This is a genomic window from Pseudomonas sp. GZD-209 (assembly GCF_049310485.1).
Taxonomy (GTDB): domain Bacteria; phylum Pseudomonadota; class Gammaproteobacteria; order Pseudomonadales; family Pseudomonadaceae; genus Aquipseudomonas; species Aquipseudomonas sichuanensis.
Window position 1 is genome coordinate 1 of record NZ_JBMOWQ010000019.1, and the last position, 43,697, is coordinate 43,697.

Annotated in this window: 42 protein-coding genes and 4 tRNA genes; 15 read left to right on the plus strand and 31 right to left on the minus strand. The window is 63.4% G+C overall.

Annotated elements, in window-relative coordinates; all coding sequences use genetic code 11:
* The first annotated feature begins 155 nt into the window (after nt 1–155).
* Nucleotides 156–890: a phosphoadenylyl-sulfate reductase gene (locus ACO6VM_RS02775; RefSeq protein ID WP_110994204.1), complete on the plus strand. Its 735-nt coding sequence runs from the start codon at nt 156–158 to the stop codon at nt 888–890.
* A gap of 138 nt (nt 891–1,028) precedes the next feature.
* Here ACO6VM_RS02775 and cysB read toward each other — a convergent pair whose 3' ends face one another.
* From cysB to ACO6VM_RS02790, 3 genes are all read right to left on the minus strand, one after another.
* Nucleotides 1,029–2,003 (minus strand): HTH-type transcriptional regulator CysB, encoded by a 975-nt coding sequence (gene cysB / locus ACO6VM_RS02780; RefSeq protein ID WP_011533140.1) that lies wholly within the window; start codon nt 2,001–2,003, stop codon nt 1,029–1,031.
* A 114-nt stretch (nt 2,004–2,117) separates the two neighbouring features.
* Complete coding sequence (locus ACO6VM_RS02785; RefSeq protein ID WP_401056996.1) at nt 2,118–2,627, minus strand: universal stress protein; 510 nt, start codon at nt 2,625–2,627, stop codon at nt 2,118–2,120.
* A 94-nt stretch (nt 2,628–2,721) separates the two neighbouring features.
* On the minus strand, nt 2,722–3,669 hold the full coding sequence (locus tag ACO6VM_RS02790) for a putative 2-dehydropantoate 2-reductase (RefSeq protein ID WP_401056995.1): 948 nt from the start codon (nt 3,667–3,669) through the stop codon (nt 2,722–2,724).
* A gap of 110 nt (nt 3,670–3,779) precedes the next feature.
* On the opposite strand from ACO6VM_RS02790, the gene ACO6VM_RS02795 reads away from it, so the two are divergent.
* A complete protein-coding gene (locus ACO6VM_RS02795) occupies nt 3,780–4,211 on the plus strand; it encodes a PilZ domain-containing protein (protein WP_125858132.1) in 432 nt (143 codons plus the stop codon).
* A 160-nt stretch (nt 4,212–4,371) separates the two neighbouring features.
* Nucleotides 4,372–5,448 (plus strand): 3-deoxy-7-phosphoheptulonate synthase, encoded by a 1,077-nt coding sequence (locus ACO6VM_RS02800; protein ID WP_125463482.1) that lies wholly within the window; start codon nt 4,372–4,374, stop codon nt 5,446–5,448.
* A gap of 61 nt (nt 5,449–5,509) precedes the next feature.
* On the opposite strand, the gene ACO6VM_RS02805 is transcribed toward ACO6VM_RS02800, so the two are convergent.
* Nucleotides 5,510–5,791, minus strand: coding sequence for a GNAT family N-acetyltransferase (locus ACO6VM_RS02805; protein ID WP_110994199.1), 282 nt, complete (start codon nt 5,789–5,791; stop codon nt 5,510–5,512).
* 501 nt (nt 5,792–6,292) lie between these two features.
* Here ACO6VM_RS02805 and oprI point away from each other — a divergent pair.
* A complete protein-coding gene (gene oprI, locus ACO6VM_RS02810) occupies nt 6,293–6,544 on the plus strand; it encodes an outer membrane lipoprotei OprI (protein WP_003259780.1) in 252 nt (83 codons plus the stop codon).
* Between the two features lie 127 nt (nt 6,545–6,671).
* Here the strand turns inward: oprI and ACO6VM_RS02815 are convergent, their stop codons facing one another.
* The 3 genes from ACO6VM_RS02815 to ACO6VM_RS02825 all read right to left on the minus strand — a co-directional run bounded on the left by ACO6VM_RS02815 (nt 6,672) and on the right by ACO6VM_RS02825 (nt 8,698).
* Nucleotides 6,672–7,646, minus strand: coding sequence for a L,D-transpeptidase family protein (locus ACO6VM_RS02815; protein WP_390967522.1), 975 nt, complete (start codon nt 7,644–7,646; stop codon nt 6,672–6,674).
* A gap of 106 nt (nt 7,647–7,752) precedes the next feature.
* Entirely contained in the window at nt 7,753–8,034 is a 282-nt protein-coding gene (locus tag ACO6VM_RS02820) for a hypothetical protein (RefSeq protein WP_347150182.1), read from the minus strand.
* A gap of 58 nt (nt 8,035–8,092) precedes the next feature.
* Nucleotides 8,093–8,698, minus strand: coding sequence for an arylesterase (locus ACO6VM_RS02825; protein ID WP_401056994.1), 606 nt, complete (start codon nt 8,696–8,698; stop codon nt 8,093–8,095).
* A 10-nt stretch (nt 8,699–8,708) separates the two neighbouring features.
* Between ACO6VM_RS02825 and ACO6VM_RS02830 the strand changes: the two genes are divergently transcribed.
* Entirely contained in the window at nt 8,709–9,392 is a 684-nt protein-coding gene (locus ACO6VM_RS02830) for an ABC transporter ATP-binding protein (RefSeq protein ID WP_347150180.1), read from the plus strand.
* Nucleotides 9,392–11,899, plus strand: coding sequence for an ABC transporter permease (locus ACO6VM_RS02835; protein WP_401056993.1), 2,508 nt, complete (start codon nt 9,392–9,394; stop codon nt 11,897–11,899). Before ACO6VM_RS02830 ends, ACO6VM_RS02835 begins: the two co-directional genes overlap by 1 nt.
* 53 nt (nt 11,900–11,952) lie before the next feature.
* Here ACO6VM_RS02835 and greB read toward each other — a convergent pair whose 3' ends face one another.
* The 4 genes from greB to ACO6VM_RS02855 all read right to left on the minus strand — a co-directional run bounded on the left by greB (nt 11,953) and on the right by ACO6VM_RS02855 (nt 15,012).
* Nucleotides 11,953–12,426, minus strand: a complete 474-nt coding sequence (gene greB, locus ACO6VM_RS02840) for a transcription elongation factor GreB (RefSeq protein ID WP_125463476.1) — start codon at nt 12,424–12,426, stop codon at nt 11,953–11,955.
* A 90-nt stretch (nt 12,427–12,516) separates the two neighbouring features.
* On the minus strand, nt 12,517–12,825 hold the full coding sequence (locus ACO6VM_RS02845; protein WP_110994342.1) for a hypothetical protein: 309 nt from the start codon (nt 12,823–12,825) through the stop codon (nt 12,517–12,519).
* Between the two features lie 233 nt (nt 12,826–13,058).
* On the minus strand, nt 13,059–13,493 hold the full coding sequence (locus ACO6VM_RS02850) for a DoxX family protein (RefSeq protein ID WP_401056992.1): 435 nt from the start codon (nt 13,491–13,493) through the stop codon (nt 13,059–13,061).
* Between the two features lie 112 nt (nt 13,494–13,605).
* Nucleotides 13,606–15,012 (minus strand): transglycosylase SLT domain-containing protein, encoded by a 1,407-nt coding sequence (locus tag ACO6VM_RS02855; protein ID WP_401056991.1) that lies wholly within the window; start codon nt 15,010–15,012, stop codon nt 13,606–13,608.
* Between the two features lie 158 nt (nt 15,013–15,170).
* Here ACO6VM_RS02855 and ACO6VM_RS02860 point away from each other — a divergent pair, with 158 nt between their 5' ends.
* The 3 genes from ACO6VM_RS02860 to ACO6VM_RS02870 all read left to right on the plus strand — a co-directional run bounded on the left by ACO6VM_RS02860 (nt 15,171) and on the right by ACO6VM_RS02870 (nt 17,992).
* Nucleotides 15,171–15,977 carry a TatD family hydrolase gene (locus ACO6VM_RS02860; RefSeq protein WP_401056989.1) on the plus strand — a complete coding sequence of 269 codons (807 nt, stop codon included), beginning with the start codon at nt 15,171–15,173 and terminating at the stop codon, nt 15,975–15,977.
* Nucleotides 15,978–16,063: 86 nt separating this feature from the next.
* A complete protein-coding gene (locus tag ACO6VM_RS02865; RefSeq protein ID WP_401056987.1) occupies nt 16,064–17,542 on the plus strand; it encodes a methyl-accepting chemotaxis protein in 1,479 nt (492 codons plus the stop codon).
* A gap of 81 nt (nt 17,543–17,623) precedes the next feature.
* A complete protein-coding gene (locus tag ACO6VM_RS02870; RefSeq protein ID WP_125858124.1) occupies nt 17,624–17,992 on the plus strand; it encodes an Mpo1-like protein in 369 nt (122 codons plus the stop codon).
* A gap of 27 nt (nt 17,993–18,019) precedes the next feature.
* Here the strand turns inward: ACO6VM_RS02870 and ACO6VM_RS02875 are convergent, their stop codons facing one another.
* From ACO6VM_RS02875 to ACO6VM_RS02885, 3 genes are all read right to left on the minus strand, one after another.
* On the minus strand, nt 18,020–18,817 hold the full coding sequence (locus ACO6VM_RS02875; RefSeq protein WP_401056986.1) for an acyl-CoA thioesterase: 798 nt from the start codon (nt 18,815–18,817) through the stop codon (nt 18,020–18,022).
* Between the two features lie 81 nt (nt 18,818–18,898).
* Entirely contained in the window at nt 18,899–19,666 is a 768-nt protein-coding gene (locus ACO6VM_RS02880; protein ID WP_401056985.1) for a CHAD domain-containing protein, read from the minus strand.
* 14 nt (nt 19,667–19,680) lie between these two features.
* Entirely contained in the window at nt 19,681–19,959 is a 279-nt protein-coding gene (locus tag ACO6VM_RS02885) for a hypothetical protein (protein ID WP_110994350.1), read from the minus strand.
* A gap of 153 nt (nt 19,960–20,112) precedes the next feature.
* Between ACO6VM_RS02885 and ACO6VM_RS02890 the strand changes: the two genes are divergently transcribed.
* On the plus strand, nt 20,113–21,153 hold the full coding sequence (locus ACO6VM_RS02890; RefSeq protein ID WP_401056984.1) for a patatin-like phospholipase family protein: 1,041 nt from the start codon (nt 20,113–20,115) through the stop codon (nt 21,151–21,153).
* 63 nt (nt 21,154–21,216) lie between these two features.
* Here the strand turns inward: ACO6VM_RS02890 and ACO6VM_RS02895 are convergent, their stop codons facing one another.
* The 11 genes from ACO6VM_RS02895 to ACO6VM_RS02945 all read right to left on the minus strand — a co-directional run bounded on the left by ACO6VM_RS02895 (nt 21,217) and on the right by ACO6VM_RS02945 (nt 30,889).
* Nucleotides 21,217–23,076, minus strand: a complete 1,860-nt coding sequence (locus ACO6VM_RS02895; RefSeq protein ID WP_390967513.1) for a SurA N-terminal domain-containing protein — start codon at nt 23,074–23,076, stop codon at nt 21,217–21,219.
* A 186-nt stretch (nt 23,077–23,262) separates the two neighbouring features.
* Nucleotides 23,263–23,535, minus strand: a complete 273-nt coding sequence (gene hupB / locus ACO6VM_RS02900) for a nucleoid-associated protein HU-beta (protein WP_054892387.1) — start codon at nt 23,533–23,535, stop codon at nt 23,263–23,265.
* Between the two features lie 153 nt (nt 23,536–23,688).
* The gene (gene lon / locus ACO6VM_RS02905; protein ID WP_401056981.1) at nt 23,689–26,085 is read right to left on the minus strand and encodes an endopeptidase La; all 2,397 of its coding nucleotides are present in this window, start codon (nt 26,083–26,085) and stop codon (nt 23,689–23,691) included.
* Between the two features lie 153 nt (nt 26,086–26,238).
* Nucleotides 26,239–27,522 carry an ATP-dependent Clp protease ATP-binding subunit ClpX gene (clpX, locus tag ACO6VM_RS02910; RefSeq protein WP_125463465.1) on the minus strand — a complete coding sequence of 428 codons (1,284 nt, stop codon included), beginning with the start codon at nt 27,520–27,522 and terminating at the stop codon, nt 26,239–26,241.
* Between the two features lie 108 nt (nt 27,523–27,630).
* Nucleotides 27,631–28,272 carry an ATP-dependent Clp endopeptidase proteolytic subunit ClpP gene (clpP, locus tag ACO6VM_RS02915; RefSeq protein WP_011533114.1) on the minus strand — a complete coding sequence of 214 codons (642 nt, stop codon included), beginning with the start codon at nt 28,270–28,272 and terminating at the stop codon, nt 27,631–27,633.
* A 91-nt stretch (nt 28,273–28,363) separates the two neighbouring features.
* Entirely contained in the window at nt 28,364–29,677 is a 1,314-nt protein-coding gene (gene tig, locus ACO6VM_RS02920) for a trigger factor (RefSeq protein WP_401056980.1), read from the minus strand.
* A gap of 251 nt (nt 29,678–29,928) precedes the next feature.
* The gene (locus ACO6VM_RS02925; RefSeq protein ID WP_401056979.1) at nt 29,929–30,225 is read right to left on the minus strand and encodes a DUF6388 family protein; all 297 of its coding nucleotides are present in this window, start codon (nt 30,223–30,225) and stop codon (nt 29,929–29,931) included.
* Nucleotides 30,226–30,448: 223 nt separating this feature from the next.
* Nucleotides 30,449–30,524 (minus strand) — tRNA-His (locus tag ACO6VM_RS02930).
* Nucleotides 30,525–30,560: 36 nt separating this feature from the next.
* A tRNA-Leu gene (locus ACO6VM_RS02935) sits at nt 30,561–30,645 on the minus strand.
* Between the two features lie 57 nt (nt 30,646–30,702).
* Nucleotides 30,703–30,778: transfer RNA gene (locus ACO6VM_RS02940), tRNA-His, on the minus strand.
* 34 nt (nt 30,779–30,812) lie between these two features.
* A tRNA-Arg gene (locus ACO6VM_RS02945) sits at nt 30,813–30,889 on the minus strand.
* A 256-nt stretch (nt 30,890–31,145) separates the two neighbouring features.
* Between ACO6VM_RS02945 and folD the strand changes: the two genes are divergently transcribed.
* A complete protein-coding gene (gene folD / locus ACO6VM_RS02950) occupies nt 31,146–32,000 on the plus strand; it encodes a bifunctional methylenetetrahydrofolate dehydrogenase/methenyltetrahydrofolate cyclohydrolase FolD (RefSeq protein ID WP_422402744.1) in 855 nt (284 codons plus the stop codon).
* Between the two features lie 203 nt (nt 32,001–32,203).
* Here folD and ACO6VM_RS02955 read toward each other — a convergent pair whose 3' ends face one another.
* From ACO6VM_RS02955 to ACO6VM_RS02980, 6 genes are read right to left on the minus strand one after another with little or no spacing between them, the layout of a single operon-like run.
* Nucleotides 32,204–33,943 carry an extracellular solute-binding protein gene (locus ACO6VM_RS02955; protein ID WP_110994359.1) on the minus strand — a complete coding sequence of 580 codons (1,740 nt, stop codon included), beginning with the start codon at nt 33,941–33,943 and terminating at the stop codon, nt 32,204–32,206.
* 38 nt (nt 33,944–33,981) lie between these two features.
* On the minus strand, nt 33,982–34,254 hold the full coding sequence (locus ACO6VM_RS02960) for a DUF2160 domain-containing protein (RefSeq protein ID WP_401057146.1): 273 nt from the start codon (nt 34,252–34,254) through the stop codon (nt 33,982–33,984).
* A gap of 12 nt (nt 34,255–34,266) precedes the next feature.
* Nucleotides 34,267–35,067, minus strand: coding sequence for a carbohydrate ABC transporter permease (locus ACO6VM_RS02965; RefSeq protein ID WP_125463462.1), 801 nt, complete (start codon nt 35,065–35,067; stop codon nt 34,267–34,269).
* A 3-nt stretch (nt 35,068–35,070) separates the two neighbouring features.
* Entirely contained in the window at nt 35,071–35,934 is an 864-nt protein-coding gene (locus ACO6VM_RS02970) for a carbohydrate ABC transporter permease (RefSeq protein ID WP_401056977.1), read from the minus strand.
* Entirely contained in the window at nt 35,931–37,028 is a 1,098-nt protein-coding gene (locus ACO6VM_RS02975) for an ABC transporter ATP-binding protein (RefSeq protein WP_401056976.1), read from the minus strand. The genes ACO6VM_RS02970 and ACO6VM_RS02975 overlap by 4 nt, the downstream gene beginning before the upstream one ends.
* A complete protein-coding gene (locus tag ACO6VM_RS02980) occupies nt 37,028–38,122 on the minus strand; it encodes an ABC transporter ATP-binding protein (RefSeq protein WP_401056975.1) in 1,095 nt (364 codons plus the stop codon). Before ACO6VM_RS02980 ends, ACO6VM_RS02975 begins: the two co-directional genes overlap by 1 nt.
* A 224-nt stretch (nt 38,123–38,346) precedes the next feature.
* Here ACO6VM_RS02980 and ACO6VM_RS02985 point away from each other — a divergent pair, with 224 nt between their 5' ends.
* The 4 genes from ACO6VM_RS02985 (at nt 38,347) to ACO6VM_RS03000 (ending at nt 43,628) form a co-directional block, all read left to right on the plus strand.
* Complete coding sequence (locus ACO6VM_RS02985) at nt 38,347–40,116, plus strand: sigma-54-dependent Fis family transcriptional regulator (protein WP_422402745.1); 1,770 nt, start codon at nt 38,347–38,349, stop codon at nt 40,114–40,116.
* Nucleotides 40,117–40,489: 373 nt separating this feature from the next.
* Nucleotides 40,490–41,407: a citrulline utilization hydrolase CtlX gene (ctlX, locus tag ACO6VM_RS02990; RefSeq protein ID WP_422402746.1), complete on the plus strand. Its 918-nt coding sequence runs from the start codon at nt 40,490–40,492 to the stop codon at nt 41,405–41,407.
* An 18-nt stretch (nt 41,408–41,425) separates the two neighbouring features.
* Complete coding sequence (locus ACO6VM_RS02995) at nt 41,426–42,472, plus strand: ornithine cyclodeaminase (RefSeq protein ID WP_323830567.1); 1,047 nt, start codon at nt 41,426–41,428, stop codon at nt 42,470–42,472.
* A 373-nt stretch (nt 42,473–42,845) separates the two neighbouring features.
* Nucleotides 42,846–43,628 (plus strand): ABC transporter substrate-binding protein, encoded by a 783-nt coding sequence (locus tag ACO6VM_RS03000; RefSeq protein WP_422402747.1) that lies wholly within the window; start codon nt 42,846–42,848, stop codon nt 43,626–43,628.
* Nucleotides 43,629–43,697 lie beyond the last annotated feature (69 nt).

The following is a 43,697-nucleotide window of genomic DNA, read 5'->3' on the forward strand; positions in this document are numbered from 1 at the left end:
GGGAAGCTGGGGGGGGGAGCCCCCTTCCAGGGGGGACAGTTTTTTCCCCCCCCCCCCCCCCCGCGATTGCGGCGCGACAGGTCTACCCCGCCATTTTTTGTTACCATCAGTTCACTACGAGCGCACAGCGCCACTCACCCGATGGAAACCGCCTGATGAGCCAACCCTTCGACGTCGCCGCCCTGGCCGCGACCTATGCCAGCAAGTCCCCGCAGGAGATCCTCAAGCTCGCCTTCGAACACTTCGGCGACGATCTGTGGATCTCGTTCAGCGGCGCCGAAGACGTGGTGCTGGTGGACATGGCCTGGAAACTGAACAAGCAGGTCAAGGTGTTCAGCCTCGACACCGGGCGCCTGCACCCGGAAACCTACCGTTTCATCGACCAGGTGCGCGAGCACTACAACCTGCCGATCGAAATCCTCAGCCCTGACCGCGACAAGCTCGACCCCTTCGTCAAGCAAAAGGGCCTGTTCAGCTTCTACAAGGACGGCCACGGTGAATGCTGCGGCATCCGCAAGATCGAGCCGCTGCGCCGCAAGCTGGCCACGGTCAGTGCCTGGGCCACCGGCCAGCGCCGCGACCAGAGCCCGGGCACCCGCAGCCAGGTGGCAGCCCTGGAGATCGACGGCGCCTTCTCTACCCCGGAACGCACGCTGTACAAGTTCAACCCGCTGGCGCAGATGAGCAGCGAGGAAGTCTGGGGCTATATCCGCATGCTCGAGCTGCCGTACAACAGCCTGCATGAGCGCGGCTTCATCAGCATCGGTTGCGAGCCGTGCACCCGACCGGTACTGCCCAACCAGCACGAGCGCGAAGGGCGCTGGTGGTGGGAGGAGTCGACGCAGAAAGAATGCGGGCTGCACGCAGGCAACCTGATCAGCAAGGCATAAACGACTGGGGCCGCTTCGCGGCCCTTTCGCTGGCAAGCCAGCTCCCACCCCGAACGCGCCAGCTTCAAGCCATGCGCCATCCTGTGGGAGCCGGCTTGCCGGCGAAAGGGCCGTGAAACGGCCCCAGACAGTTTTGAATCAGTGGACCGGCAGCTCAACGCCCTCGAACAGCTCTTCGAGTTCCTGCTTGTTGTGGCACTGGATGGCCTTGGCCATGACTTCGCGGGTCAGGTGCGGGGCGAACTTCTCGATGAAGTCGCACATGAAGCCGCGCAGGAAAGTGCCGCGGCGGAAGCCGATCTTGGTAATGCTGGCTTCGAACAGTTCGCTGGCATCCAGGCACACCAGGTCGCTGTCGAGCTTGGGGTCGACCGCCATCTTGGCCACGATACCTACGCCCAGACCCAGGCGCACATAGGTCTTGATCACGTCGGCGTCGGCGGCGGTGAACACCACTTTGGGCGTGAGGCCGCGGTGATTGAAGGCTTCGTCGAGCTTGGAGCGGCCGGTGAAGCCGAATACATAGGTAACGATCGGATACTCGGCCACCGCTTCCAGGGTGAGCTTCGGCAACTTGGTCAGCGGATGCCCCTGAGGCACCACCACACAGCGGTTCCACTTGTAGCACGGCATCATGATCAGGTCGCCGAACAGCTCAAGCGCCTCGGTGGCGATGGCGAAATCGACGGTACCGTCGGCGGCCATCTCGGCGATCTGCATCGGCGAGCCCTGGTGCATGTGCAGGGCAACTTCAGGGTACTGCTTGATGAAATTGCTGATCACCGGCGGCAGCGCGTAACGCGCTTGCGTGTGGGTAGTGGCGATCGACAGGGTGCCCTTCTTCTCGTTGGAGAACTCCTGGGCAATCTGCTTGATGCTCTCGACCTTGCGCAGGATTTCGCCGGCGGTATTGATGATGCGCTCACCGGCTGGCGTGACGCGGGTCAGGTGCTTGCCGCTGCGGGCGAAGACTTCGACACCCAGCTCGTCCTCGAGCAGGCGGATCTGCTTGCTGATACCGGGCTGGGAGGTGTACAGGCTTTGCGCCGTCGCGGAAACGTTGAGGTCATGGTGCGCCACTTCCCAGATATAGCGCAGTTGTTGAAGCTTCATAGATATCCCTCAAAGACGGTAGGCCACCGGCGCACTGGCAGCGACGAGTTATAACTATATTAGTGGCTTGGGAAATAAATCTAGAACTATTTTGTTACCTTCGCCCGAAACTACCTACTCTCTACCTCCCATTTTCCTACGCCCAAGGTGCTGTGCCAGCGGCACCATGTACACGGGCACCGACGACAACTGCAGCAGGCGTACTGCCGTACGACCAATGGGCACCCCAGCGCCCGCCCCGGCGCTGTGACTGCCGAAAATCAGCAGGTCGACACTCAGGCGATGCGCCTGCTCGAGGATGACCTGCGCCGGGTCGCCCTGGCGTACCCGCACCGCCTTTATCAGGGCCAGATCGGCTTCCTCGCCCAATTCGTCACGAAAATTCTCCAGTACCCGCTGTTCGATAGTGGCCATCACCGTGTTGACCCCTTCGCTGTGCAGCGCGTCCAGGGTTTGCTCATCGAGGTAGCTCTGTAGCAGGGATTCGGCAAACTGGCCCATGGGCTCGACCGCGTGGATCACGTAAAGCTCTGCGTTGAAGGTGCGCGCCAGGGCCAGGGCGTGCTGCATGACGAAAGGTGCGTACACACCGAGGTCGGTGGCGTACAGCATGGTGCGGATCATTCGGCCTCCTCGACTGCCGCTACGGCAGAGCAAGGTTGAGCTTAGCAGCGCCACCGGGCGCCGCTTTGCCGTCCGGCGCGGGCTGCAGGGGTGCTCAAGGTTGCCGGTTACGTCGGTCGATGAAGGCCAGTGCCTGATGCAATGCCTCGATCCGCGGCAATCGGCAACCGGCCGCATGCGCCCTTGCCAGCGGCTCGGCATAGATAGCCTGCAACTCCAGCGGCCGCTGTGCGGCGTGGTCGTGATACATGCTCGGCCAGTAGTCCGGCATCTGCTCGGTGACCCGGAACAGATGCTCGGCGTAGCCGTCCGGCAACACCTGCCCGCACGCACGGGCACCTTCGACCACTTCGGCCATCAAGGCCTGGATCAACACCCGACTGTCAGGGTCGCTCATCAGCGGCGTGGTGCTGGCCTTGAGCAGCACCGAAAGACCGTTGTACGGCACGTTCCACACCAGTTTCTGCCAACGTGCCTGGTTGAGGTCGAGCATGGCCTGTGAGTCGATGCCGGCTGCGCGGAATAGCTCGGCGCCCTCTTCCACCACCGCCAGCCCGGCATCCTCCGCCGGCCCGCTGTGGTAGCCGAGGTTGACCGCACCCAGCGCCTGATGGCGGACTACCCCAGGGCGTTCACGATTCACGCAGATGAAGCACAGGCCACCGAGCAAGTGCATATCCGCGCGCAGTGCCGGGCGCAGTTGCTCTTCCACCCCCAGGCCGTTCTGCAGCAATACCACCTTGGCGCCGGGCGCCGCCGCCTGCACGATCGACGGCGCCAGCTCAGCATTGCTGGTGGCTTTGGCGCCCACCAGCAGCCAATCGCACGGCGGCATGTCGGCAGCACTGGCGTAGGCCTGGACCTGTTGATGCAACTGGCCGTGCAGCGCGCTATCGAGTGTCAGCCCGTGCTCACGCACCGTGGCGTACTCGCTGCGCAGCAAGAAATGCACATCGAAGCCGGCACGGGCCAGCATCAGGCCATAAAAGCCACCAATGGCCCCGCTGCCAATGATGCCGATGCGAGTATTGCGAACCTGCATGCCTTTCTCCTTCGTGTGTGTTCGTCGGTTTTTAGCACGTAAATCAGCTGGTTTTCGATCCCTCACTATACTGGGGCAAAGAAGGTCAAATAATCGACACGGAGTCGAGCATGTGCGGATACCTGCCTCATCCGGATGACATCCCGGTCGAACTCACCCTTCGCCCCACATCCAGCCTGTTTCGTCGCCACCTTTATACCCAGGGCCTCGGCGGCATCGCCTGCAACCAACCACGCGCTTACCGTCGCGGCACTGCCGTCGAAGTGCTGATCCCCTCACTGGGACTGGATGCACATTACCCCGGCTATGTCGCCTGGTGCCAACGGCTTGATCAGGGCTATCGAGTGGGCGTGGCCTTCACCGACAGCCAGGCGCTGTTCGGTGCACGCATGGGCGAGCAGGCCTGCCAGATCCAGCACTATTGCCTGGAGCACGCCCAGGCCGACCTTGACAGCAGCGCGGCGCAACAGTTGGCCGCGCAGTGGATCAGCCTGCATGCCGAGGCCTTTTCCGAGGCCAGCCTGGGCGCCACATCCCCCTGAATCACCGTTCCACCCGCAAAAACCCAGTATCGACGGGCCCCAGCCCATTGTCCCGCCCCCGCTAACGCGTTAAGGTTCGGCCTCCCCGCTGCGAACAATCTGCTGCTGGGCCGCACGGGGATTGCTGGCGGCCGGCACCCGTGACCTGACGAGTAACACGATGGCTGATTTACCGATCGATGACTTGAACGTTGCCTCCAACGAGACCTTGATCACCCCTGATCAGCTCAAGAAGGAAATCCCTCTCAGCGCCAAAGCCCTGCAGACCGTGACTGCCGGCCGCGAAGTGGTGCGCAATATCCTCGACGGCAAGGACCACCGCCTGTTCGTAGTGGTCGGCCCATGCTCCATCCATGACATCAAGGCTGCCCACGAATACGCCGAACGCCTGAAGGTACTGGCCGAGGAAGTCTCGGACACCCTGTACCTGGTGATGCGCGTGTACTTCGAGAAGCCGCGCACCACCGTAGGCTGGAAAGGCCTGATCAACGACCCCTACCTGGACGACTCGTTCAAGATCCAGGACGGCCTGCACATTGGCCGCAAGCTGCTGCTCGATCTCGCCGAAATGGGCCTGCCCACCGCCACCGAAGCACTGGACCCGATCTCCCCGCAGTACCTGCAGGACCTGATCAGCTGGTCGGCTATCGGCGCACGCACCACCGAATCGCAGACTCACCGCGAAATGGCTTCTGGCCTGTCTTCGGCAGTCGGCTTCAAGAACGGCACCGACGGCGGCCTGACCGTGGCGATCAACGCCTTGCAGTCGGTGTCCAAGCCGCACCGCTTCCTGGGGATCAACCAGGAGGGTGGCGTGTCGATCGTCACCACCAAAGGCAACGCCTATGGCCACGTGGTACTGCGCGGAGGCAACGGCAAGCCCAACTACGATTCGGTCAGCGTCGCCCTGTGCGAGCAGGACCTGGCCAAGGCGAAGATCAAGGCCAACATCATGGTCGACTGCAGCCACGCCAACTCCAACAAGGACCCGGCCCTGCAGCCGCTGGTCATGGAAAACGTGGCCAACCAGATCCTCGAAGGCAACCAGTCGATCATCGGCCTGATGGTCGAGAGCCACCTGAACTGGGGCTGCCAGGCTATTCCGAAGAACCTGGACGAGCTGCAGTATGGTGTTTCCGTGACCGACGCCTGCATTGACTGGGCGGCCACCGAAAAAACCCTGCGCAGCATGCACGCCAAGCTCAAGGATGTGCTGCCGCAGCGCCAGCGCGGCTAACACCTTGCGCACATGAAAACGCCGGGCAATGCCCGGCGTTTTCATGTGTACGGTAAAGTGTTCAGGCCTTGCTCGAGTGACGCTGCTGACGCTCCATGTAGCGCTCTACGTACGAACAGGACGGGATGACGGTGTAACCCATCTGCTCGGCGTACTCCAGTGCCTTTTCGGTCAAGGCGGCGGCGATGCCGCGCCCGCGCAGGGCGTTGGGCACGAAGGTACGGTAGATGTCCAGCGTCTGCTTGCCCAGGTCCATGTACGTGAGGTACGCCCGATGACCGTCCACATTGGTCTCGAATTGATGACCCGCCTGGTCATGGTGGATGGTCAGCGTCTCGCTCATCACTACTCCTCGCAGGTCTTGTCGGCAGACCCATACCTTACCGATGTGTTTGTATCCGGCGGGGAACCTCTGCGCCACCTCTGGCCCGTTGGACAGTTGCACGACCTTGATCGTTCTGACCCTGGGCACCTACAAATAGTAGGCGGCACAAGCGGGGTTGCTCAAGCGGCCGGACTGAAAATCCAACAGCGCGGTTTTGCCACACTGGCCTGGTAGCATGATACGCGCCGAATGCTCTTTGGGCTAAGACGCTCACCGACAGTTGAAGTCACCCTTAGTTCAACAAAAAAGTTCCCGCCCTACAATCGCTTGCGTGCGTCTCACACAATTTTCACAGATGGCCTGCAGAACCCGTCACTGCTGCCCGCCCGCCACATTTTTTTTGCAGTTCTTGCGCTCAGTCAGTTTACTTACTACAAGTAATGGGTACTATGTACGCCGGCCAGTTTCTCTTTTCCGAGAGATGGCTATTTAAATAGAAAGTCCTTGAAGGGGAACACGATGAACAACGTTCTGAAATTCTCTGCTCTGGCCCTGGCCGCAGTTCTGGCTACCGGTTGCAGCAGCGTCTCCAAAGAAACCGAAGCTCGCCTGACCGCTACCGAAGACGCAGCAGCTCGCGCCCAAGCTCGTGCAGACGAAGCCTACCGCAAAGCTGACGACGCTCTGGCAGCTGCTCAGAAGGCTCAGCAAACCGCTGACGAAGCCAACGAGCGCGCTCTGCGTATGCTGGACAAAGCCAGCCGCAAGTAATAATCCTCACGGATTGTTAAGAAGCCGACCCACTTGTGGGTCGGCTTTTTTATTGCCCAGTGAAAGGCAATGCGCACAAACGAAAAGGCCTGCACTAAGGCAGGCCTCTACACCAGTCGCAAATGGCTTACTGCAGTTCGGCTGGAATGCTCGAGACCACCGGTGCGGCACCACCATTGACCGGGACGGCGATTTCAACCGGCATGCCATCTTCGGCGGCAACCACATCACGCACCATGTCCCAGTTCATGCGCAAGTTGTTGGCCAGGTCTTCACGCTTGAGCAGCGCATTGATGACTGCGGTGTGCTTGTCGACCACCGACGGGTTGCCTTGGTCATCCAGCGGCGTGTGCGCCTCGAGGTAGACTTTGCCACCACTGACGCCGAACTTGTAAGGCTCGTTGATGATGCGAACCGAGGTGTTTACCGGGACCATCTTCGACAGCGTCAACACGTTGTTATTGAGCATGCGGAAGCAACCGTGGCTGGTGCGCATGCCAATACCGAACTTCTTGTTCGAACCGTGGATCAGGTAGCCCGGCACGCCCAAGGTGAACTTGAACGGCCCCAGCGGGTTGTCCGGGCCGGCCGGCACAACTGCGGGCAGGATGTCGCCATCGGCAGCGTGCTCCTTGCGAATGGAGGCAGGTGGCGTCCAGGTCGGATTAGGAGTCTTGGCGGTAATGCGGGTGTTGGCAATCGGCGAGCCCCAACCCTCGCGGCCAATGCCCAGCGGGAACGTGTGCACCACGTTCTGCCCTTTCGGGTAGTAGTAGAGGCGGTACTCGGCGAGGTTGATGACGATGCCTTCACGCGGCCCTGGCGGCAGCACGTAGCGCGTAGGCAGGATGATCTCGGTACCGGCGCCAGGCAACCAGGGGTCGACGCCCGGGTTGGCGGCGATCATTTCGAGGTAGCCCAGGTCGTTGGCGGTACCGATGTCGGCGAAGGTGTCTTCGTACTTGGCCTTGATCACCCGAACCTGGCCGACGACGTCTTCACCAGGAGGGGGCAACGGCAGTTCCAGCGCAACGGCGGGGCCGGCTACCAGCAGGGCGGCCAGGGACAGGCTACGGGTGACGGCGGGAAAGCGCGGCAACATCCGGTAAATCCTTCGAAAGGTCAGTCAAGGGAGTCGATTGTACACCTGTGCACCGGCGAGCGGGAGGCGTAGGCCGCGGGCAAGCGTTTCAGATGATGAAAGGTGCTCAGAGTTGCGGCCAGACTGGGCGCATGCCGTGGCGCTGGGCATCAAGGATGGCCTTGCACAGCGCGCACAGGCGCTCGTCGCGGTAAATGGCGCGTTCTACCACCGACCAGCGCGGTTGCGCCGGCAGCAGGCCGCCGCACAGGGTACGGTCAGCCGGCACCCCCAGTTCCAGCTGGCGGGCCGCCAGGTGCACGCGGATCTCCTGGCAGGCGAACAGGTCAAGCTGCTCGTCAGGCTCGATCAGTTGATAGGCGTACAGGGACCAGGCGGGGCGGGGCATCGGGGGCACTCGAATCGGGGGGCGCAACATTAGCCGAAAGCGGCCCCCGATAAAAGCGTCACAGCAAGGGTTTTATTGCCGGCCAGGCATTTTCCAGCAAACGCTGCTGGGCCCCCTGTGCGGGATGAATACCATCGGCCTGCATCATCTCCGGTACCCCACCGATGCCCTCGAGGAAGAACGGTACCAGCGCCACGTTTTTCTCGCCGGCCAGTTGCTCGTAGACATGGGCAAAGGCCGTCGTGTAGCGCACGCCATAATTGGGCGGCAGGCGCATGCCCAGCAATACGACCTTTGCCCCCGCCTCACGGGCATCGTCGATCATCGAGGCAAGATTTTGTTGCAATTGCTGGGGAGGCTGCCCGCGCAGGCCGTCATTCCCCCCCAGCTCCAGCACCACCAGGGCCGGCTTGTGCGCTGCAAGCAGCGCCGGCAGCCGCGCCTGGCCACCAGCGCTGGTGTCGCCGCTGATCGAGGCATTGACCACCTGATCGTCAAAACCCTCGCGCTGCAGGCGTTGCTGCAGGAGTGCGACCCACCCCTGGCGGGTATCCAGGCCAAAACCGGCGCTGATACTATCGCCGACGACCAGCACCGTTCCCGCCACCGCGCCCTGGGCCAGGCAACACAGGGCCAGACCGGCACTCAACCACCACATTCGCATCGGATTCTCCATGGGCCCCAGCATTCTCGTTGCGCAGAACCTTAGCAAAGTGGTCCCCAGCGCGGAAGGCGACCTGACCATCCTCCACGCACTCTCCCTCGACCTTGCCCAAGGCGACAGCCTGGCCATCGTCGGCGCCTCCGGCTCCGGCAAATCCACCCTGCTCGGCCTGCTCGCCGGGCTTGATCGCCCCAGCGCCGGCAAGGTCATCCTGGCCGGCCACGACCTCGGCCCGCTCGATGAAGACCAGCGCGCCCGGGTACGCGCCGAACACGTCGGCTTTGTCTTCCAGTCATTCCAGTTGCTCGACAGCCTCAATGCCCTGGAAAACGTGATGCTGCCACTGGAGCTCGATGGCCGCCGCGATGCCCGCGAGCACGCCCGCAGCCTGCTCGAGCGAGTCGGCCTGGGCAAGCGCCTGAGCCACACCCCACGCCAGCTTTCCGGCGGCGAACAGCAACGGGTGGCGATCGCCCGCGCGTTCGCCGCGCAACCTGCGGTGCTGTTTGCCGATGAACCCACCGGCAACCTCGACAGCCACACTGGCGAGCGCATCAGCGACCTGCTGTTCGAACTGAACCAGGAGCGCGGCACCACGCTGGTACTGGTCACCCACGACGAGCGGCTGGCCAGCCGCTGCCACCGCCTGATCCGCCTGGATGCCGGCCGCCTGGTCGCGCCCCTGGAGCCCTGATGACCCGCCTGCCCTTCCTGCGCCTGTGCGCGCTCTCGCTGCGCCAGCTGCTACGCGATGCCCGCGCCAGCGAAGTGCGCGTGCTGTTCTTCGCCCTGCTGGTGGCAGTGGCGGCGAGCACCGCCATCGGCTACTTCGGCAGCCGCCTCAATGGCGCGATGCAGTTGCGCGCCAGTGAATTCCTCGGCGCCGACCTGGTGCTGCAAGGCAGCGCGCCGGCCACGGCGCAGCAGATAGCCGATGGCACCGTGCTGGGCCTGCGCCACGCCCAGGTGGTGGAGTTCACCAGCGTGGTCGGCGGCGACAATGGCATTCAGCTGTCGAGCATCAAGGCCGCCGACGCCGCCTACCCCCTGCGCGGCCAGTTGCGCAGCGCCGCCGCGCCCTATGCCGCAGAAACGCCCGGTGGTGGCCCGGCACCCGGCGAGGCCTGGGTCGAGCCACGCCTGCTGGCGGCGCTCGGGCTTTCGGTGGGCGACAGCATCGATGTGGGCATGAAGACCCTGCGCATGAGCCGCGTACTGACCTACGAGCCAGACCGCGCCAACAACTTCTACAGCCTCACCCCGCGGGTGCTGATGAACCTTGCCGACCTCGAAGCCACCGGGGTGATCCAGCCTGGCAGCCGGGTCAGCTACCGGGAGCTGTGGCGAGGCGACATCGAAGCCCTGGCCCAGTACCGCAAAACCGCCGAAGCCAGCCTGGCAGCCAATCAGCGCCTGCTCGACACCCGTGATGGCAACCGTCAGATCGGCGGGGCGCTGGGCAAGGCCGAGCGCTACCTGAACATGGCCAGCCTGGTGGCTGTGCTGCTGGCCGGTGTCGCCGTGGCCCTGTCGGCCAGCCGTTACGCCGCCCGGCGCCTGGACGCCAGCGCATTGCTGCGCTGCCTCGGCCTGTCGCGGCACCAGGCACTGGGGCTGTACTGCCTGCAGCTGGCCATGCTCGGCACGGTCGCAGCCCTCGGCGGCGCCCTGCTCGGCTGGCTCGCCCAGCTGGGCCTGTTCCGCCTGCTCGAAGGCCTGTTGCCCAGCCAACTGCCTCCCGGCGGCCTCGCGCCCGCGCTTGCCGGGATCGGCACCGGGTTGGTGGCGCTGGCCGGCTTCGCCCTGCCGCCACTGGCCGCCCTCGGCCGCGTGCCGCCCTTGCGGGTGCTGCGCCGCGACCTGCTGCCCACGCCCACCAGCAGTTGGCTGGTGTATGGCGCAGCCCTGCTCGCCCTGGGCCTGATCATGTGGCGCCTGAGCCTCGATCTGCTGCTCACCTTCGCCCTGCTGGGGGGCGGTTTGATCGCCGCGCTGCTGCTCGGCGGCCTGCTGTTGCTCGGCTTGCGCAGCCTGCGCCAGCTCCTGGCCGGCGCACCGTTGGCCTGGCGTCTGGGGCTGGGCCAGCTGTTACGTCATCCACTGGCAGCTGCCGGCCAGGCCCTGGCCTTCGGCCTGATCCTGCTGGCCATGGGCCTGGTGGCGCTGCTGCGCGCGGAGCTGCTCGACAACTGGCAGGCGCAACTGCCCAAGGATGCCCCCAACCATTTCGCCCTGAACATCCTGCCTGATGAACGCCAGCCGTTCACTGAGCGCCTGGCGCAGATCAACGCGACCTCCGCGCCGCTGTATCCGGTAATCCCCGGCCGCCTCACCCACATCAACGAGCAGCCGGTACGCCAGTTGGTGAGCAAGGAGTCCACCGGCGAGCGGGCGATCCAGCGCGACCTCAGCCTGACCTGGGCTGCCGAGCTGCCGCAGGGCAACGCGCTGAGCGCCGGCAACTGGTGGCAACAGGCACCGCAGGACGCTGCCATACCTGGCGTTTCGGTCGAGGCGGAGCTGGCCCAGAGCCTCAACCTGCAACTGGGCGACCTGCTGACCTTCGACATCGGTGGCCAGCAGCGCCAGGCCAGGGTCAGTAGCCTGCGCACGGTGCACTGGGACAGTTTTCAGCCCAACTTCTACATGATCTTCCAGCCCGGAACACTGCAGGGCTTGCCCGCCACTTACCTGACCAGCTTCTACCTTGCACCAGGCCATGATCAGGAAATCGTCGCGCTGTCACGGGCATTCCCGGCAGCGACCATCCTCCAGGTCGACGCCCTGCTCGGCCAGCTGCGCAGCATCCTCGCCCAGGTGACGCTGGCGGTGGAATATGTGCTGTTGTTTGTGCTGGCAGCGGGGCTGGCGGTGCTGTTCGCAGGCCTGCAGGCAACCCTAGACGAACGCATCCGCCAGGGCGCCCTGCTACGCGCCCTGGGGGCGGCAAGACCGCTGCTGGTCAAGGCCCGGCGTATCGAATTTGGATTGCTGGGTGCCGTCAGCGGCCTGCTCGCCGCAGTGGGTTGCGAGCTGATCACCTGGGCGCTGTACCGCTATGCCTTCGACCTGCACTGGGCGCCGCACCTGTGGCTGCTGGGGTTGCCACTGGCAGGCGCGGTGCTGGTGGGGGGCGCCGGGGTGATCGGCACGCGGCGTGCGCTTAACGCCAGCCCGCTGGCGGTACTGCGGGAAGGCTGAATGCTCTGAGGGGCCTGGGGCCTGCCACGCAGCCCCGGCTTCTGATGAGCCGGCTACGGCCTGTAGCTGATGCGGTTGATGTACCAGGTCGCCTCGCCGGTAGGCGTCTGCACCAGCACCTCGTCGCCCTCCTGCTTCTTGAGCAGGGCGCGGGCCATGGGCGAGTCGATGGAGATGTAGTCATTACGCCCATGGATCTCGTCATAGCCGACGACACGGAACGTCAACTGCTCGCTGTCGTCGTTCTCGATCTCCACCCAGGCACCGAAGAACACCTTGCCTTCCTGCTCGGGTGAATAGGCCACGACCTTGACGTCTTCCAGGCGCTTGCGCAGATAGCGCACACGCCGATCGATCTCGCGCAGCAGCTTCTTGTTGTACTGGTAGTCGGCGTTCTCGCTGCGGTCGCCCAGCGACGCCGCCCAGGCGACCTTCTGGGTAATCTCCGGGCGATAGACCCGCCACAGATGATCAAGCTCCTGCTTCAGGGCGGCATGACCTTCGGTGGTGATGATGTTGGTACTCAAGCGGCTGTCTCCTCAGTGCATCTGCAGCGGGCGCCAGGCGCCCACCGAGTGACCGAGCTTAGCGAAAAACCTGCGGGTTTTGCACGCCGATCAGGCGCGCGTGATCAGCCCCTGGCGGGCGATGCGCGTGAGCTGACCGATAACCTCGGCGGCATCCTCGGCGGCCGGCGCCTGGATCACGGCAAGGTCGAAACGGTCGTTGGCGTACTCGCCAAGCTGGGTGCAGGTTTCGAAGAACTGGATGAGAAAAGCCCGGGCCTGGCCCTTGCGACGGGAAAAACCGTCAAGGTTGCGCAGGAGCGTAGGCTGATGCTGGCCACCGAGCAGAATGCGCGGGGTGCGGGAGGCCTGGTCTTTGGCCAGGGGGGTCAAACAGACACTGGTACGTGGACAACTCATGGAGTTTTTCTCCGCCTCGCTGATCCCGCTGGGCAGCGGTGGGAGGCGTCACCGAACCAGCGCTTTAGCGGTATTTCGGATGACCCGGGAGGGTTGCCCTGCGCCCCGCAAGTAGCTGTTTAAATCGGCGCAGTCGGTATGCTAGAGGGATGAGCTCCAAGTTTCAAGCCGCAAGGTGCAAGTTGATGAATGCGATCAACTTGCAACCTGCGGCTGGGAGCTTGCAGCTTGAGTCAGCGTGCGATCAGACGGTCCAGCGAGAAGCGACCGGCACCTTCGATCAGCACCGCCACACTGCCTGCCAGCAGCGCCAGGGCGAACTCATAGCCGTTGTTGGACATGAACAGGCCGTTGTTGATGTGCACCGAGAAGATCGCCACCACCAGGGTCACACTCAGCGCCAGTGCCGCCGGGCGGGCCAGCAGGCCGACCACCAGGGCCAGGCCGCCGAAGAACTCGGCGCTGCCCGACAGCAAGGCCATCAGGTAGCCAGGCGCCAGGCCGATGCTCTCCATCCACTGGCCGGTGCCTTCGAGGCCGTAGCCACCAAACAGGCCGAACAGTTTCTGTGCGCCATGGGCCATGAAGATGGCGCCGACCAGGATGCGCACGACGCTCAGGCCAAAACCGGCACGGGTAACGAACAGGGCTTTGAGGGTGTTGTTCATGTTGTTGCTTCCTTGTTTAAGCGGGTAGGTGTTGGATGAGCGCCATCTTAATCGATTGATTGAATAAGAAAATCGCAATAATCGCGTAATAATCATCGATTAATTAGATTTATCAGCGCCTGGCCAACCGCTCCAGGGAAGCGCGTTCACGGTTGAACGCCAGGTAGTACTTGTTGACACTGTTGACGAAGTTCACCGGCCCCATCCCCACTTGCTCCATGGCGATGCGTTCGGTCTGGAAGAACCACTGATTGCCGTTGAGCCCGCGCCGCCGCGCTTCGGCGCGCATGGCCTGAACCCGCTCCGGGCCGAGGTTGTAGGCCGCCAGGATGAACGCCATGCGCTCGCGCTCGTTGAGTTGCGGGCTGGCGAAGAACTTGCGGCGGATCAACGCCAGATAGCGGGCGCTGGCCTGGACATTGCCATCCACCGTGGCGGTGTTGCTCACCCCCACCCGCTGCGCCGCCGACGGGGTGATCTGCATCAACCCATGGGCCCCGCCCGTGCCACGCGCCTTGGGGTCGAGGGTGGACTCCTTGAATGCCAGGGCCGCCAGGTTCAGCCAGTCGAACTGCTGGTCACCGGCATGCTTCTGCAGGACCGGGCGCAATGATTCCAGGCGTTGCCGGTCCTGGCGCGCCAGCGGATTGTGGACCCGGTACTGGCGCCGGTAGATGCGTTCGAAGGCGGCATCCTGGTTGTCCGGGGCGCGGTAAGTGGCGAGGAAGCGGTCCACTGCCGCCCGCAGCATCGGCGCATCAGGTCGCACATACCAGCGCAGCGCTTGCGGCTTGGCCAGCTGCAGCTTGCTGTCCAGGCGCAGGCGCGGCATCACCCGCGCCCAGCGTTGGGCGATGGGCCGCTCCACCACGGTCAGCGGATAAATACCGGCCTGGACCATCTCCAGCACATCCTCCACCGCCAGGGTCGGGTCAACCCACTCCACCTTGATCGGGGCTTGCTTGCGCAGCGCCAGGCGCTGGTTGATCGCCTCGATCGCGGCCCCGGCAGCGCTGGCACTGGTCAGCGCGATGGTACGCCCGGACAACTGCTCGGCCCGGCTGTAGCTGCGCTCGCCCTTGCGCCCGACCAGCAGCAGCGGCACCTGGTCAAGCACCGGGGCACTGGCCTCGACGCCACGCACCCCGGCAGGATCGAGCAGCTCACCTGGCGCGGCCAGGTCGCCTTCACCCCGCTGCAAGGCACCGAGCAATTGCTCCTTGGCCCGCGGGATGATTTTCAAGGTGATTTCCTGATTGTCGGCGACCCGGGCATTGAGCGCGTGCTCAAGGGCGCGCAGCCGGTAGTACTCGACGCCCACCGGTTCGCCCTTGACCTCGCCGGAGCTGTTGCGGCTCTGGTTGACCAGCACCCGCAGCACCTGGCTGGAGCGGATCTGCGCCAGGTCGCGGGCCTGGCTGGCGGGTACATGCTGCTGGGGCCCCGGCTCGCGCGCAGTGGCCGGCCCGGCGGCCAGCAGCCCGAACATCATCAAGGTCGTCAGCAGGGTTCGCAGCATGGAGGAAGAGGTCCGAGAGCGGTTGGCGGGCACCATGTGCAATGATCGATCCGTGATGACTGACGGCAAAAGACCATGGCAAACGTTTGAAGTTCTTGGTTTTTTCGCGATTTACCGGTTTTTGCTATGCTGGCCGCCCCGCGGCACGAGGTAGCACCATGCAATTGATCGATATCGGCGTCAACCTGACCAACAGCAGTTTCCATGACCAGCAGGCAGCTGTGGTCGAGCGCGCCGTGCAGGCCGGCGTGGCGCAGATGGTGCTGACCGGCACCAGCCTGGGCGTCAGTGAAGAAGCCCTTGAACTGTGCCAGCGCCTGGATGAGCAAGGCCAGCGCCTGTTCAGCACCGCCGGTGTACACCCCCATGATGCCAAGAGCTGGACCAGCGACAGTGAGCGCCAGTTGCGCCACTTGCTCGAGCAACCCCGGGTGCGCGCCGTCGGCGAATGCGGGCTGGACTTCAACCGCGACTTCTCCCCTCGCCCGCAGCAGGAAAAAGCCCTGGAAGCCCAACTGGCCCTGGCCGTCGAGCTGCGCCTGCCGGTGTTCCTCCACGAACGTGACGCCAGCGAGCGCCTGCTGGCAATCCTCAAGGGCTACCGCGACCAACTGAGCGCCGCCGTGGTGCATTGCTTTACCGGCGAGCGCGAGGCGCTGTTCGCCTACCTCGACCTCGACCTGCACATCGGCATCACGGGCTGGATCTGCGACGAGCGCCGCGGTACTCATCTGCATCCGCTGGTCGGCAACATCCCGACAGGCCGCCTGATGCTGGAGAGCGACGCGCCCTACCTGCTCCCGCGCAGCCTGCGGCCAAAACCGAAAAATGGCCGCAACGAGCCGGCGTACCTGCCCGAAGTCCTGCGCGAGGTGGCTGTGCATCGCGGCGAAAGCGTCGAATCCACCGCAGCCCACACCACCGCCTGCGCGCAGGCGTTCTTCGGGCTGCCTGTGGTTTCTTGACGCATATCAAGGAGGGTCCTGGCCCTGGCGGGCACAATGATGGCACCTTGCCAACAATGTTTCCGCCAACTCAGAGAAGACCTACCATGGGTGCCTGGCTTAGCAATATTTCCCTGAAGTACAAGTTCTGGGCCGTCAACGCAGTGGCCTTCGTCACCACCCTGCTGCTGGTGCTGTACGCCGTGTCCCTGGAGCAGCAGGCGCGCGCTTCGGGCGCGCAGGCCATGGCCCAGCGCCAGGCCGAACTGCTGGCCGCCTGGCCCCCCGGAACAACCCTGCCGGCCCAACCCGGGCTGATTGCCTGGGGCAGCGGACAGACTCCCGAATTTGCCGGCGAACCCCTCGAAGCCTTGCGTGATGCCCAGGGCTGGGTCGAGCTGCCCGGCGCCTGGATCGCAGGTGACAACCCTGTGCTGGGGGCCCAGGTGTTCCGCCAGGGCGATCGGCACCTGGCCGTGCTGGCCCAGGCGCCTAGCCTGCGCCAGGTGTTCTTCGACCGTTTCGGCAACTATGCGGTGTGCGTGCTGGTGCTGATGCTGGCCATGCTCTGCGCTTCGCAGTTGTTGATCCGCTTCCTGCTCAGCCAGCTCAATACGTTGAAGGACGTGATGCTGCACGTGGAAAAAACCGGCGACCTCTCGGCGCGGGTACCGCTGGCCTGTGGCGACGAAGTCGGGCAGATGGCCGGCGCGTTCAACGCCATGCAGACCACCTACCACCGCGTGGTCAGCACTGTCGCGCGCACCGCTGCGCAGCTCGACTCGGGTGCTGCGCGCCTGGCCGGGAGCATGGACGAAGTGCGCCACGGCATGATCGGCCAGCAGAGCGAGACCGACCAGGCCGCCACTGCGATCAACGAGATGACCGCCACCGTGCACCACATCGCCGAGCATGCCGGTGCCACCCGTGACTTGTCGCAGAGTGCCGACGGCCTCGCCGGCAGCGGCCAGGCCGTGGTCAGCCGGGTCCAGGACTCGATTGCAGGGCTGTCCAGCGGTGTGCAGCAGACCGCCGAGATGATCCGCCAATTGGCCGATGACAGCCAGAAGATCAACGGGGTGGTCGGGGTGATCCACAGCATCGCCGAACAGACCAACCTGCTCGCCCTCAATGCCGCCATCGAGGCCGCCCGCGCCGGCGACCTGGGCCGCGGCTTCGCGGTGGTCGCCGACGAAGTGCGCAACCTGGCCAAGCGCGTGCAAACCTCCACCGACGAAATCACCACCATGGTCGCTGACCTGCAGGCCGGCACCCGTGATGCCGTGGACTTCATGCAGGAGAGTTCGTACAAGGCCGACGACTGTGTCAAGCAGGCCCAGGAAGCTGGCGAGGCCCTCGCCGAGATCACCCGTGCCGTGGCGCAGATGCGCGAGAACAATACCCAGATCGCGGTGGCTGCCGAGCAACAGAGCCAAGTGGCCGAAGAGATGAACCGCGCAGTGGTGAGCATCCGTGACGTCACCGAGCAAACCGTGCAGCAAACCGTGGGCTCAGCCACCACCAGCAGCGAGCTGGCGACCCTGGCTGGGGAATTGAGCAAAGCCATCGGCCAGCTCAAGCTCTAGCTATTGCCGGCATAGCCAGCCTCGATTGGCCCCCTCCCGGGGGCCGCACTAGACTTTGGGCATCTCCATGAGGAACTGCCCATGAGCAAGCGACTGCCCAACCTGCCCGCCTGGCAATGGCGCGGCTACCACCATAATCACCGCCACCCCGCCAACCTGGTGCTGCACCTGATTGCCGTGCCGCTGTTCATCCTGGGTGCGCTTTTGGTGCTGTCGGGGCTGTTCGCCCTGGACCTGTCGCAGATCGCCGTCGGCATCATCGCCCTGATCGCCGGCCTTGGCCTGCAACGCCAGGGGCATCGACTGGAGGCCGAACAACCGGAACCCTTCGCCAACCGCAAGGACGCCGTGCAACGCCTGCTCACCGAGCAATTCATCACCTTCCCGCGGTTCGTGCTGAGCGGCGCCTGGTGGCGCGCCTGGCGCGAGCGGCACAAGCATCGGCATTGACCGCACGCTTCACGCGCCCCAGCAGCCTCAAGCGAACACGGTCACCGTCTGCCGACTCAATGCCAACAGCTCGCCGTCAGCCGTCCACAGGCGGGCTGCGGCATGCCCATAACCATCCCGCGCATACTCGGTCTCCACGCAATAGCCGCACCAGTCCTGCGTCGAAAGCCGTGGCGTGGGTTGGACGAATTCGATGGTCCAGGTCAAGGTGCTACCTGCGGCTGGCTGCTTCAGGAACGGCATCAGGCTGGGCGGCCAGGCATCGACCAGGGCCAGCAGATGCGCCACTTCCAGGGGAGCATCGGGCACGTCACGCAGACGCACCCAGCCGCCCATGTGGCGTGAATCGTTGCCGCTGAACGGCAGCCCACCGATAGCCCAACGCAGCGCCACGTGACGCATGAACTCCGGGGTCACCCCTTTGATGTACGGCAACTCTGGCGCTGCCTGCTGCAACGGCTTGATCGCCGTCGGGGGTTGCGCATCGACCGCGACCACCGAAGGCCTGCCAGCGCCGAAACTGCCCTGCACCAGCGTCACCACCTGGCCGCCCTGCACGGCACGACCGAGCAGGGTACAGACCGCCTTGCCCTCGCGCAGCACCTCCACTTCCAGGCTGATCGGTACATCCGGCGCCGCCGGGCCGACAAAGGTGATGGCCAGCGAGCGCACCAGGCGGTCGTCAGCCAGTTTCTGCCGCATCGCCTCGTGCACCATCGCGGCCATAAGGCCGCCAAACACCGCCCGCCCCTGCGCCCAGCTGGGCGGCACACTGACCGCTTCAGGGTGCAGGCGTGCTGCCGCCAACAATTCGGTGAAGTTCATGTGCCCTGGCTCCTGCGCAAAAGTCCCGATCTTAACCAGCACCCGCAGGTGCGGCAGCCCGCATATCGGTCATTTGCCGGGCTATCGACGCGCCACGGCCTTGCGCAACACCTCGAGGGTGATATCGGAGGTGCGTTCGGCGGCATGCAGTTCGTGCTCCCAGGCCACCTTGCAGCCTGCCAGGTCGCTGTGCTCGCGTACTTGCAGCAACCATTGAAAACGGTCATGCCAGTCGCCCAGGTCGCCCTGGGCTTTCTTCAACAGCCTTTGCAGCTGCTTGCCGGCGTGATCGAGCTGCGGGTAAGCCTCGTCACCGTAGCGCACGCGCTTGATCAACAAGCGCAAGCGATGCCGATCGTGGGCCGGATCTTTCAGCGCCTGCGCCAAGGTACGCCACTGCTTGACCAGGCGCCTGTCGACACGCCGCTCCAGCCGCGGCACCAACCCTTCACGGTCGGCCGCACGCAGGAACAGCGGGAACACGTCGAGAATCGCCAGTACGCGCGCAAGCTGGGGGCTGCGCGCCACGCTGGCGAACGTACGCGACCTGCCCTCCAGACGGCGCTGCCCGGCCTGCAGGTGCCCGCGCTGGATGAGCTGCGCCGCCAGCACCTCGCGGTCACGCAGCGGCGTGGTCAAGGTACCCAGCGCCTGCGCCGCGTCCTCCAGTTGCTCCACCCCCGGCAAGCCACGCAGCGGGCGCATGAGGCTGCGCAGACGCCGCAGGGCGATACGCAGGTCATGCAGCGCCTCGCTGTCGGTATCGGCCGCCAGCCGCTCACGACAGACCAGCAACCTTACCTGCAGCGTCAGTACCTGAAAAACCACATGGTCGAGCATGGCGGACATGGCGCGCTCCTCGGTCAACGCCCGGCGCGGGACTCACGAATATAGAAGCGCGCCTTCTCGGCTTTGTGGGTACAGCCTTCGAACGCTTCGAACTGCTGCTGGGTCTTGGCCCCGGTCAGCAGTGACAGTGCCTTGGAATAACTGACAGTACCGGCGAAGCCTTCGGCCTTGGCCAGGTCCAGTTCCTTCCACGCAGCATCGAGCTGGGTCCCGCAACTGTCGCGATAGGCCGTCTTGCCCGCGCAACCGGCCAAGGCCAGGACAATAAGAGGAAGGGTGATCCAGGCTTTCATCGGTGTTACCTCAAAGGTGAAAAAGTGGTCGTTCGACGGCACAGCGAGCAGAAAGTTGCCTGCTCAGCGTAGCCCAGTGCGGACTACATTGAAGCACAGGCAACAATGGGCGCATTGTAGGGCCGTGGTTGCACAATACGCAGGGGGAAGACCATGAGCAAACGCGTGGCATTGGTGCTCGGCTCGGGCGGTGCCCGGGGGTACGCGCACATCGGCGTGATCGAAGAAATCGAGCGACGCGGCTATGAAATCGCCTGCATTGCAGGGTGCTCCATGGGCGCGGTGATCGGGGGCATCTACGCGGCCGGCAAGCTCGACGAATATCGCAGCTGGATCGAAAGCCTGGACTACCTGGACGTGCTGCGACTGGTGGATGTCAGCTTTCGCCTGGGGGCAATCCGTGGCGACAAGGTGTTCGGGCAGATCCGCAAGATCGTTGGCGAAGTCAACATCGAGCAGCTGCGCATCCCCTACACGGCGGTGGCCACCGACCTTACCAACCAGCAAGAGATCTGGTTCCAGGAAGGCTGCCTGCATCAGGCGATGCGCGCCTCGGCGGCGATCCCCAGCCTGTTCACCCCGGTCATGCAAGGCAATCGCATGCTGGTCGATGGCGGCATCCTCAACCCGCTGCCGATCGTGCCGGTGGTGTCCAGTCACTGCGACCTGATCATTGCCGTCAACCTCAACGCAACCAACCAGAAGCAGTACCAGTTGCCGGTGATCGAACGCCCGGCAGCTTTCAAGATGCGCTTCGACTCGCTGATCAGCTCACTCGGCTCGCACCTGCCGTTTCGCCGCAAACCCGCTGAGGAGCTGATGCGCATCGAACAGGAAATCACCGCTGACGGCCTGACCCCGTCCAACCCCTGGCTGGGCGAAAGCGCCGGGCCACAGGGCCAGCAGCCTGCCGCGGCGCCCGAGACCGAAGGCGCGCCAAAGTCCGCGACTGGCTCGTTCATCATCGATAACGTCGGCCCTGCTTCGCTGCTGGACCTGATCAACCAGAGCTTCGAGGTGATGCAGACCTCACTGGCGCAATACAAGATCGCCGGTTATCCGCCGGATGTGCTGATCAACGTACCCAAGCGGGTATGCCGGTTCTTCGAGTTCTACAAGGCGCCTGAACTGATCGCACTGGGGCGCGAAGTCGCCAGGGATACGCTGGACAGCCATGAGGGGGTGCGCCGTTAGGGGCCTGTGCAGCAGAAACGAAACAGGCCGCATACGCGGCCTGTTTCGTCATTGCTGCATCACTCAGTAGCGGGTGATGTCGGCACTGCTTTCCAGCCATTTGCGGTAGGCCGCGAAGTCTTGCGAACCGGCACGCGAAGCGAGGTAGCGACGGATCTGCGCCTTCTCTTCGTCGGTGGCGGCAGCGCCCTCGTTGACACCCTTGAGCTGCAACACCACCAGGCTACCGTCGCCCAGCACCACACTGCCGTACACCGGCTGGTCCTTGGACGCCGGCTTGCCCAGGCGGAACACAGCCTGCAGCTCGGCAGGGTCGATGCCGTCCTGGCCACGGGTAGCGGCTTCCTGGACCTTCCAGCTCTGGCTTGCTGCCTTGATCGAGCCGTCACGCAGGCCGGCAATCAGCTTGTCAGCCTTGCCCTTGAGCTCGGCAGTCGCCTTCTCCTTGGCCAGATGCGCGCTGATGTTCTTGGCCACGGCTTCCAGCGGCAATTGCTCAGGCTTGCGATGTTCCTTGACGCGCAGCACGACCACGGTTTCCGGGTCCAGCTCGACGCCGTTGCTGTTGGCGCCCTCCTCCAGCACTTCTTCACTGAAGGCAGCCTGGATCACCGCACGGTTGGCGGTAATGCCCTCGCCACCTTCACGGCCGAAGGCCGCAGAGGTCTGCACTTTCAGGCCAAGGTCCTGAGCCGGCTGACCCAGGTCGGAGGCTTCGAACGCGGCATCTTCAAGCTGCTTGGTGGCCTCGACGAAGCGCTGCTCCACTTGCTGGGTTTTCAGCTCGTGGGTCAGCTTGTCCTTCAGGCTGGCGAAGCTAGGTACATCCGGCGCTTCGACGCCGAGCAGCTTGATCAGGTGGTAACCAAACTCGGTACGCACCGGGGCGGAAACCTGATCCTTGTTCAGCTTGTACAGCGCTTCCTCGAAGGCCGGGTCGTACACGCCCGGGCCTGCAAAGCCAAGGTCACCGCCGGTGTTGGCAGAGCCTGGGTCCTGAGAGAACTCCTTGGCCAGCTTGGCAAAATCCTCGCCCTTGCTCAGGCGCTGCTGGATTTCTTCGATGCGGGCCTTGGCCTGGGCATCGTTGGCCTTGTCGTTGACTTCGATGAGGATGTGCGCAGCATGGCGCTGCTCGCCCAGGTTGGCGATTTCCTTGTCGTACAACGCCTTGAGTTCGTCGTCGTTGACCTTGACCTGGTCGAAGAAGGCCGACTTCTTCAGCTCGATGTAATCAATGACCACCTGGTCGGGGGTCATGAATTCCTTGGCGTGCTGGTCGTAGTGGGCCTTCACCTCGTCGTCGCTGACCTTGACCGCAGCCGGGTCGGCCTTGAAGGTCAGGGCGGCGAAGTCACGGGTCTGCTTCTCCAGGCGGGCGAACGCCTCAACCTGCTTGTCGGTGACGAAGCTGCTGCCGGCAAGGCCGGTGCGCAACTGGCCGATGAGCATTTCCTGGGCGAGCATCTCGCGGAACTGCATGCGGCCGTAGCCCATCTGGCGGATGACCGAATCGAAACGCTCGGCACTGAACTTGCCATCGACCTGGAACTCAGGCGTCTGCAGGATCAGTTGGTCCAGTGCAGCTTCGGAGAAAGCGAACTTGGCATCCTCGGCGCCCTGCAACAGCAGTTTGCGATCGATCAGCCCCTTGAGCGCAGCCTCGCGCAGCATCTTTTCGTCCAGCAGCGCAGGGTCGAAGTCCTTGCCCAGCTGTTGCATCAGCTGGCGGCGCTGCATGTCCACGGCCTGGCTCAGCTCGTTCTGGCTGATGGTCTGGCCGTTTACCTTGGCAGCGTCCTGGCTGTGGGTTGCGGCCTGGAAGATGGCCTCGAAGCCGGTCAATGCCATCAGCACGACGATGAGGCCGATAATGGTCTTGGCAATCCAACCTTGTGAATTGTCCCTGATATTCTGCAGCATGCGTCCCCCAGAAACGGCTGTACCACTGCGTCGACAACCGCGGAGCGTGGGTAGAATCCTGATAGAAAAAAGGCGCATCCAGTGGATGCGCCCTTTTCGAAGCTTGCGTACCAGCGGGAACGTTTGCGAACCCGCCCGTCACGCGGTCGACCCTGGCCGAAACCTGGGCCGGCTGAAAGAGACGACTTAGTTGACGGCGTCTTTCAGGCCTTTACCAGCCTTGAAACCTGGAACCTTGGCAGCAGCGATCTTGATCGCCTTGCCGGTTTGCGGGTTACGGCCGGTGCGCTCGGCGCGCTCTTTGACCGAGAAGGTACCGAAGCCAACCAGAACGACGTCGTCGCCTGCTTTCAGGGCACCGGTCACGGAGTCAATTACTGCGTCCAGCGCGCGGCCGGCAACAGCTTTCGGGATGTCAGCGGATGCGGCGATAGCGTCAATCAGTTCCGACTTGTTCACTCTAAGTCCCCTTATTTCTCTATTGAGTTTGTTTCTAAGTATGTAATGAAAAGCGTGTGTAACGAGCGCTGGGTGGCCTGTTGACAATGGCGTGCCGCTTTATAGCAAGGGCCCGAAAAAGCTGTCAACCAAAGCCCCCCAGCGAAATACTTACTAATGCGTGCTGATTCTTTCCTTAGCATCGCTGTCGCGCTTGTCATCTTTGGCGACAATCTCCGGAGCCACATCTGGCAAGGGCTCCGGGGCGTATTGCAGCGCAATTTGGAGGACTTCGTCAATCCATTTGACCGGTTTGATCTGAAGATCCTGTTTGATATTTTCCGGAATTTCCTTCAAGTCGCGAACATTCTCCTCGGGAATGATCACCGTCTTGATCCCGCCACGGTGTGCCGCCAGCAGTTTTTCCTTGAGGCCACCAATGGCCAGGACCTGGCCACGCAGGGTGATCTCGCCGGTCATCGCGACATCTGCGCGCACCGGGATCTGGGTCAGCGCCGAGACCAATGCAGTGCACATGCCGATGCCTGCACTCGGGCCATCCTTGGGTGTGGCACCTTCGGGCATATGGATGTGAACGTCGCGCTTCTCATGGAAGTCTGCAGCGATCCCCAGGCTTGCGGCACGGCTGCGCACCACGGTTTGCGCAGCGGTAATCGACTCGACCATGACGTCGCCCAGCGAGCCGGTCTTGATCAGTTGGCCCTTGCCGGGAATGACCACAGCTTCGATGGTCAGCAGCTCACCACCCACCTGGGTCCAGGCAAGGCCGGTGACCTGGCCGATCTGGTCCTGCTGCTCGGCGAGGCCATAGCGGAATTTCTTCACGCCCAGCAGTTGCTCGAGCTGTTCGCCAGTGACCTTGACCTTGACCTGCTTCTGCCCCGTGTGCTCCTTGACCACCTTGCGGCACACCTTGGCGATCTGCCGCTCCAGGCCCCGCACACCGGCTTCGCGGGTGTAGTAGCGAATGATGTCGCGGATCGCCGAAACATCGACCTCCAGCTCATCCTTCTTCAAGCCGTTGGCCTTGACCTGCTTGGGCACCAGGTACTTGACCGCGATGTTGATCTTCTCGTCCTCGGTGTAACCCGGCAGACGGATGACTTCCATGCGGTCGAGCAGCGCCGGCGGGATGTTCATCGAGTTCGAGGTGCACAGGAACATCACGTCCGACAGGTCGTAGTCGACCTCCAGGTAGTGATCGTTGAAGTTGTGGTTCTGCTCCGGGTCGAGCACTTCCAGCAGTGCCGACGCCGGGTCGCCACGCATGTCGCTGCCCATCTTGTCGATTTCGTCGAGCAGGAACAGCGGGTTGCGTACGCCCACCTTGGTCATTTTCTGGATCAGGCGGCCCGGCATCGAACCAATGTAGGTACGACGGTGACCGCGGATTTCTGCTTCGTCACGCACGCCACCGAGGGCCATGCGCACGAACTTGCGATTGGTGGCAGCGGCAATCGACTCGGCCAGCGAGGTCTTGCCCACGCCAGGCGGGCCGACCAGGCACAGCACCGGGCCGCGAATCTTCTTCACCCGCTTCTGCACGGCGAGGTATTCGAGAATGCGTTCCTTGACCTCTTCCAGGCCATAGTGGTCGGCATCGAGGATCTCTTCGGCCTTGGCCAGGTCCAGGCGCACCTTGCTCTGGGCCTTCCACGGCACCTGCACCAGCCAGTCCAGGTACGAACGCACCACGGTGGCTTCAGCGGACATTGGCGACATCTGCTTGAGCTTGTTGAGCTCGGCCTGGGCCTTGGTCAGGGCGTCTTTCGGCAGGCCGGCGGCTTCGATGCGTTTCTTGAGCTCTTCGACTTCGTTGTGGCCTTCGTCGCCATCGCCGAGCTCTTTCTGAATGGCCTTCATCTGCTCATTCAGGTAGTACTCGCGCTGGCTGCGCTCCATCTGCTTCTTGACCCGACCACGGATGCGCTTCTCGACCTGCAACAGGTCGATCTCGGCATCCAGCAGCGCCAGCACGTGTTCGACACGGGCCTGCAGATCGACAATCTCGAGGATTTCCTGCTTCTGCTCGATCTTCAAGGCCATGTGCGCGGCCATGGTATCGACCAGGCGGCCCGGCTCTTCGATGCTATTGAGTGAAGACAGCACTTCGGCCGGGACTTTTTTGCCCAGCTGGACGTACTGCTCGAACTGCGACAGCAAGGTGCGCACGAAGACTTCGGACTCGCGCTCGGCGGCCTCCACTTCGTCGATCAGGCTGACTTCGGCACGAATGTGGCCATCGACTTCATTGAAGCGTTCGACCGAGCCGCGCTGCTCGCCCTCGACCAGCACCTTGACGGTGCCATCGGGCAGCTTGAGCAGTTGCAGGACGGTGGCGACGGTACCGACGCGGTACAGGGCATCCTCACCCGGATCATCGTCGGCAGGGTTTTTCTGGGCCAGCAGGAGGATCTGCTTTTCGCCCGTCATCGCCGCCTCGAGGGCTTCGATGGACTTCTCACGCCCCACGAACAGTGGGATGACCATGTGCGGATAGACGACAACGTCGCGCAATGGCAAAAGAGGCAAGTCGAGGGTGGTCTTCATGATTTCGCCTCTACAGCGGCCTTGTGGCCGGAAACCGTTGGAAATGATGCTTGGAGCTAATGTGGGGGCAGCCCTTTGAAATTACAAGCGTCGATACCAGGAAATGCAAAAAGGGGCCCGAAGGCCCCTTTCTGCATGCTGCCCCTTGCCCGATCAGGCGTCGGGGGCGGCTTTGGCTTGCGGCTCGCTGTTTTCGTAGATCAGCAGCGGCTTCGAAGTACCCTCGATGACGCTCTCGTCGATCACCACCTTGCTGACTTCCTTCTGCGAAGGAATCTCGTACATGGTGTCGAGCAGCACGCCTTCCAGGATCGAACGCAGGCCACGGGCACCGGTCTTGCGATCCAGCGCCTTGCGGGCAACGGCCTTGAGCGCATCGCTGCGGAACTCGAGGTCGACGCTTTCCATTTCGAACAGCTTGGCGTATTGCTTGGTCAGCGCGTTCTTCGGCTCGGTCAGAATCTGCATCAGTGCAGCCTCGTCCAGCTCGTCCAGCGTCGCCAGTACCGGCAGACGACCGACGAACTCGGGGATGAGACCAAACTTGACCAGATCGTCCGGCTCGACCTCACGCAGAGACTCGCCGACTTTCTTGCCTTCTTCCTTGCTGCGCACTTCTGCACTGAAACCGATACCACCCTTGGTGGAACGGTTCTGGATGACCTTTTCCAGGCCAGAGAAGGCGCCACCGCAGATGAACAGGATATTGCGGGTATCAACCTGCAGGAATTCCTGTTGCGGGTGCTTGCGACCACCTTGCGGCGGCACGGAAGCGACGGTGCCTTCGATCAGTTTCAGCAGTGCCTGCTGCACGCCCTCACCCGAAACATCGCGGGTAATGGACGGGTTGTCCGACTTGCGCGAGATCTTGTCGATCTCGTCGATGTAGACGATGCCCATCTGGGCCTTTTCCACGTCGTAGTCGCACTTTTGCAGCAGTTTCTGAATGATGTTCTCGACGTCCTCACCCACATAACCGGCTTCGGTCAGGGTGGTGGCGTCAGCAATGGTGAACGGTACGTTCAGCAGGCGCGCGAGGGTTTCGGCGAGCAGCGTCTTGCCCGAGCCGGTTGGCCCGATCAGCAGGATGTTGCTTTTGCCGAGTTCGACTTCGTCGCCCTTCTTGTCACGCTGGTTCAGGCGCTTGTAGTGGTTGTACACCGCTACGGCAAGCACCTTCTTGGCGCGCTCCTGACCAATGACGTACTGGTCCAGGATGCCGCTGATTTCTTTCGGCGAGGGTAACTTGTGCGCGTTGCTCTCGGCCTGGGCTTCCTGCACCTCCTCACGGATGATGTCGTTGCACAGGTCGACGCACTCGTCGCAGATAAATACCGAGGGGCCGGCAATCAACTTGCGCACTTCGTGCTGGCTTTTGCCGCAGAAGGAGCAATAGAGCAATTTGCCGTTGTCCTCGCCGTTACGGGTGTCAGTCATTCGATCGATCCAATCCGGTAGGCTTGAAACACAAGATGAAGGCAATCGCAGGCTTTTTCAAGTCCGCGGTCGGGCACACTGCGCACCCGACCGCTCTGGCGCATTGCTTCAGGATGCCAGTTGCCGCTTGTCGTAGACCGAGTCGATCAGGCCGTACTCGGCCGCGCGCGCAGCGCTCATGAAGTTGTCACGCTCGGTATCGCGCTTGATGGTCTCGAGCGACTGGCCGGTGTGATGGGCCAGCAGTTCGTTCAGGCGCGCCTTGATGTTGAGGATTTCCTGGGCATGGATCTCGATGTCGGTCGCCTGGCCCTGGAAGCCGCCGAGCGGCTGGTGAATCATCACCCGCGAGTTCGGCAGGCAGTGGCGCTTGCCAGCGGCACCGGCCGCCAACAGGAAGGCGCCCATGCTGCAGGCCTGGCCGATGCAGATGGTCGAGACGTCCGGCTTGATGAACTGCATGGTGTCGTAGATCGACATGCCGGCAGTCACCGAACCGCCCGGCGAGTTGATGTACAGATGGATATCCTTGTCCGGGTTTTCCGCTTCCAGGAACAGCAGCTGCGCCACCACCAGGTTGGCCATGTAGTCTTCTACGGGGCCGACCAGGAAGATCACCCGCTCCTTCAAGAGGCGCGAGTAGATGTCATAGGCGCGTTCGCCACGGGCGGACTGCTCGATAACCATCGGGACCAGGCCGCCTGCGGCCTGGATGTCAGAGCTCTGCTGAATATAAGAATTGCGGGACATGTCCTGCACTCACTCCCAAATAGTCATGGCTTGAATACGCACAAGCCAGCGCGAAGGCTGGCTTGTGGGGGTTTCCTACGAGAGTAGCCTGTTACTCAGCGTCGGCTTGAGCCTGTGCTGGCTTTACAGCTTCTTCGTACGAGACCGATTTGTCGGTCACAGTCGCTTTCTGCAGGACAGTATCTACAACTTGCTCTTCCAGTACAACCGAACGCACTTCGTTCAGTTGCTGGTCGTTCTTGTAGTACCAGGCGATAACCTGCTCTGGCTCCTGGTAGGCCGAAGCCATTTCTTCGATCATTTCGCGCACTTTGGCGTCGTCCGGCTTCAGGTCGAACTGCTTGACCACTTCGGCGACGATCAGGCCCAGCACCACGCGGCGCTTGGCTTGCTCTTGGAACAGCTCGGCCGGCAGTTGATCAGGCTTGATGTTGCCACCGAACTGCTGGACAGCCTGCACGCGCAGACGGTTGACTTCGTTTTCCAGCAGGGCTTTTGGCACTTCGATCGGGTTGGCGGCCAGCAGACCGTCCATGACCTGGTTCTTGACCTTGGTCTTGGTGGCCTGACGCAGTTCACGCTCCATGTTCTTGCGAACTTCGGTGCGGAAGCCTTCCAGGGTCGACTCTTTGATACCGAATTGAGCGAAGAACTCTTCGTTCAGTTCTGGCAGCTGTGGTGCCGAAACGCTGTTGACGGTGATGGTGAACTCGGCGGCTTTGCCAGCCAGGTCGAGGTTCTGGTAGTCCTCTGGGAAGGTCACGTTGACAACGCGCTCTTCACCGGCCTTGGCGCCGACCAGGCCTTCTTCGAAGCCTGGGATCATGCGGCCGGAACCCAGCACCAGCTGAGTGCCCTTGGCCGAACCACCGGCGAAGGCTTCACCGTCGATCTTGCCAACGAAGTCGATATTGACTTGGTCGTCGTTCTGCGCAGCGCGCTCGACGGCCTCGAAACGGGTGTTCTGATTGCGCAGCACGTCCAGCATCTTGTCCAGGTCGGCATCGGCCACTTCGGCGCTCAGGCGCTCGACGCTGATCGATTCCAGGCCCGAAACGGTGAACTCAGGGAAGACTTCGAAGATGGCGACGAACTCGAGGTCCTTGCCCTTTTCGAACGACTTCGGCTCAACGGCAGGGGCGCCGGCCGGGTTCAGCTTCTGCTCGACGATAGCTTCGTAGAAGGAGGCCTGGACCAGGTCACCGAAAGCTTCCTGACGGGCATCGGCTTCGAAACGCTGGCGAATGACGCTCATCGGCACCTTGCCAGGACGGAAGCCTGCAACCTTGGCGCGACGGGCAGTCTGCTGCAGACGCTTGTTGACTTCGTTCTCGACGCGCTCGGCCGGAACGGCGATGGTCATGCGGCGCTCGAGAGCGGAAGTGTTTTCAACAGAAACTTGCATGGATATTCCTCGTTGCACAGACGTTAGCCGGCGATAGCCCGACTCCAGAATCAAGGGCAAGCATTCTAGTGACTCATGCAGCAGAAGTCACCCCACCCGGATTGTCGGCAGACCACGCCGGTCGATTTCCCTGAAAGGCCCGAGCGCCGTGGCGTCGAGCCTGTTTAAGCATTGCCCGCGCAGGCCGTCACAGGCCGCGCGATTGTAAAACCTTGTCAAACAAACCCCGCCCAACCCGAACGCACCTTTTATTACGGCTCGATCTCGTTGAACTGGCAGTATTCTTCCCACTCCATCCCCAGCGCCTCAGCCACCTCGCGGTGGGTTTCCAGGCGCATCGCCTGCAGCTGCTCCGGGGTTTCGGCGATCAATTGCAGGGCCAACTCCCAGGGCTGGACACCCTGCTCATCGGCGGCATCCTCGAACGCCCACTCGATCTGCTGCGCCTGCTCGCGCGCATCCAGCTCGCGAATCTCCTCGAGCAGTTGCGGATTGGCTTCGGCGAAACGTTGCAGCGCCAGGGCCTGGCGCGCTTCTTTTGCGATCATTTGCGGTATTCCTCTGCCAGCATCTTGGCCGGACGGTCAACCGGCTGAAATCTAACAGCTTTTATTGGGGCATCAATAGAGGATTGCAAGGGGTGAGCCGAGCAATGATTGCAAGCCCCTCAACCCGGGCCTTGCAGCCGCTGCGAGCTCGAGCGCCGCAAACCATGCAATGCAAAAACAACAAAGGCGCCCGATCTTTCGACCAAGGCGCCTTCGTAAAATATGGGGTGGACGATGGGAATCGAACCCACGACAACCGGAATCACAATCCGGCGCTCTACCAACTGAGCTACGCCCACCATAATGCAGTGTTGCGGTACAGCCTTACAGAAACATGGTGCGGACGAAGAGACTCGAACTCTTACAGCTTGCGCCGCTGGAACCTAAATCCAGTGTGTCTACCAATTTCACCACGTCCGCATGAAGCGCTTAAAACAAAGGCGCCTGATCATTCAATCCTGGCGCCTCTGCCGAATCTGGGGTGGACGATGGGAATCGAACCCACGACAACCGGAATCACAATCCGGCGCTCTACCAACTGAGCTACGCCCACCATATTGCGTTACTGCTTACTTGCCCAGGCCTAATGGCGCACCCGGCAGGACTCGAACCTGCGACCATCCGCTTAGAAGGCGGATGCTCTATCCAGCTGAGCTACGGGCGCTTAAGCTTTCAGTCCGACTTAACAAGCCAACAAACCGCTTATTCTGTCCGACTTTGCCAACCCGTGCCAGGCAGTGCCCGACAAGTGCGGCGAATCTTATAGCCGACCCTCAAAGTCGTCAACATGTTTCTGAAAAAAATTTAAATTATTGAAGGGGTTAGGGGATTTGCCCGACCACCCGCCTTTGCCCTTGCGCCGTGTCGTGCGAGAATGCGCGCTTCTTCATGTTTCCTTCTCGATGGTTAATCACGCGTCTATGACTGCACACCTTATCGATGGCAAGACGATCGCCGCCAACCTGCGCAAGCAGATCGCGCAACGTGTCGCGGAGCGCCGCCAGCAGGGCCTGCGTACGCCAGGCCTGGCAGTGATCCTGGTCGGTACCGACCCGGCCTCCCAAGTCTATGTCTCGCACAAGCGCAAGGACTGCGAAGAAGTCGGCTTCATCTCGCAGGCCTTCGACCTGCCCAGCGAGACCACCCAGCAGGCCCTGACCGAGCTGATCGACCGCCTCAACGACGACCCGGCCGTCGATGGCATCCTGCTGCAGTTGCCGCTGCCCGCGCACCTGGACGCCTCGCTGCTGCTCGAGCGCATTCGCCCGGACAAGGACGTCGACGGCTTCCACCCGTACAACATCGGCCGCCTCGCGCAACGCATCCCGCTGCTGCGCCCGTGCACCCCAAAGGGCATCATCACCCTGCTGGAAAGCACCGGCCAGGACCTGTACGGAATGAACGCGGTCATCGTCGGCGCTTCCAACATCGTCGGCCGTCCGATGGCCATGGAACTGCTGCTGGCCGGCTGCACCGTCACCGTCTGCCACCGCTTCACCAAGGACCTGGCCGGTCACGTCGGCCGTGCCGACCTGCTGGTGGTCGCCGCCGGCAAGCCGGGCCTGGTCAAGGGTGAGTGGGTCAAGGAAGGCGCGATCGTCATCGACGTCGGCATCAACCGCCAGGAAGACGGCAAGCTGGTCGGCGACGTGGTCTACGAGACCGCCCTGCCCCGCGCTGGCTGGATCACCCCGGTACCCGGCGGCGTCGGCCCGATGACCCGCGCCTGCCTGCTGGAAAATACGCTGTATGCCGCTGAAGAGCTGCACAAGTAAGTTGGCGTGAAGCGAAAACGGCACCTCTGGCAGGTGCCGTTTTTTTTGCCTGGCGTTTTTGCAAAAACCCTATCGGGGGGGGGGGAGGGGGGCCCCCACTCACAACAAAGGGAGAGGGTGAGGACATAAAGGAAACCAGTAACCCCGTTGAGTGGTGGTGTTGCGTCCTCTTCCCCCGCGATGAGGCCCTTGAAGCTAACCGATCACTTGCGCGCCGCCTCCCACGACTTGAGCAGTTCGTTGTAGCTGACCGTTTCGCCCTTGGGCTTCTCGTTGGCCAGCTTCGGCTTCGGCGCCCCCGGCTGGTCGAACCAGTACTGGGCATCCTTCTCGGGGTTGAGCTTGGGCGCACAGGTGGCCTGCGCGTTGGAGCGCTGCAGCCGCTCCATCATCCGGTCCTGATCCCGCGCCAGGCCGTCCAGCGCCTCTTGCGGCGTTTTCTCGCCACTGGCCACCTCGGCGATATGGCTCCACCACAGCTGCGCCAGGCGTGGATAATCCGGCACGTTGGTGCCGGTCGGCGTCCACTGCACCCGCGCCGGGCTTCTGTAGAACTCCACCAGCCCGCCCAGCTTGGGCGCCAGGTCGGTCATGGCCTGGGAGTTGATGTCCGACTCGCGGATCGGCGTCAGGCCGACCACGGTCTTCTTCAGCGACACAGTCTTGGAGGTGACGAACTGGGCATACAGCCAGGCCGCCAGACGCTGTTTCTCCGGGGTGGATTTGAAGAAGGTCCAGGAGCCGGTGTCCTGGTAGCCGAGCTTCATCCCCTCCTCCCAGTACGGCCCCTTGGGCGATGGCGCCATGCGCCACTTCGGCGTGCCGTCGGCGTTGACCACCGGCAGCCCGGGCTTGGTCATGTCGGCGGTAAAGGCGGTGTACCAGAAGATCTGCTGGGCGATGTTGCCCTGAGCCGGCACCGGGCCCGCCTCGGAGAAGGTCATGCCCTGGGCTTCCTTGGGGGCGTAGGCGCGCATCCAGTCCACGTACTTCTGCGTGGCGAACACCGCCGCCGGGCCATTGGTGTCGCCGCCGCGGGTCACACTGGAGCCCACCGGGTGGCAGTCCTCCACGCGAATGCCCCACTCGTCCACCGGCAGGCCGTTGGGCAGCCCCTTGTCGCCACCGCCGGCCATGGAAAACCAGGCATCGGTGAAACGCCAGCCCAGCGAAGGGTCCTTCTTGCCATAGTCCATGTGGCCATAGACCCGCTTGCCGTCGATCTCCTTGACGTCCTCGCTGAAGAACTTGGCGATGTCCTCGTAGGCCGACCAGTTCACCGGCACGCCCAACTCGTAGCCGTACTTCTCCTTGAACTTGGCTTTCAGGTCCGGGCGCTCGAACCAGTCGGCGCGGAACCAGTAGAGGTTGGCGAACTGCTGGTCAGGCAACTGGTAGATCTTGCCGTCCGGCGCAGTGGTGAAGGAAATGCCGATGAAGTCCTTCAGGTCCAGGGTTGGCGAGGTGTAGTTCTTGCCCTCATTGGCCATCAGGTCGGTGATCGACTCCACCTTGCCATAGCGAAAGTGCGTGCCGATCAAATCGGAATCGTTGACCCAGCCGTCATAGATGTTCTTGTCCGACTGCATCTGCGTCTGCAGCTTTTCCACCACATCGCCTTCCTGCAGCAGGTCGTGGGTCAACTGGATGCCGGTGATCTCGGTGAAGGCCTTGGCCAGCACCTTGGACTCGTATTCGTGGGTGGTGATGGTTTCCGACACCACGTTGATCTTCATCCCACGGAACGGCTCGGCAGCCTTGATGAACCACTTGAGCTCTTCGAGTTGCTGCTCCGGGGTCAAGGTCGACGGCTTGAACTCGCTGCCGATCCATTTTTTCGCCGCGTCTTCGTACTGGTCGGCCCAGGCCGTGCCGTGCAGGCCGGCCAGCACCAGCAGTGCGGCCAGGGTCAAATGTCGCCGTTTGTTGTCGTTATCGAACATTGTGATCTCCAGATTGCAGAAGGATCCTTGCCCCAGGCTCAACCCCAGCGCAGCACCACCACCAGCCACGCCAGCGACAGCAGCGAGGCCACCCACAACGGCCAGTCGCTCACCCCCACCACCAGCAGATGCAGGTAGGCGCTGACCAACAAGCCGATGAACAGCCGGTCGCCACGGGTCGTGGCAATCGGCAGAAAACCGCGACGTTCCAGGCACGGGCGGCGCAGTTCGAACAGGGTCATGCATATCAACAACAGGCCGATCGCCGTGAAGAACAGCGCGGTCGGCAGGGTCCAGGCCATCCACTCCATCATCCGCCCTCCTCACACCCGGCCCAGGGCAAAGCCCTTGGCCACATGGTTGCGCACGAACCAGATCACCAGCATGCCCGGCAAAATGGTCAGCACCCCGGCGGCCGCCAGCACGCCCCAGTCGATACCCGAGGCGGACACCGTGCGGGTCATCACCGCCGCGATCGGCTTGGCGTTCACCGAAGTGAGGGTGCGTGCCAGCAACAGCTCGACCCACGAGAACATGAAGCAGAAGAAGGCCGTCACGCCGATCCCCGAACCGATCAGCGGGATGAAGATCTTCACGAAGAACCGCGGGAAGCTGTACCCATCGATGTAGGCGGTTTCATCGATTTCCTTCGGCACCCCGCTCATGAAGCCCTCCAGGATCCACACCGCCAATGGCACGTTGAACAGGCAGTGGGCCAGGGCCACGGCAATGTGCGTGTCGAACAGGCCGATCGACGAATACAGCTGGAAGAACGGCAGCAGGAACACCGCCGGCGGCGCCATGCGGTTGGTCAGCAGCCAGAAGAACAGGTGCCGGTCGCCAAGAAAGCGGTAGCGCGAAAAGGCATAGGCCGCCGGCAAGGCCACCGTCAGCGAGATGACCGTGTTCAGGCACACGTAGTACAGCGAGTTGATATAGCCGCTGTACCAGCTGGCGTCGGTGAAGATCACCCGGTAGTTGTCGAAGGTGAACACCTGCGGCCACAACGTCAGCCCACCGAGGATCTCGCTGTTGCTCTTGAACGACATGTTCAGCAGCCAGTAGATCGGCACCAGCAGGAAGAAGAAGTACAACAGCAGGGCCAGCGTTTTGCGCTTGCTCATGGCCTACTCCTTGTCGGCGTGGGTCATGGCTGTGTAGAACAGCCACGACACCAGCAGGATGATCAGGAAGTACACCAGCGAGAACGCCGCCGCCGGCCCCAGGTCGAACTGCCCCACCGCCATACGCGTGAGGGTCTGGCTGAGGAACGTGGTGGCGTTGCCCGGCCCGCCGCCCGTGAGCACGAACGGCTCGGTGTAGATCATGAAGCTGTCCATGAACCGCAGCATCACCGCGATCAGCAGCACATTCTTGAGCTTCGGCAGCTGGATATGGCGAAACACCGCCCAGCCCGATGCCCGGTCGATGCGCGCGGCCTGGTAGTACACGTCGGGGATGGCGCGCAAACCCGAATAGCACAGCAGCGCCACAAGCGAAGTCCAGTGCCACACATCCATCACCAGCACGGTGACCCAGGCGTCGAACGGGTCGCCGGCATAGTTGTAGTTGACCCCAAGCTTGGCCAGCGTCGCACCGAGCAGACCGATGTCGGCACGGCCGAAGATCTGCCAGATGGTGCCCACCACGTTCCACGGGATCAGCAACGGGATGGCCATGAGGATCAGGCACACCGACGCCATGCGCCCACGGGTCGGCATGGTCAGGGAGATCGCGATGCCCAGCGGGATTTCGATGGCCAGCACGCACCCGGAATAGATGAACTGGCGCAGCAGCGCATCATGCAGCGCCGGGTCGCGCAGCACCTGGCGGTACCAGTCGGCGCCGACGAAATAACGGCTGGAGGCATCGAAGATGTCCTGCACCGAGTAGTTGACCACGGTCATCATCGGGATCACGGCGCTGAACGCCACCAGCAGGAACACCGGCAGCACCAGCCACCAGGCCTTGTTGTTCGGCACCTTGTTCATGCCTCGGCCTCCACCAGCAGATCGTCAAGGTAGAGCATCAGCCATTGCGGCGGCAGGCTTACCCAGGCCCGGCCATGGGGCACCACCTGGTCCTCGCCCAGGCGCGCCTTGAGGGTGACCCCCGCCAGCACCAGCGTGAGGATGCGGTAGGTCCCCAGGTCCTCCACGTCCACCACGCGCGTCTCGAAAGCGTTGTCGAAGGGGTGCTCCCACACCTGCACGAACTCCGGGCGAATGCCCACCTGCAAACGCCCGCCTTCGGACCTTGCCAGGCGCTCACGCACCCCCTCGTGCAATACCAGGTGGACATCGCCAAAGCTCACGCCGTCGGCCTCGGCGCGCACATCGATCAGATTCATTCCGGGGCTGCCGATGAAATAACCGACGAAGGTATGCCGGGGCCGTTCGAACAGCTCGCGCGGGGTGCCGAACTGGACGATGCGCCCGGCGTGCATCACCGCGATCTTGTCGGCGAAGGTCGAGGCCTCCAGCTGATCGTGGGTGACGTAGATCATGGTGATGTTGAACTGTTCGTGGATCTGCTTGAGCTTGCGCCGCAGCTTCCATTTCAGGTGCGGGTCGATCACCGTCAGCGGCTCGTCGAAGAGGATCGCCGACACGTCGTCGCGCACCAGCCCGCGGCCCATGGAGACCTTCTGCTTTTCGTCGGCGCTGAGGTTGCGCGCGCGCTTGTGCAGCACCGCGGTCAGCTCCAGCACCTCGGCGATTTCCTCGACCCGCGCACCTACCCGCGCCTCGTCCAAGCCCTGGTTACGCAGGGGGAAGGCCAGGTTGTCGAACACCGTCATGGTGTCGTACACCACCGGGAACTGGAACACCTGGGCGATGTTGCGCTGCTGCGGGGTCAAGGCGTTGACCACCTTGCCGTCGAACAGCACCTCGCCATGGGAGGGCGCCAGCAGGCCAGAGATGATGTTGAGCAAGGTCGACTTGCCGCAGCCGGACGGCCCGAGCAAGGCATAGGCACCGCCCTGAGCCCACACATGCTCCAGCTCATGCAAGGCGTAGTCGTCGGCGCTTGCGGGCGAGCGGCTGTAACTGTGGGCCAGCTGGTGCAGGCGGATCTCGGCCATCAGGCGCTCCTCGCGTCGCGCAGGCGTGGCGCCTGCACCAGGGTGTCGGCGCTGTCGAAGATGAACAGCTTGTGGGTGGGGACGAACACGCGGATCGGCGTGTCCACCTGATATTCGTGCACGCCCGGCAGGTGCAGGGTCATGCGCCAGTGCTCGTTGCGCACATGCAGGAAGGTTTCCGAGCCGCTGATCTCGGCCAGCTCCACCAACACCGCCAGCTCCAGGTCATCATCGCGCGACGGCACCAGGGTCAGGTGGCCGGGGCGGATGCCGAAACGATACTCGCCGTCCGCCAGGTCGCGCAGGTCGGCCGTGCGGGCAAAGTGCACGGCACCGGCCAGGCTCACCTCGTTGCCGACGATGCGCCCGGGCACCAGGTTGATCGGCGGCTCGCAGAACAGCTCGGCGGCCAGCACGCTGGCGGGCCGTTGATACACCTCGGTGGTGCGGCCGCTCTGGATCACCCGGCCCTCGTGCAGCAAGGTGGTGGTGCCGCCCAAGGCCAGCGCCTCGTTGGGCTCGGTGGTGGCATACACGGCGATGCAGTTGCGCTCGGCGAACAGGCTGCGCAGCTCCTGGCGCAGGCCCTCGCGCAGCTTGTAGTCGAGGTTGACCAGGGGCTCGTCGAACAGGATCAGCGAGGCGTCCTTGACCAATGCCCGGGCCATGGCGGTGCGCTGCTGCTGGCCACCCGACAGTTCCAGCGGCAGGCGCCCGAGAAAGGGCTCGATGCGCAACATCTCGGCCGTTTCGCGCACACGCCGCTGGATGTCCGGTTCGGCCATGCGCGCCTGACGCAACGGCGAGGCGATGTTCTCGAACACCGTGAGCGTGGGGTAGTTGATGAACTGTTGATAGACCATCGATACGTTGCGGCTGCGCACCGGGCGCCCGGTGACATCCTCGCCATCCATCAGCACGCGGCCACTGTCCGGGCGGTCGAGGCCGGCCATCAGGCGCATCAGGCTGGTCTTGCCGGCCAGGGTGCGGCCCAGCAGCACGTTGAACGAGCCGGGCTCGAAGCGCAGGCTGGCGTCGTCGATCCACAGCTGGTTGTCGACACTGCGGCGTACCTGCTCCAGCACCAGGGACATGGCGTGGCCTTCTTGTAATGGTTGTCCAGCCCCCTCAGCCAGTTCCGTGCCAGCCCGGCACAACCGCTCTATACCGGCATCTCGCGCCCGGGCGCGGCACCCGGCCTGTACAGAAGTGAACAGTTTCGCTGAACAACTGAACACCCTCGGGTTTGACATTGAACAGCACTGAACGACACTCAATCGCGGTCGCCAATAAAAACAACACCCCACAGGACAGGCCCATGGCCCACTCCGTTTCGACCCACGCCCAACTGATCCAGGCCTCCTGGGCGCGCTGCCGCGAGCACGGTCTGCAGCCCCAGCAAGCGCCCGACTTCGATTGCCTGACCGGTGCCGAGCTCGATGCCCTGCTCGAACGCAACCAAGTCCTCCTGCGCCTCACCCATGACGACGTGCTGCCGCAATACGCGCACCTGCTGGGCAACGCCAGCCACCTGGTGATGCTCGGCGACGCCAGCGGCTGCCTGCTCGGCGCCTGGGGTACCCGGCGCTTCGTCGACCCGCACCAGCAACACGCCTTCAGCCCCGGCGCACGCTGGCGCGAGCAAGGCGTCGGCACCAACGCGCTGGGCACGGCATTGGTGTGCGGCGAGGCCATCCATGTCGGCCAGGACGAGCACTACCTGAGGCAGAACCGCTACATGGCCAGCGCCGCCGCACCGCTGTTCGACGCCGAACGGCGCCTGGTCGGCGTACTCGACGTGGCCAGCGACGGCTACCTGCCCGCCGCCCAGACCCTGGGCCTGGTGCGCATGCTCAGCCAGAGCCTGGAGAACCGGCTGATCCTCGCCGGGCCCGGTGAGCAGCATTGGCAACTGCTGTTCAACACCGCCGCTGACAATCTCGACAGCCCCTGGGCCGGCCTGCTGTTGTTCGACGAACGCGGCGAGGTGCGTGCGGCCAACCACCGCGCAGGCAGCCTGTTGGGCGCCGACCCGCGCCACCTGAACCTGGCGCAGCTGTTCCAGGTGCCATTGCGGCAGATCCTCGAACACGCCGAAGGGCGCCCCTTCGCCCTGCTCGCCCATGGTCGCCAACGCCTGCATTGCCAGTGGCAGGGGCCACGCCGGCCACCCACGCGCCGTGTGCCCAGCTCCACGGATGCGCGTGTGAGCAAGGCGCTGGCCCAGGCCGGTGTGCTGCTGGAGAAGGACATCCCGCTGCTGGTGCAGGGCGAGACCGGGGTAGGCAAGGAGGTGTTCGTCAACGCCCTGCACCAGGCCAGCAGCCGGGCGCGCCAGCCGCTGATCGCGGTCAACTGCGCGGCGATCCCGGCCGAACTGGTGGAGTCGGAGCTGTTCGGCTACGAAAAAGGCGCCTTCACCGGCGCCCACCACAAAGGCAACCCCGGGCTGATCCGCAAGGCCGACGGCGGCGTGCTGTTCCTCGACGAAATCGGCGACATGCCGTTGGCCACCCAGGCCCGCCTGCTGCGTGTACTGCAGGCCCGCAGCATCCAGCCGCTGGGCAGTGGCGAGCCGGTGGCGCTGGACATACGCGTGGTGTCGGCGAGCAACCGCGACCTGGCCGCCGAGGTGCGCGCCGGGCGTTTTCGTCAGGACCTTTATTACCGCATTGCCGGGTTGACCCTGGTGCTGCCGGCGCTGCGCGAACGCAGTGACCGCCGCGCGCTGATCGAAGAGGTGCATGGGCGCCATCGCGAGCCCGGCCAGCCCGAGCGCCTGGCGGATGATGTGCTGGTGCTGCTGGAACGGCATCCCTGGCCGGGCAATCTGCGTGAGCTGGTCAGTGTGATGCAGGTGGCGCTGGCATTGGCTGGCGATCAGCCGGTCGGGGTGGGTCATCTGCCGGACAGCTTTCTGGCTGAGGCGGGGGAAAACGCTGTGCATGAACACGCCCCGAATGACCTGGGTGAACTGCTGCGCCGAGCCAATGGCAACCTCTCTTCGGTGGCCCGTGCGCTGGGGGTCAGCCGCACGACCCTGTACAAGCGGCTGCGCGCACGTGGGCTGGTGGTACCCAACGAATAGGACGCAAGCACTGCCATCCCATCGCGGGGCAAGCCCGCTCCCACACCTATGAGCTTGCACATTCTAGGGGTTTGCACATTCTGTGTAGGAGCGGCCTTGTGCCGCGAAAGGGCTGCAGAGCAGCCCCGGCAATGTTTGTTGCGTAGCTAAAAAATGGGGGCCGCTTCGCGACCCTTTCGCGGCACAAGGCCGCTCCTACAGAAAAGCAGTGCCAGGCACTGGCAAAGCCGTCGCGATAGAGCCATCACAACAGATTCCGCTGCCAAACCCGCTATTTCAGCTGAACCCGCCGCCCACCCCACGCGCTTCAGCCGGGATTTCGCCCTGATCCGCCCGACAATGGTCACACAGCCCACCCGTGGATGCGTGCCCAATGCAAACAACAAATACCGTCCTCATGATTCGCCCGGCGCGGTTCGCCTTCAACCCGGACACCGCCGTTAACAACCGCTTCCAGCAGGCCCCACTGGACCCTGATACCGCCAGCGCCAAGGCCCTGGAAGAGTTCGACGGCTACGTCGCCAGCCTGCGCCAGCACGGCGTTGAAGTGCTGGTGGTGCAGGACACCCCCGAGCCACACACGCCCGATTCGATCTTCCCCAACAACTGGTGGAGCAGCCACGCCGACGGCAGCCTGGTGCTCTACCCGATGGAAGGCCAGAACCGCCGCCTGGAGCGCAGCAAGGGCGTGCTGCGGGCACTGGACGAGCGTTTCAGCATCAAACAGACCGTCGATCTGAGCCCGCTGGAACAGCAGAATCTGTTCCTCGAAGGCACCGGCAGCATGGTCCTGGACCGCGAACACCGCATCAGCTATGCCTGCCACTCCGGCCGCACCCACCAACAGGCCCTGCGCCAGTTCGCCGAGCAGCTCGACTACCGCCTGTGCCTGTTCCACGCCGTCGACCGCCAGCACGCGCCGATCTACCACAGCAACGTGATGATGAACGTCGGCCGCCAGCTCGCCGTGGTGTGCCTCGACGCCCTGCCCCACGCCGACGAGCGCCGGGCCCTGGAACACTCGCTGCGCGACACCGGCAAACAAGTGCTGGCGCTCAATCACGACCAGCTGGAGAACTTCGCCGGCAACATGCTCGAAGTGCACGACCGCGACGGTCGCTCGCTGCTGGTGATGTCGCGCAGCGCCTGGCGCTCGCTGGACACCGGCCAGCGCAGCCAGGTCGAGCGCCACAGCCACCCGCTGGTGGTGAACATCGACCATATCGAACGCATCGGCGGCGGCAGCGCGCGCTGCATGCTCGCCGAAGTCCACCTGCCCTCGCGCCACTGAATTCAAAGGAGAATCACCATGACCCGCTATATCGACGTGCAAGACCTCGCCCGCCTGGTCAACCGCAAGGGCCTGCCCACCTGCCTGGCAGAAATGGCCGAGTACATCCGCCAGGACTACCTGCGCTGGCACGACTTCGAAAAATGCCCACGCCTGGCCAACCACTCGCCGGACGGGGTGATCGAGCTGATGCCGGTGTCCGACGCCAGCCTGTACGCCTTCAAGTACGTCAACGGCCACCCCAAGAACACCCACAACGGCCTGCTCACGGTGATGGCCTTCGGCGCCCTGGGCGACGTCGATACCGGCGCGCCGGTGCTGCTCAGCGAAATGACCCTGACCACCGCGATCCGCACCGCCGCCACCTCCGCCCTGGCCGCCCGCTACCTGGCGCGCAAGGACAGCAAGCGCATGGCGCTGATCGGCAACGGCTCGCAAAGCGAGTTCCAGGCCATCGCCTTCCACACCCTGCTGGGCATCGAGGAGATTCGCCTGTTCGACATCGACCGCGCAGCCTCGGAAAAACTCGCGGCCAACCTGGCCGGCTACCCACAACTGAAACTGACCATCGCCGCCAGCGTGGCCGATGCGGTGCGCGGCAGCGACATCGTCACCACGGTCACCGCCGACAAGGCCTACGCCACCATCCTCACCCCCGAAATGATCGAGCCCGGCATGCACCTGAATGCCGTGGGCGGTGACTGCCCGGGCAAGACCGAGCTGCACCGCGAGATCGTCGAGCGGGCCCGGGTGATCGTCGAGTACGAACCGCAGAGCCGTATCGAAGGCGAGATCCAGCAGATGCCAGCCGATTCGCCGACCACCGAGTTCTGGCAGGTGGTCGAAGGCATCGCGGCCGGGCGCGAGAGCGCCGAGCAGGTGACGCTGTTCGACTCGGTCGGTTTTGCCATCGAGGACTACTCGGCGCTGCGCTATGTGCTGGATGTGGCCAAGGCGCTGGACATTGGCCATGACATCAACCTGGTGCCGGAGCTGGCCAATCCGAAGGATCTGTTCGCCCTGCTGCAGCCGGCGGCGGTTGAACGCAAGGCCAGCGCTGCCTGATCGGACCATCGCGGGGGGGGGGGGAGAGGCCATAGGAGGGGGGGGAAGGAGGGGGGGAAAGATGGCTCACACAAGAATCGTGGGAGAGCCCCCCCTCTATGGTGGGGGGGGGTGGGGGGGGGGGCCCCCCCCCCCCCCGCGATGACAGAAACCGCTGTCGCACTTCCATAAATCCTTGTCGCAACAGCCGATTCGGCTGCAGCAAGCAACTCAACAGCCGAATCCGGCCATGTGCGCGCCGGCAAACGACACAAAAAACCGCTCTACCTCGCGCATTCTGACCGCGACCAACGAGTCACCCACAAGAACAGTTACAGAGCCACACGCTTGCACTGCCCCTACTTCCAATAACAACACCCAGGGACCTACACCTATGCTCACCCTACGAAAACGCCTCGGCGTGCTGCTGTTCTCGTTGTGCGCCACCACCGTTGCCCAGGCCAAGGAATGGACCGAGATCCGCTTTGGCGTCTACCCCGAATACCCGCCCTTCGAATCCGTCGCCGCCGATGGCAGCCTGCAAGGCTTCGACATCGAACTGGGCAACGCCATCTGCGAAAAACTCCAGGTCAAGTGCAGCTGGGTGCACAACGAATTCGACGGCATGATCCCCGCCCTGCGGGCGCGCAAGTTCGACGCCATCATGTCGTCGATGGCCGTCACCCCGGCCCGCCAGAAACAGATCGATTTCACCAGCCGCCTGTTCCTCAGCCCCACCTCGGTGATCGTGCGCAAGTCCGCAGGCTTCGGTGACACCGTCGAATCGCTCAAGGGCAAGCAGGTCGGCGTGCTGCAAGGCTCGCTGCAGGAAGCCTATGCTCGCGCCGTACTGGCACCGCTGGGCGCTCAGGTCAAGGCCTACCAGGCCCAGGACCAGAACTACGCCGACCTGATGAACGGCCGCCTCGACGCCACCGTCACCGACAAGCTCGAAGCCCAGCTCAACTTCCTCTCCAAGCCCGAAGGCGCCGACTTCAAGAGCGGCCCGGCGATCAAGGACCCAAGCTTGCCGCTGGACATCGCCATGGGCCTGCGCAAGACCGACCCGGAGCTCAAGGCCCTGCTCGATAAAGGCATCGCCATGATCCACGCCGATGGCACCTACGCCGCGATCCAGAAGAAGTACGTCGGCGAGCTGGACATCTACAACGAGTGACCTACAGCGCTGATCGCGGGGGGGAAGGAACCACCCCATGGCACCTCCCCACATAGAGAAAGACTTCCC

Coding starts and splice junctions, on each gene's coding strand:
- ACO6VM_RS02895 (WP_390967513.1), bottom strand. CDS start 23,076: ATGCTGCAGAATATCAGGGACAATTCACAAGGTTGGATTGCCAAGACC.
- ctlX (WP_422402746.1), top strand. CDS start 40,490: ATGCAAACAACAAATACCGTCCTCATGATTCGCCCGGCGCGGTTCGCC.
- clpX (WP_125463465.1), bottom strand. CDS start 27,522: ATGACTGACACCCGTAACGGCGAGGACAACGGCAAATTGCTCTATTGC.
- ACO6VM_RS02795 (WP_125858132.1), top strand. CDS start 3,780: ATGTGCGGATACCTGCCTCATCCGGATGACATCCCGGTCGAACTCACC.
- ACO6VM_RS02880 (WP_401056985.1), bottom strand. CDS start 19,666: ATGTCCGCCATGCTCGACCATGTGGTTTTTCAGGTACTGACGCTGCAG.
- ACO6VM_RS02860 (WP_401056989.1), top strand. CDS start 15,171: ATGCAATTGATCGATATCGGCGTCAACCTGACCAACAGCAGTTTCCAT.
- tig (WP_401056980.1), bottom strand. CDS start 29,677: ATGCAAGTTTCTGTTGAAAACACTTCCGCTCTCGAGCGCCGCATGACC.
- ACO6VM_RS02875 (WP_401056986.1), bottom strand. CDS start 18,817: ATGAACTTCACCGAATTGTTGGCGGCAGCACGCCTGCACCCTGAAGCG.
- ACO6VM_RS02805 (WP_110994199.1), bottom strand. CDS start 5,791: ATGAGCGAGACGCTGACCATCCACCATGACCAGGCGGGTCATCAATTC.
- oprI (WP_003259780.1), top strand. CDS start 6,293: ATGAACAACGTTCTGAAATTCTCTGCTCTGGCCCTGGCCGCAGTTCTG.
- ACO6VM_RS02775 (WP_110994204.1), top strand. CDS start 156: ATGAGCCAACCCTTCGACGTCGCCGCCCTGGCCGCGACCTATGCCAGC.
- cysB (WP_011533140.1), bottom strand. CDS start 2,003: ATGAAGCTTCAACAACTGCGCTATATCTGGGAAGTGGCGCACCATGAC.
- ACO6VM_RS02845 (WP_110994342.1), bottom strand. CDS start 12,825: ATGAGTTGTCCACGTACCAGTGTCTGTTTGACCCCCCTGGCCAAAGAC.
- ACO6VM_RS02825 (WP_401056994.1), bottom strand. CDS start 8,698: ATGCGAATGTGGTGGTTGAGTGCCGGTCTGGCCCTGTGTTGCCTGGCC.
- ACO6VM_RS02885 (WP_110994350.1), bottom strand. CDS start 19,959: ATGAAAGCCTGGATCACCCTTCCTCTTATTGTCCTGGCCTTGGCCGGT.
- ACO6VM_RS02965 (WP_125463462.1), bottom strand. CDS start 35,067: ATGAGCAAGCGCAAAACGCTGGCCCTGCTGTTGTACTTCTTCTTCCTG.
- ACO6VM_RS02995 (WP_323830567.1), top strand. CDS start 41,426: ATGACCCGCTATATCGACGTGCAAGACCTCGCCCGCCTGGTCAACCGC.
- ACO6VM_RS02955 (WP_110994359.1), bottom strand. CDS start 33,943: ATGTTCGATAACGACAACAAACGGCGACATTTGACCCTGGCCGCACTG.
- folD (WP_422402744.1), top strand. CDS start 31,146: ATGACTGCACACCTTATCGATGGCAAGACGATCGCCGCCAACCTGCGC.
- ACO6VM_RS02855 (WP_401056991.1), bottom strand. CDS start 15,012: ATGCTGCGAACCCTGCTGACGACCTTGATGATGTTCGGGCTGCTGGCC.
- ACO6VM_RS02890 (WP_401056984.1), top strand. CDS start 20,113: ATGAGCAAACGCGTGGCATTGGTGCTCGGCTCGGGCGGTGCCCGGGGG.
- ACO6VM_RS02790 (WP_401056995.1), bottom strand. CDS start 3,669: ATGCAGGTTCGCAATACTCGCATCGGCATCATTGGCAGCGGGGCCATT.
- ACO6VM_RS02960 (WP_401057146.1), bottom strand. CDS start 34,254: ATGGAGTGGATGGCCTGGACCCTGCCGACCGCGCTGTTCTTCACGGCG.
- ACO6VM_RS02870 (WP_125858124.1), top strand. CDS start 17,624: ATGAGCAAGCGACTGCCCAACCTGCCCGCCTGGCAATGGCGCGGCTAC.
- ACO6VM_RS02970 (WP_401056977.1), bottom strand. CDS start 35,934: ATGAACAAGGTGCCGAACAACAAGGCCTGGTGGCTGGTGCTGCCGGTG.
- ACO6VM_RS02830 (WP_347150180.1), top strand. CDS start 8,709: ATGGGCCCCAGCATTCTCGTTGCGCAGAACCTTAGCAAAGTGGTCCCC.
- ACO6VM_RS02785 (WP_401056996.1), bottom strand. CDS start 2,627: ATGATCCGCACCATGCTGTACGCCACCGACCTCGGTGTGTACGCACCT.
- ACO6VM_RS02815 (WP_390967522.1), bottom strand. CDS start 7,646: ATGTTGCCGCGCTTTCCCGCCGTCACCCGTAGCCTGTCCCTGGCCGCC.
- ACO6VM_RS02835 (WP_401056993.1), top strand. CDS start 9,392: ATGACCCGCCTGCCCTTCCTGCGCCTGTGCGCGCTCTCGCTGCGCCAG.
- ACO6VM_RS02980 (WP_401056975.1), bottom strand. CDS start 38,122: ATGTCCCTGGTGCTGGAGCAGGTACGCCGCAGTGTCGACAACCAGCTG.
- ACO6VM_RS02985 (WP_422402745.1), top strand. CDS start 38,347: ATGGCCCACTCCGTTTCGACCCACGCCCAACTGATCCAGGCCTCCTGG.
- ACO6VM_RS02865 (WP_401056987.1), top strand. CDS start 16,064: ATGGGTGCCTGGCTTAGCAATATTTCCCTGAAGTACAAGTTCTGGGCC.
- clpP (WP_011533114.1), bottom strand. CDS start 28,272: ATGTCCCGCAATTCTTATATTCAGCAGAGCTCTGACATCCAGGCCGCA.
- ACO6VM_RS02850 (WP_401056992.1), bottom strand. CDS start 13,493: ATGAACAACACCCTCAAAGCCCTGTTCGTTACCCGTGCCGGTTTTGGC.
- ACO6VM_RS02975 (WP_401056976.1), bottom strand. CDS start 37,028: ATGGCCGAGATCCGCCTGCACCAGCTGGCCCACAGTTACAGCCGCTCG.
- ACO6VM_RS02925 (WP_401056979.1), bottom strand. CDS start 30,225: ATGATCGCAAAAGAAGCGCGCCAGGCCCTGGCGCTGCAACGTTTCGCC.
- ACO6VM_RS02800 (WP_125463482.1), top strand. CDS start 4,372: ATGGCTGATTTACCGATCGATGACTTGAACGTTGCCTCCAACGAGACC.
- ACO6VM_RS03000 (WP_422402747.1), top strand. CDS start 42,846: ATGCTCACCCTACGAAAACGCCTCGGCGTGCTGCTGTTCTCGTTGTGC.
- ACO6VM_RS02820 (WP_347150182.1), bottom strand. CDS start 8,034: ATGCCCCGCCCCGCCTGGTCCCTGTACGCCTATCAACTGATCGAGCCT.
- lon (WP_401056981.1), bottom strand. CDS start 26,085: ATGAAGACCACCCTCGACTTGCCTCTTTTGCCATTGCGCGACGTTGTC.